This window comes from Paracoccus simplex (assembly GCF_042648325.1).
Classification (GTDB): domain Bacteria; phylum Pseudomonadota; class Alphaproteobacteria; order Rhodobacterales; family Rhodobacteraceae; genus Paracoccus; species Paracoccus simplex.
Genome location: NZ_JBHRXE010000006.1, coordinates 83,427 through 137,424 on the forward strand (window position 1 = coordinate 83,427; position 53,998 = coordinate 137,424).

Here is a 53,998-nt window from a genome sequence, read left to right on the forward strand (position 1 = left end):
CGTGTACTGCGGATGTTCCAGCAGGCCGCCCTGGTCCGGGGAAAAGGATTCCTCGGCCAGAGATTCCTGATTCCCCAGCACGCGCGGTATAAGGCGAACCGTCGCGTCGATCAAGACCTGAGCGGCCAGTTCGCCGCCGGTCAGGACGTAATCGCCGATGCTGATCTCCTCGACGCCATGGGCGTCCAGCACGCGCTGGTCCACGCCCTCGAACCGGCCGCAGATCAGCGTCATGCCGGGACCGTTGGCCAGTTGCCGCGCCCGGGCCTGGGTGAAGGGCTTGCCGCGCGGCGACAGGTAGATGGCCGGCAGGTCGCCGCCCGCCTCGCGCAGCGCCGCGTCCATCACGTCGGGGCGGATCACCATGCCGGCGCCGCCGCCCGCCGGCGTGTCGTCGACATTGCGGTGCCGGCCGATGCCGAAGGGCCGCAGGTCGATGCTGCGCAGGTTCCACAGCCCTTCGGCCAGCGCCCGCCCGGTCAAGGAAAGCCCCAGAACCCCCGGGAAAGCCTCGGGAAACAGGGTGACGACCTGCGCTGTCCACGCGCCTTTGACCCGAGGCTCGGCCATCAGGTCCCGCGGCTGCAGGCTGGCGCTGATGGTAAGCCGGCCATGGGATTTCGCCGCGTGGGATTTCGGCGGCGTGCTCATGCGTCGCGGCGCAGCAGGAAATTGCCGGCCACCACCAGCAGCGCCCCCAGGATGGCGGTGCCGACCGGCGCGGCGGGCGGCAGCGTCATCGGCGCGAACAGCGTGCCCAGATACCAGGCGCCCATGCAGAGCGCGCCGCAGATCAGGATGGCCTGCGCCATCAGCCGCGGGCTGGGCGACAGCGCCTGCCCGGCCAGCAGCGGAATGATCCCGGCCAGCATGACCGGCGCGAAGACATAGGCGTTCGGGTTCTCGCTGCCCGAGAGACCCTGCATCAGCGGGCCGGCGAGCATGAGAAGAAAACCGATGGAGAACAATGCAATGCGCGTCATTCCTGTTCCTCTTCCGGCGGGTCGGCGATGATGCGCCCGGCAGCAATGTCCACCGTCGGCACGAAGGCGCGGGTGAAGGGCAGCAACACTGTCTGGCGGCCCGTTCCGAAGATCTCGAGAATGTCGCCCGCGCCATGGTCGTAGATGGCCCGGACCTTGCCGATCAGCTTGCCGCCGGTGTCGTAGACGGAAAGCCCGATCAGGTCGGTGTGATAGAATTCGTCATCCGGCAGCGCCGGCAGCCGGTCGCGGTCGGCCCAAAGCGTCACGCCCTTCAGCGCCTCGGCCTGTTCGCGCGTCTCGACGCCCGAGAGCCGGGCCCCGAGTCCCCCGGTCACCGGCCGGCTCAGCCGGACCGTGAAGAAGCGCTTTCCATCCTCGGACCAGAGCGGACCATAGGCAGCAATATCAGAAGGTTCCGAGGTGAAGCTCTTGAGCCTCACCTCGCCCCGGACGCCGAAGGCGCCCGCGATCGCGCCGACACAGATCCGCTCGGCCATGCCGGATTATTCCGAAGCGGCTTCTTCGGCCGGGGCGTTGGCGGCGGCCTCGCGGGCGGCGCGCTTCTCGGCCCGCTCTTTCGCGGCCTTGCCCGGCTCGCCCTTTTTCAGGTTCTTGCGCTCGGCTTTCTCTTTCACGCCGGCGGCTTCCAGGAAGCGGGCGACGCGGTCGGTCGGCTGCGCGCCCTGGCCCAGCCAGTACTGGACGCGCTCCAGATCCATCTTGATGCGCTCTTCCGAATCCTTGGGCAGCAGCGGGTTGTAGACACCCAGCTTCTCGAGGAAGCGGCCGTCGCGCGGCATGCGCGAGTCCGAGGCGACGATGGCGTAATGGGGGCGTTTCTTCGAGCCACCACGGGCCAGGCGGATTTTCATTGCCATTGCGATTTCTCCTTTGGAATGGCGGGTTTGGCGGATGCGCGGCAACGCATCCTAGACGTGGTACCGTTCGTGATGCCGGATCACTTCGGCGATCACGAAATTCAGGAATTTGCGCGCGAATTCCGGGTCGAGATCGGCCTCGCGCGCGAGGCGTTCCAGCCGCTCGATCTGGCTTGCCTCGCGGGCGGGATCGGACGGAGGAAGGTCGTGTTCGGCCTTGAGGCGGCCGACGTTCTGGGTGTGCTTGAAGCGCTCGGCCAGCGTATAGACCAGGATCGCGTCCAGACGGTCGATGCTGGCGCGATGCTCTTTCAACAGAGCGGCGGCGCGGGCGGCGTCATTGGTCACGCGGAAATCTCCAAGACGTTGATTTCGTTCAGGGCGGCTGTCCACCGCCCGTACACCGGGCGTACACCGCGGATGCAGCGCCCGTCGCTCATGCGAAGGCCTCCGCCGGGTGGCGCCAGACGGCGCAGGGTTCGGTGCCGGGATGCGCGGCCGCGGTATCGCGCTGCGCGCCCAGCCGCCGGGCCAGCGCGGCCGAGCGGTCGTTGGCGGGCAGGATATAGCTGACGGCGGTCGTCCAGCCGAGCCGGCGCGCCGCGAAGTCGCGGGCGGCCAGCGCCGCCTCATGCGCGATGCCCCTGCCCTCGGCACCGGCATCCCACAGCGTCCAGCCGATCTCGGGCTCGGGCCAGCCGTCGGGAAACCAGGGCCCGACCCCGCCCAGCGCGGCGCCGCTTGCGCGGTCGGTCACGGTGAACAGCCCGTAGCCGCGCAGCACCCAATGGCCGACGATATGGCCGAAGGCGCGCCAAGCGAGGCCCGGCGCCAGCAGCGGCCCGCCGACCCAGGCCGAGCGTTCGCTTGCCGCAAAGTCACGCCAGACCGGCCAGTCGCCGGCCTGCGGGGCACGCAGGACCAGGCGTTCGGTCGTCAGCACGGGCGTGTCGGAGAGCGTGACCACTTATTTCTTCCCAAACAGCCCCGAGAGCCCGCCGGGCAGGTTCAGCTTGCCCAGATCGCCGCCCAACCCCTTGGGATCCTGCAGCATCTTCGTCGCCTCGGCCATCTTCTCGGGATCGACATTGGCCATGTCGGGCAGCCCGCCGCCCTTGCCGGTCATGGCGCGCATGGCCTGTTTCAGCATCCCGCCCTTGCCCATCTTGCCGAGCTTCTTCATCGTGTCGGCCATCTGCTTCTGCATCTTCAGCAGCTTGTTCAGTTCCGACACTTCCATGCCGGCACCGGCGGCGATGCGCTTCTTGCGGCTGGCCTGCAGCAGGTCCGGGTTGGCGCGTTCCTTCTTGGTCATCGAGTTGATCAGTGCGATCTGGCGCTTGATCGCCTTGTCGTCGAAGCCGGCGGCCTCGGCCTGCTTGGCCATCTTGCCCATGCCGGGCATCATGCCCATGATGGACTGCATGCCCCCCATCTTCATCATCTGTTCGAGCTGGCCTTTCAGGTCGTTCATGTTGAACAGACCCTTCTGGAAGCGCTTCATCATGCGCTCGGCCTGCTCGACCTCCAGCACCTCCTGCGCCTTCTCGACCAGCGCGACGATGTCGCCCATGCCGAGGATGCGGCCGGCGACGCGCTGCGCGTCGAAGGCTTCCAGCGCGTCCATCTTTTCGCCAAGGCCGACGAAGCGGATCGGCTTGCCGGTCACGGCGCGCATCGACAGCGCCGCACCGCCGCGGCCGTCGCCGTCCATCCGGGTCAGCACCACGCCCGAGATGCCGACCTTGCCGTCGAATTCGGTGGCGACGTTCACCGCGTCCTGGCCGGTCAGCCCGTCGACGACCAGCAGCGTCTCGCGCGGGTTGGCCACGTCGCGGACCGCCTGCACCTCGTCCATCAGCACTTCGTCGATATGCAGCCGGCCGGCGGTGTCGAGCATGTAGACGTCATAGCCGCCCAGCGTCGCCTGCTGCTTGGCGCGTTTCGCGATCTGCACCGCGTTCTCGCCCGGGACGATCGGCAGGGTATCGACGCCGATCTGCTGGCCCAGGATCGCCAGCTGCTCCATGGCGGCGGGGCGGTTGGTGTCCAGCGAGGCCAGCAGCACCCGCTTCTTCTCGCGGTCCTTGAGGCGCTTGGCCAGCTTGGCCGTGGTGGTGGTCTTGCCCGAGCCCTGCAGGCCGACCATCAGGATCGGCGCCGGCGGGTTGTCGATGCGCAGCGCGTCGGGCTCGCCCTCGCCCTGCAGCACCTTGATCAGCTCGTCATGGACGATCTTGACCACTTGCTGGCCGGGGGTGATCGACTTGGTGACGGCGCTGCCGGTGGCCTTGGCGGTGACGGATTTCACGAAGCTGCGCGCGACCGGCAGCGAGACGTCGGCCTCCAGCAGCGCGACGCGCACCTCGCGCATGGCGGCGGCGACATCCTCCTCGGACAGGGCACCCTGCTTGGTCAGCCGGTCGAAGACGCCGCCAAGGCGGTCGGACAGGTTTTCAAACATCGGCGGCCCTCCAATGGTTGCCGTTGCCCGCAAGGGGCGCGAATAAACAGTGACGCCCCCGTGGGCGCAACGCGCTGACGGGGGGCGATCCCCGGCATGCGGGGACCGGAAGGCCAGACCTTCCGGGGAATCCCGGCGTGGATAGGCGCAATGGCCCGCGAAGTCAAGCGCGGGCCGCATGACCCTGCCCCCTCAACCTGCCCCGTCGACCCTGCCCCGTTGACCCTGCGCCGGCTTTGGTGAAAACCTCGGCCCCCGGAGGACCGCACCATGACCCATCCCATCAGCCGCTTCCCCGTGCCCTCGCTGGACGAGATGCCCGAGGATATCGCCGCCCGCATCCGCAAGGTGGCCGAGAAATCCGGCTTCGTGCCGAACGTCTTCCTGGCCCTGGCGCATCGCCCGGACGAATTCCGCGCCTTCTTCGCCTATCACGACGCGCTGATGGAACGCGAGTCGGGCCTGAGCAAGGCCGAGCGCGAGCTGATCGTGGTCGCCACCTCGGGGCTGAACCAGTGCCAATATTGCGTGGTGGCGCATGGCGCCATCCTGCGCATCCGGGCCAAGAACGCGCTGATCGCCGACCAGGTGGCGGTGAACTGGCGCAAGGCGGACCTGACGCCCCGCGAACGCGCCATGCTGGCCTATGCCGAGAAGGTGGCGCTGCGGGCGCAGGACATCGAGGCCGGCGACCATGCCGCCCTGGTCGAGGCCGGCTTCACCCGGGACGAGATCTGGGACATCGGCGCCATCGCCGCCTTTTTCGGCATGTCGAACCGGCTGGTGAATGCCGGCGACATCCGGCCGAATGACGAGTTCTACATGCTCGGGCGCGGCTGATGGCCGAGCTTTCGGCCGCGGTGCCGCAGATGCGGCGCGAGACGCTGCAGGGCCATGCGGCGATGCTGCTGTTCTCGGCCGCGATCGCCGGCTCCTTCTCGCTCGGGGCGCGGGCGGCGAACCTGATCGACCCGGCGGCGATCTCGGCGGCGCGCTTCGCCATCGCCGCGGGCGTGGTCGGCGGCGTCGCGCTGGCCGGGCCCGGCATCCCGCGCGCGGCCTTTCGCGCCCCCTGGCGCTACCTGCTGCTGGGCGGGCTTTTCGCCGCCTATTTCGTGCTGATGTTCGAGGGGCTGAAGACCGCGCTGCCGGTCTCGGCCGCGGCGGTGTTCACGCTGACGCCGCTGATGGCGGCGGGCTTCGGCTGGCTCTTGATGCGGCAGCGCATGACCGGGCGCATCGCCCTGGCGCTGGCGCTGGGGGCGGCGGGCTCGCTTTGGGTGATCTTCGGCGGCGACGCGGCGGCGCTGCTGCGGCTGGAATTCGGCCGCGGCGAGGCGATCTACCTGGTCGGCTGCGCGGCGCATGCGCTCTATACGCCGATGGTGCGGCGGCTGAACCGGGGCGAGACGCCGATCGCCTCGACCCTCGCCACGCTCTGCGCCGGCGGGCTGATCCTGCTGGTCTGGGGCGGGCGGGCGATCCTGCAGACGGATTGGGCGCATCTGCCGGCCATCGTCTGGGTGACGCTGTTTTACGTGGCGATCTTCGCCAGCGCGCTGACCACGGCGCTGGTGCAATTCGCCACCATGCGCCTGCCCTCGTCCAAGGTGATGGCCTATACCTATCTGACCCCGGCCTGGGTCATCCTGCTGGAAGCCGTCCTGACCCGGGGCCTGCCGCCGCTGGCGGTGCTGCCCGGGGTGCTGGCGACCGTCGCCGCGCTGATTCTGCTGCTGAAGGACTGACGGCGCGGCCGCGTTTCGGGCATTTGGACAGCGAAGAAACCGGCGGCGCGGCCGCTTCTTCGGTGCTCAATGCCCCTGCGGCCGGGCCACCGGCTCAGGCGGCGGCTTCCTCGGGCTCGACCAGGGCCACGATGTCCATCATGATCCGGTTGAGCTCGAAATCCTTGGGCGTATAGACCCGCGCCACGCCCATCTTCAGCAGCCGGGCCGCGTCCTCGTCGGGGATGATGCCGCCGACCACCACCGGGACATGCGTCAGGCCGGCGGCGCGCATGCGCTCCATCAGCTCCTCGATCAGCGGCAGGTGGCTGCCCGACAGGATCGACAGGCCGACGACATGGGCATTGTCCTCGGCGGCGCGGGCGACGATCTGCTCGGGGGTCAGGCGGATGCCCTCATAGGTGATGTCCATGCCGCAGTCGCGGGCGCGGAAGGCGATCTGCTCGGCGCCGTTGGAATGGCCGTCGAGGCCGGGCTTGCCGACCAGGAATTTCAGCCGCCGGCCCAGGCGCCGGCTGACGGCGTCCACCGCCTCGCGGATCGGCTCCAGCCCCTCGGTGCGGTTGGACGGGCTGGCCGAGACGCCGGTCGGGCCGCGATATTCGCCATGCACCTGGCGCATCACCGCCGCCCATTCGCCGGTGGTCGCCCCCGCCTTGGCGGCGGCGATGGAGAACGGCATCACGTTCCGGCCGCTCTGCGCGGCATCGCGCAGCGCGGTGAGGGCGGCCTGGACGGCCGCCTCGTCGCGCGCCTGCCGCCAGGCCTCCAGCCGGGCGATCTGGTCCTGCTCGACCGCCGGATCGACCACCATGATGCCGCCGTCGCCGGCGGTCAGCGGCGAGGGCTCGCCCTGCTGCCAGCGGTTCACGCCGACCACGACCGTCTCGTTCGCCTCGATGCGATTCAGCCGTTCGGCATTGGATTCGACCAGCCGCGACTTCATGTATTCGATGGCGGCAATGGCGCCGCCCATCTCGTCCAGCGTCGCCAGTTCGGCGCGGGCGCCGGCCTTGAGTTCCTCGACCTTGGCGGCGATGGCCGGATTGCCGTCGAACAGGTCGCCGTATTCCAGGAGGTCGGTCTCATAGGCGACGATCTGCTGCATGCGCAGCGACCATTGCTGGTCCCAGGGACGCGGCAGGCCCAGCGCCTCGTTCCAGGCCGGAAGCTGGACCGCGCGGGCGCGGGCATTCTTCGACAGCGTCACCGCCAGCATCTCGAGCAGGATGCGGTAGACGTTGTTTTCCGGCTGCTGCTCGGTCAGGCCGAGGCTGTTCACCTGCACGCCGTAGCGGAAGCGGCGGTATTTCTCCTCCTCGATGCCGTAGCGTTCGCGGCAGATCTCGTCCCAAAGCTCGGTGAAGGCGCGCATCTTGCACAGCTCGGTCACGAAGCGGATGCCGGCGTTCACGAAGAAGGAAATCCGGCCGACCATGGCTGGAAAATCCCTGGCCTCGACCTTGCCCCTGAGGTCGTCGAGCACGGCGATGCCGGTCGCCAGCGCATAGGCCAGCTCCTGCTCGGGCGTGGCGCCGGCCTCTTGCAGGTGATAGGAACAGACGTTCATCGGGTTCCATTTCGGCAGGTTCTTTGCCGTATAGGCCGCGACGTCGGTGATCATCTTCAGCGAGGGTTTCGGCGGGCAGATATAGGTGCCGCGCGACAGGTATTCCTTGATGATGTCGTTCTGCACCGTGCCCTGCAGCCTGGTGATGTCGGCGCCCTGCTCCTCGGCCACAGCGATGTAAAGCGACAGGAGCCAGGGCGCCGTCGCGTTGATGGTCATCGAGGTGTTCATCTGCTCGAGCGGGATCTGGTCGAACAGCGCCCGCATGTCGCCCAGGTGGCTGATCGGCACGCCGACCTTGCCGACCTCGCCCCGGGCCAGAACGTGATCGCTGTCATAGCCGGTCTGGGTCGGCAGGTCGAAGGCCACCGAGAGGCCGGTCTGCCCCTTGGCGAGGTTGCCCCGATAAAGCGCGTTGGATTTCTCGGCGGTCGAATGGCCGGCATAGGTGCGGAAGAGCCAGGGTTTGTCTTTCTCGGCCACGGAGTCGATCCTCGCAAGATTATTACGACGGTGCCAGCGATAGCGTAACAATGCTGCGCCGTCAATTCGCTGCGATGCAGAGAGGCGATGCGATGCGGGATGCGGATGGCGGACCGTTGCGGTCCGGCCCCCGACATGCGCCCGGAGGATGGGTTGCGATCCCGGTCCGGCTTCCCCTTCCTCGGGCGATCATCGGCAAGGCTCGCGGCCCGATCCCGGCGCTCTCCGCCTGCGGTTCGGCGGCGACCGCGCCTGCCGGTTGCGGGCCCCGGCCTTGGAAGAAGCTCTCCGACATGGCCGGTGCATGTCCCATGCGTCCGCAAGTCAATGGCTTGGCGATACCGTGGCGATGCTGGACGGGCGGTGTCCGCCGAGGGTGGAGAGGTCGGGCCTTGCAGCCCCGATCCTGCGCGGCGGACACCGCCCGCGGCCCAAGGGGCGTCGCGCCATGGCGGTCGGGACCATCGCCGTCGGCGCAGGGCGCCGCGGTGTGAGCGGCATGCATCGGCCGGGATGCGGCCCGCGGCTGACGGCGAGCACGATCAGTAGAAATGAAGCCGGCCGGAAGCGGAAAGCTGGCCACGGATGCTGATTCCGTAGAGCCGCGACAGGTTGGCTTCCGTCATCGTGTCGATCACCGCGCCGCAGGCCAGCGCGCCCTCGCGGCCGACCAGCAGAACCTGATCCGCGACGGCCGCGGCATGGTCGGGGTCGTGACTGGACAGGATAATGCTCCGCCCCGCCTCGGCAAGCTGCCGGATCGCCTGCGCAACCTGGCGGCGGTTGGCGAAATCGAGGCTTGCCGTCGGCTCGTCCATCACCAGCGCCGCCGCATCCTGCGCCAGCGCCCGGGCGATCAGCACCAGCTGGCGCTGGCCGCCGGAAAGCCGGGCGATCTCGGCCGGGGCGAGATCGGCGATGCCGAGGCGGTCGAGCGCGGCCATCGCGCGGGCGGTCTCGGGCCGGCCGGGGCGCGCGAAGGGCCCCAGCCGCGCCGCCGCCCCCATCAGCACGATGTCCAGCGCCGTGAAGGCGAAGGGACTGGCCAGCGCCTGCGGCACATGCGCCAGCCGTGCCGCGATCTGGGGCCGGGACAGCCGCGCAAGCGGCGCGCCGTCCAGCGTCACCTCGCCGGCGACCGGCGGGATCAGCCCCAGCAGCGTGCGGAACAGCGTGGTCTTGCCGGCGCCGTTCGGACCCAGCACGCAAAGCACCTGGCCCGCCGGCAGCCGGAAATCCAGGCCACGGATCAGCGCCTTGCCGCCATGGCCGACAGCCAGGTCGCGGGCGGTCAGAAGCGAGGTCATTCGCTCCATCCCCGCGAACCGCGCATCAACAGGCCGACGAAGACCGGCGCGCCCAGCACGGCCGTCAGGATGCCCAGCGGCACTTCGATGCTGGCGATGCTGCGGGCGGCGGTGTCGACCAGCACCATGAAGCCCGCGCCGATCAGCATCGAGGCCGGCAGCAGCCGGTCGAAGCGCGGCCCGGTCAGCAGCCGCGCCATATGCGGCACCATCAGCCCGATCCAGCCGATCACCCCCGCCATAGAGACGGCGGCCGCGGTCATCAGCGTGGCGCAGGCGACCACCATCAGCCGCAGCGGCCTTGCATCGACGCCCATGGCCAGCGCCTCGTCCTCGCCCATGGCGAGGATGCCGATGCGCCAGCGCAGCGCCAGCAGCGGCGCAAGCCCGACCAGCACCGCCGGCAGCGCCAGAACGACATCGACACGCTTGATCCCCGCAAGGCTGCCCATCAGCCAGAAGGTGATCGCCGGCAATTGCTCTTCGGGATCGGCCAGCAGCTTGACCAGTGAGATGCCTGCCCCGGCCAGCGCGCCGATGGCGATGCCGCACAGCACCATGACCAGCACCTGCCCGGTGCCGCGCAGGGCAAGGCTCAGGCCCAGCACCAGCGCCACGGTCAGCAGGCCGGTGCCGAAGCCCAGCAGTTGAATGGCGATGACCGGCAGTCCCAGCAGGATGCCCAGCACCGCGCCAAAGCCCGCCCCGGCCGAGACGCCCAGGATATCGGGCGACACCAGCGGGTTGCGGAACACCGTCTGATAGGCCGCCCCGGCCGAGGCCAGCACCGCGCCCAGCAGCGCGGCGGCCAGCACGCGCGGCAGACGGATGTTGAGCAGCACCGTAACCGCCTGCGGATCGCTGCGCTCACCCAGCAGGATCGCGACGATCTGGCCGGGCGACAGGCCATAGGGACCGGTCGCCACCGCCAGCAGCAGCGCCGCGACCACCCCCGGCAGCAGCAGCAGGGACAGGCGGCGATCACTCACCCAGCAGGGCCGAGACGGTGGCGTCGTCCGGACGTGGACCATAGAACAACTCGTGGAAATCCGCGATCTGCCGGTGCAGGTCGCCCTTGGCCGCCTGCGGGTAAAGCTTGTGCGACAGCCAGATCACCCCGGCCAGCCGATTGACCGAAGGCGGGGCGTCGATGAAGCCGAAAGGTGCCGAAGGCGCCAGATAGACCTGGCGATTGGCGACCGCCGGGATGCCCTGCCATTCCGGCATGCTGCCGACCTTGGCGGCGAAATCCGGGTCCACGGTGATGATGACATCGGGTGCCCAGGCCTGCACCTGCTCGGGCGAGACATTGGCCAGCCCGTCCCCCGCCGCATCGACCACGTTCCGCGCCCCCACGCGGGCGATGATCTCGGCATTGATCGAGGCGCGGCCGGCGGTCTCGGTCCCCTCGGGGCCGCGGGCCAGATAGACGCCGGGCCGGGCCGCTTCGGGAATATCGGCCAGCATGGCGTCCAGATCGGCCAGTGTCGTTTCGGCATAGCCCGCCAGCGTCTCGCCGCGTTCCGGCACGCCCAGCGCCTCGGCCATCTGCCGGACCGCCTGCGGCATGGCGGCAAAGCTGCCATCGACCAGCACATAGGGCACGCCGGCCTGATCCTGCACCCGCCGGGCCAGATCGGCAAAGGTGGCGTTGACGCTGCCGTAATCCACGATCAGCTCGGGTTTGGCCGACAGCAGCACCTCGAGATTCAGCGTGTCGCCCCTGCCGGTCAGGCGGCCCAGCACCGGCAGTTCCGCAAGCCCGGCACGCAGGAAAGGCCGGTCTTGCGGTTTCAGCGGCCGCACCCAGCCGACCATCGCCTGCGGCTTCAGCGCGTAAAGCAGCACCGCCGCCGGCGGGCCGGCGGCAAAGACCCGCTGGGCATGGCCGGGGATCTGCACCGCGCGCCCGGTGGCGTCGGTGAATGCCCTGCCATCCCGCGCCAGCGCCGGGCCGGCGGCGACCAGCGCCAGCAGCAGGCCGGCAAGATGCCGGCGGGTCAGATGAATCATGTCATGGCTCCGAATGCGGCCTTGATGTCGATAAGCGGCGTGCCGTCCAGACAATCCAGCCCGCGCACGGTCAGCACCGGCCCGTCGACCGCCAGCAGCCGCACGACCGAGGAGGCGACCGGATTGGGCCGCACCGGCGAACGCAGGGCAAAGGTTCCGGTGGCGCTGTCGCCGAATTTCGGGTTCTGCAGCACCAGGTCGCGCCGGGCATGATCCATCCAGTACAGGATCTGCAGATTCTCATGCGCCCCGACCCCGGCCAGCGCCGCGTCCCAGGGGCCGAAGACTTCGATATGGCAATCGGGGCCGGTCTCGGCATCGCCGCGATGCGGGCAATCACTGCGCCGGTGCCAGGGGGTGCGGATGCGGCCGATGAACCAAAGTCCGGCGTCGAAACCCGTCGGCGTGGTCACGGCCCGTTCATGTGGCCTCAGCGCATCCGCGGATCGTGTCATTCCGCGACGCCGACCATCACGTCCGAGGCCTTGATGACGGCCGAAGCGCGGCTGCCGACCTTGAGCCCCAGTTCCTTGACCGCATCATTGGTGATCGAGGCGGTGACGGTGCTGCCGCCCAAGTCGATGCGGACATGGCTGGTCACGGCGCCGGTCACGATCTCGGTCACGGTGCCGGGCAGGACGTTTCTTGCGCTGAGCTTCATGGGGTGTTCCTTTACCGTAGGGTTGAAAATCAGCCGACCTTAGCAAGGCAGGCCTGCCGCAGCCATGCGACAATCGCATCTTCCTCTGCCGGCAGCGGCTGGGCCCTGCCCTCGGTAAAGGCCAGGAAGGCCTCGCGCCATTGCGGCGCCACGCCGACCAGCACCGGCAGGCCCCGTGCGCAGGCCTCGCCGATGGCATGGACAAGGCCGCGGCCCGCCGCCTCCTGCTTGCCGAACTTGTTCACCACCAGCGCCTGCGCGCCGGGCAGGCGGCTTTCGACGACGGCGACCGCCGCCTCCAACGCCTCGGGGTCCAGCCGGCAGCCGGGCATCTCGGGCGGCAGGTCGGCGCTGATGCCGCGCCGCTCGCCATCGGGCAAAAGCGCCAGCACGATGTCGCAATGGCCGCGCGGCATGTCCGGGTCGACCGGCTGCACGGTGCCGGCCAGCGCGATGCCCAGCGCCGTCGCGCGCCCGGCCGCGGCGCTCAGCGCGCTGTCGGTGCCGAATTCCTCGTCCGAGCAGACATAGCGGATGTCCATGGTGGTCCCCCTTTCGGCGCTGATTCCCGCGTCGTTATAGATGATGAAACATAACGGATGGTGCTGACAAGCGCTACGTGGCGCGGCGGACACGCCCGGAGGCTGCGACGCCGTTCGGCCTATGGTCATCCCGGTCGGCTACGTTATGTTTTATGAAACATAACGATTCGCGAGAGGGAGCGATGGAGTGTAATTTGACGAGGGGCCTGTTCGCCCTGGCCTTGGCCGGGCTGATGCCCGGCGCCGGCATGGCGCAAGCGCCCGGCACGGGCATGGCGCAAGAGCCCGGCACGGGCATGGCCGAAGACGCCGACCCGGCCAGCCCGGTCTTCACGCTGGGCACGGTGGTCATCACCGGCAAGGCCGAGGCGCAGGGCGGCACGGCGACCACCGTTTCCTCGGAGGAGATCGCGCGGCAGAACCGCCTGACGCTGGATGATGCGCTGGCCGTGGTGCCGGGGGTCGAGATCGGCAATACCGGCGGCAGCCGCAACGAGCGGCTGGTCTTCGTGCGCGGCTTCGACCGCTTCCAGGCGCCGCTGTCGATCGACGGCATCCGGGTCTATCTGCCGGCCGACAACCGCCTGGATTATGGCCGCTTCCTGACCCCCGACCTGGCCGAGATCCAGGTGCAAAAGGGCTATGTCTCGGTGCTGAACGGCCCCGGCGGCATGGGCGGCGCCATCAACCTGGTGACGCGCCAGCCCACGCAGCCCTTCGAGGGCGAGGCCCGGCTGGGCGTCGAGGCCGGCAATCGCGGCAACATCTCGGGCCGCAGCGGCTATGTGTCGCTGGGCACGAAACAGGAACAGTTCTGGCTGCAAGGCAGCTATCTGAAGCGCGACAGCGACGGCTTCTACCTGTCGCGCGATTTTCAGCCCCGCCCGCAGCAGGGTGCCGGCCTGCGCGACTATTCCGACAGCGAGGATTCGCGGCTGAACCTCAAGGCCGGCTGGACGCCGAACGCGACCGACGAATATGTGCTGAGCTATACCCGCCAGACCGGGCAGAAGAACGCGCCCTACAACGTCGACCAGCCGATCCGCGGGGTGACCGATGAGCCCGGCGAAGGCCAAAGCTGGCAGCGCGTCATGCACAAGCCCGAAGACGTGCAGCGGGCCGTCCGGCAGCTGGGCTCCTTGAAGTCAGCCCGGCAGCGGATAGGAACATAGTCCCCAATAACCTTGCAAATCGGGAACTAATCTCCATAATTGCAAGGATGTTGATCGAGCGCCGTATCACCGAGACCGTGAAGTCCCTGCTGGACGACAGCCCCGCCGTTGCCCTGCTGGGGCCGCGCCAGGTGGGCAAGACCACGCTGGCCCAGGAGCTGGGGGAAGAGCGGCCGTCGCTCTATCTCGACCTCGAATCCAGCGCCGACCGGGCGAAGCTCTCGGACCCCGAGCTCTATCTTTCGGCGCATGAGGACAAGCTGGTCATCCTCGACGAGGTCCAGCGGGTGCCGGACCTGTTCCAGAACCTGCGCGGCCTGATCGACCGGGGGCGGCGCAAGGGGCTGCGGGCGGGTCGGTTCCTGCTGCTCGGCTCGGCCTCCATCGACCTGCTGCGGCAGTCGGGCGAAACGCTGGCGGGGCGGATCGCCTATGCCGAGCTCGCCCCCCTCGATGCGCTGGAGGTTCCCGCTGCCGATCTGGACCGGCTCTGGCTGCGCGGCGGCTTTCCCGACAGCTTCCTCGCCAAGGGCGATCAGGCCAGCCTGCGCTGGCGGCGCGACTTCATCCGCACCTATCTGGAGCGCGACATTCCCGCACTCGGCCCCCGCATCGCGGCCGAGACCCTGCGCCGCTTCTGGACCATGCTGGCGCATCGGCAGTCCGGCCTGTCGAATGCCGCCGAACTTGCCCGCGCGCTCGGGGTCGATGCCAAGACCGTCGCCTCCTATCTCGACCTGCTGGTCGATCTGATGCTGGTGCGCCGGCTGGAGCCCTGGCACGCGAATATCGGCAAGCGGCTGGTCAAGTCCCCCCGCATCTATGTGCGCGACACCGGCATCCTGCACGCCCTTCTGGGGCTGACGACGCTCGATGACGTGCTCGGCCACCCCGTTGCGGGCGCCAGTTGGGAGGGTCTGATCATCGAGACCGCCCATGCCGTGATGCCTGCCGGCACGCAGGCCCAGTTCTACCGCAGCGGTGCGGGGGCCGAGGTCGATCTGGTGCTGACCCTGCCGGGCGGCGCGGTCTGGGCCGTCGAGGTCAAGCGCAACCTGGCGCCCAAGGTCGAGCGCGGCTTTCACTCGGCCTGCGAAGACCTGCAACCTGCGCGGCGGATCGTGGTCTATCCGGGGGACGAGGCTTTCCCGCTGCCGAGCGGCATCGAGGTCATGTCGCTGCACCAGTTCGGGCGGGATCTGCTGGCGCTTCATCCGTAAGCGATGCGGGTGCCCATCGGGCGGTATTTGGGGGGGTCGATCTTCTTCATGGGCGGCGGAAGCTGGGTACCGGGGCGCAGCGCTTGGTCCGACATTTTGCGGGTGGTGCTTTGCACCGGGTCCCGCAAAATAATAGTCGGTCACTAATATTTGGCGAAATCGCAAAAAGTAGGCCACTCTGGGCCATGGGCTACAGCCGGCGCAGGACAGCTTCGCCCCCCCGGATCAGGTAAGGTCCAGGACCTCGAAACTATCGGGTTGGCGCGACAGGATGCGCCCATAGCCGAGAAACCCCATCGAATCGGCGCTGACATTCCCGCATGCACAATTGGCCATGCCAATCCTTGCCTTTGCGGGGGCGGGAAAGTCGCGATGCCAGCTTTCCGCCACATCGCCACAAAGCAGACATTTCACCCTGAAGGGACCGGGGACCATGTCCGGCTCCCCGGACAGCTCGTCCATGAAGGCCTTTTCGTCGGCCATGCGCCGAAAACCATCGGCCCTGACCTGCACCTGAAGCGCTGCAATCGGCCCGCCGGAGCCCGGCACCGGCTCGCTCGTGGCCAGGCTGTCGTAAAGCCGGCGCTCTTCCGGCCCCATCGCGCCCAGATCGTCGGCCGTCGCCAATGCGTAGAGCCGGCGGCAGGCGCGGATGTCAAGCCGCGTGACCTTGGTTCTGCCGGCCGCGAGCCGCCCCAGGACCGGATAATCGCCGAGCAGATAAGTCATCACCAGGCCCTCCATCTCCACAGGCGCATATGCCAATATTGCAATCTGCTCATGCCCCTGCCTATCCCGTCATAGATGCCGCTCGGCGTCCTGCGCGCCGTGCAGGATGCGGACGATTTCCAGTGTGTCGCCGAGATCGCGGAAGAAGATGACATGCGATCCGCTCACGCATTTCAGATAGCCAGGCCGAACGTCAACCGGCCTGCCGCGCCCTTGCCCCGATGCCAGCGCGTGGCAGGTGTCGCGCAACTCCTGCACATAGCGCCGGGCTTGCGCGAAGCCCCATTCGCCCTCCGTGTAGTCCCAGATCTCCTCCAGATCGCCCGTTGCCGCGACGGTGAAGGCAGCGCCTTCATGCGTTGCGGCCAGTCATCTTGCGGGCAATGAACTGGTCGAGGTCGAAGCCCTCCGCCCGGCCGAAGTCCTCTCCGGCGATCAGGGCATCCTGGAGGGCCTTTACCTTGGCCTCGTGCTCCTCCAGAAGCCGCAGCCCCGCCCGCACCACGTCGCTGGCCGAGCCATAGCGGCCCCCCTTCACCTGAGCGTCGATGAAGCTGACGAAGTGATCGCCGAGCGAAACCGATGTGTTGCGGGACATGCGGGCCTCCTGTGCGTCAATACCGGATATTACCAAGAAATCGTATCAGCCGCAATTATCGGTTCTTGGCTGCGGATGTGCATATTGGCATAGGCGCATGTTGTCATATGCCCCTTTGCGATGAAGCGTCTGGTCGAGGGTCGCGCGGATTCGTCAGCACCTGCACCGCCCGCGCCTGATCCAGCCGCGCCTTTGCCTCGCCGGTGAAGGATCGCCACGCTGGGGAGGCTTCGATGACCCCGGCCAGGGTCGAGGCCGTATAAGTCGTGCCGAACGCCTGCTTCGCGCCGTGCGCCACATAGGCCACGGTTTCCGGCCAATTCAGCCAGCGCGGACTGGTATGGGCGAGGCGATTGACCCAGCCAGCCAGGCCGCGCAGGAAACCGGAGAGCCCTTCGAGCAACCCCGGTCCTGCCGGTGGCTGGCGCAGGGCTTCCAGCCCGTCGCTGAGCACCGGCGCCAGCGCGCTGGACATCTCGCGGTTGCGATCTGCATCGTGATGCGTCCAAGCGCCCATCTCCCCCGGCGTCTCCAGCCGCTCAAGCAGCACCGGGTCTGGATCGACCTGCCGGATGGCGGCGATCACCCCGCCGGTGGCGATGGCATGCACCGTCTCGGCCTCCTGAAGCCGGCTGGCGACCGTGTCCTGCATGACCAGGTCGCGACGGCGCTCTTCCTCGTCGGCAAGGCGACGGACTTCTGCGGCACGTTCGACGGCAATCTCGGCGTCCTTCTGCGCCTTCAGCCGCTCCTGTTCGGCCTTCCACGCCGCGCGGTCCAGACGGCGGCGGCGCGGCCCCGTCCGGGCCTGCCCATGCTTCGCGCCGACCGCGGCATGATAGCGGTCCTGCCAGCCGCGCATCGCCTGCTTGTAGCTGCGCGATGGCGAGCCGGACCAGCCGTGATCCTTGTGCCGGTCCTGCTCGCGATGGCCCTCGTGGCAGCGCTTGGCGTCCATGCGCATACTACCATTTGCACATAGGGGCACGGCCAGCACATGCACATGCGGATGGGCTTCATCGAGATGCTCGACGATGCTCAGCACCTCGGCGCCGTTGCGCGCCGCATCGTCCCTGGCGAAGGCGATCACGTCCCTGCGCCAGCGCAGATACTCGGCTTGGTCCATGTCCTCGATCGGATCGGGGAAACTGAACACGCTGCCGATCATCACATGCGTGTCCGAGCGGATGGTCCGCAGCGCCTCCTTCCGCTTCGGCTGCTCCTTGCGCAATCGGCGCAGCAGCTTGTTCTGTTCGGCGATGCGCTGCTCGATCAGCGCGACCACCTCCGAGGGCCGCATGCCTTCGAGGATGGTGGGCGACTGCGGGTTCCCGACATGCGGGCAGGCCCCGTCCAGCCGCTCGGCTTCATGCGCGACCTCCCGGACCGACCGGCTCTTGCTGTTGCCCTTGCGCGAATAGGTCTGCTTGTGCGCAAAGATCGACTTACCAGCGCGATCAGGCATGGCCTGTTTCCCGGCTGAAGGCCGTCAACTCGCCCAGCAGCGCATCGATCACGGCACCCTGTCGCGCCTCTTTCCGCACCATGCCAACAAACGCTGCGGCAGCATTCCTGACCCGGAAATCATCGTGGCGGCAGGCGTTCCGATCCGCGATCAGCAGGCAGAGTGCCGTCCGGGCCTCGCCCAGGACCTCGCAGCTGTGTCGCCATTCCCGCATAGAGATGCCGATGTTCATCGCAAGGTCGCGCGCCGCCATCACGAAACACCGTTCATCCGGGGCACGGCCGGACCCGAGACCGGCAATATAGAACGCAAGATATTCCCGGAAACGCTCCGATGCCAGCAGCCAGACCTGCGCCGGCGTGGTGCGGATCGGCGGCCGCGCAACCCTATTCTCAGCCCTACAGATTTTATCGATCTGTTCAGGATTGGTATTGGGTAGGGTGGAAATGTCGCACTGGTGGGACATTTCCACCCTACCGGCGTCGGCCGAAAAATCGGCCAGCACCGCCTCCAGAGCGGCTGCAACCTGCTTGAGGCGCTGAAAGCTCTGGATCGTGGACGGGCGGTGGTTGGGCAGGACGGCATCGGCGGCAAGCTCTGCCTCATCGCGGCCAAGCCCACGGATGCGCTCGAACAGCTTGTTGATCTGCTTGCGCAGCGCCTTGGCCTCGATCTGCTCCTGCATGGCCCGCTGCGCCAGCGCCCGGATTTCCCGTGCGCGCTCGATCAATGGGGCTAGGTTGATGCCGAATTCGTGCCGGATCACGCCGTGAAGCCGATGACCGCTGCGGCGGCTGCGATTGGTGCTGGACTTGTGGATCAGCCTCCGCTCGATCAACTCGGCTTCGATCCGGGTGATCTGCCGGCGTTCCATACCAAGCGAGGCGGCGATTTCCGTGACGGAAGCCCAGAAGGCGCAGATTCGGTCCTTGGCAAAGTCGCCATCCGTGGTGAGCCCGATGGCATGGCGCAGGTAGCCCACGGCGCCCTTGCTGAGCCCGAGCGGCCGGCGCGCGGTTTCCACCAGGCGCAACAACTGCCAGCGGGTCAGATCAGCCGGCAAACCCGCATGCGTGAGGTGCTGCGTCATGTCCTCACCTCCGATTTTCTATACGCATTATTTTTTGCGATTGATCGGCAGGCGGTGTCCGGGGTAGTCTGTCCGGGAAAGTTGAGTGCTTTCACATGAGCTTGAACCCCGGTTTCGGTTGCCGCCGAGCCGGGGTTTTCCTTTCTTCGCCACATGAGAGTCGTCAGCGGGTACTGTACGGGATTTGTACCGGCGTTCCCGGTAAGTTCCGTGCAAACCGGCGCAAGATCGCGTAGGAAACTGCGCGATTCGGCCGGAGTCCCATGGTAAATTACTGTTATATATGAATAAAATGGTGACCCCGGCAGGACTTGAACCTGCAACCTGCCCCTTAGGAGGGGGCTGCTCTATCCAGTTGAGCCACGGGGCCGCCGCGCCCCCTTTTGCCCGCAGATCGGCGAAATGGCAAGCTAGCTTGCCGCCACCGGCGGGACGCGATAACGGTAACATGATTGCGTCCCGGTAGTTGTGATGAATACGAAAAGACCCCGCCGCCCCCTGACATTGCGCGATGTGTCCGAAGCCTCGGGCGTCTCGGAGATGACGGTCAGCCGCGTGCTGCGCAATCGCGGCGATGTCTCGGCCGCCACCCGCGAAAAGGTGCTGACCGCCGCCCGCGCGCTCGGCTATGTCCCGAACAAGATCGCCGGCGGGCTGGCCAGCCAGCGCGTGAACCTGGTCGCCGTGGTCATCCCATCACTGTCGAACATGGTGTTTCCCGACGTGCTGGGCGGCATCTCGGCCGAGCTGGACGATACCGGGCTGCAGCCGGTGGTGGGGGTCACGAACTATTCCCCCTCGCGCGAGGACGCGGTGCTTTACGACATGCTCAGCTGGCGGCCTTCCGGGGTGATCCTGGCCGGGCTCGAGCACAGCCGCGCGGCACGGGCCATGCTGGACAATGCCGGCCTGCCCGTGGTCGAGATCATGGATATCGACGGCGAACCCATCGACACGGCCGTCGGCATCAGCCATCGCCGCGCCGGCGCCGAGATGGCCGACGAGATCCTCGCCGCCGGCTATCGCCGCATCGGTTTCATCGGCACGCACATGCCCGAGGACCATCGCGCCCGCAAGCGGCTTGCCGGTTTCGAGGAACGGCTGGGCGAGCATGGGCTGCAACTGGCGGCACGGGAATATTACCAGGGCGGCTCGTCGCTGCACAAGGGCCGCGAGCTGACCGAGCGCATCCTGACGCGCGAGCCGGAGCTGGACTTTCTGTATTTCTCCAACGACATGATCGGGGCCGGCGGGCTGTTGTGGTGCATGGAGAAGGGCTATGACATCCCGGGCCGGCTGGGGCTTGCCGGCTTCAACGGCGTCGAGCTGCTGGACGGGTTGCCGATGCGGCTGACCACCACCGACGCGCGGCGCATCGATATCGGCCGGCGCGCGGCCCGCATCGTCGCCGGCAAGGAGCCGCGGCCCGAGAACGGCATCATCGCCCTGGCCCCGACCATCATGCCGGGCGAGACCATCCGCAAGCCTTGACGCCGCGCCGGCAGGCGGCGTTGCAGGGGTATTTCTCAAACGGTGAAACAGGCGCCGGGACCAGCCTTCGCGCGCCGGCCTGCGTTTTCTCTGTTGCATAAATACCCATGCGACAGCGACGGTTGCGCGGTCGCACGGGTATTTTCGGGACGAAGACGCCGGGGGGTCGCGAACTCAGCCCAGATCGGGGAAGAACAGGCCCTTGGGCGACGGGGTGAAGATCTCGCAGCCGTCCGCGGTCACGCCGATCGAATGCTCGAACTGGGCCGAGAGCGACTTGTCGCGAGTCACCGCCGTCCAGTCGTCGGCAAGGATCTTGGTCTCGGGCCGGCCCAGGTTCACCATCGGCTCGATGGTGAAGAACATGCCCTCTTCCAGCACCGGGCCCTTGCCGGGGCGGCCGAAATGCAGGACGTTCGGCGGCGCGTGGAAGGTGCGGCCGAGGCCGTGGCCGCAGAAGTCGCGCACCACCGACATGCGGTTCTGTTCCACATAGCTCTGGATCGCCCAGCCGATATCGCCGAAGGTGGCGCCGGGCCGCACCGCCTCGATGCCCTTCATCAGGCTGTCATGGGTGACCTGGATCAGCCGGCGCGCCTTGACGCTGGGCTTGCCCGCCACATACATGCGCGAACTGTCGCCATACCAGCCGTCCACGATCACCGTCACGTCGATGTTCAGGATGTCGCCCTCGGCCAGCAGCTTCTCGCCGGGGATGCCGTGGCAGACGACATGGTTCACGCTGATGCAGCTGGCATGCTGGTAGCCGCGATAGCCGATGGTGGCGCTGGTGGCGCCCAGTTCCCCGACCCGGCCGCGGATGAAGTCGTCCAGCGCGCCGGTGGCGGCGCCCGGCCGCACCAGCGCCCCGACCTCGTCCAGGATCTGCGCCGCGATCAGCCCGGCCGCCCGCATGCCCTGGAAGTCCTGCGGCTCGTGGATGCGGATGCCCTCGCGGGTCTGGCGTGCGTCGTTCATATCGTCCTCGTGATCTCCTGTTTCACAGATAGACCCAAGGCGCCACTTGTTCCAGCCCCGCGCACGGACCTATACATTTCCCCGAGTGAGCCAGATCGCCAGGAGGCAGCGCGCCGATGCAGTCCGACAATCCCACCGCCGCCATTCTCGTCATCGGGGACGAGATCCTGTCCGGCCGCACGCGCGAGGGCAATGCCCATTACCTGTCGCAGGTGCTGAACAGCATCGGCGTCGACCTGCGCGAGGTGCGCATCGTCGGCGACGACCATGACCAGATCGTCGCGGCGATCCGGGCGCTGGACAAGTCGCTGGGCGGCGCCTGGGACATGCTGTTCACCAGCGGCGGCATCGGGCCGACGCATGACGACATCACCGCCGATGCGGTGGCCGACGCCTTTGGCGTGGGCATCGAGATCAACGAGGAGGCGCGCCGCGTCATGGTCGCCCGCTGGGAGGCGCGCGGCGTCGAGGTCACCGGCAACCGGCTGCGCATGGCCCGCATCCCGCTGGGCGCGGCGCTGATCCCCAACGCCCATTCCGCCGCGCCCGGCTTCCACATCGGCAACACCCATGTCATGGCCGGCGTCCCCGAGGTGTTCCGCGCCATGGTCGAGGCCATCGTGGACAAGCTGCCGACCGGCCGCCCCTCGGTCAGCGAGGCGCTGGAGGTGCTGCGGCCGGAATCCGACGTGGCCGACGAGCTGCGCGCGGTCGCCGACGATTTCCCCGACCTGTCGCTGGGATCGTATCCGTTCCAGCGCGGCCAGCGCTATGGCACCAGCCTGGTGATCCGCGGGCTGGACGGCCAGCGCGTCACCGATGCCATGACCGCGCTGCGCGAAAGGCTGGCGCTGTGATCGCCGATCCCGAAATCGCCCGCGCCTTCGAAAGCACCTGGCCGGCGGCCGAATATGCCGAGGCCGGCGGGTTTCGCGTCGGGCGCGGGCTGGGGGCCGGCGGCCGGGTCAGCTCGGCCCGGGTGCTGGCGCCGGACTGGCAGGCGGCGGCGATCCCGCGCATCGAAGCCATCCAGCGCGGCTGGGACGAGCGGCCGATGTTCCGGGTGACCGACGCCGATACCGCGCTGCAAGAGGCGCTGCGGGCGCAGGGCTATCGCCCCGGCACGCCGACCGCGATCATGGCCGCCGATTGCGCAGCCTTGGCGGCCGAGCCGGCGCCGCCGCTGGCCGCCTTCGCGATCTGGCCGCCATTGGCCATCCAGCGCGACATCTGGGCGGCGGGGGGCATCCCGGCCAGCCGGCAGGCGGTGATGGAACGCGTGGCGCAGCCCAGGACCGCGATCCTGGGCCGGGTGCAGGATCGCGCCGCCGGCGCGGCCTTCGTGGCGCGGGACGGCCGGGTGGCGATGATCCACGGCATCGAGGTGGTGCCGGCGCTGCGCCGGCAGGGCGTGGCGGGCTGGCTGCTGCGCAAGGCCGCCGAATGGGCCGCGGCCGAGGGCGCGACCCGGCTTGCCCTGGCGGTCCGGCGCGACAATGCCCACGCCCGGGCGCTTTACCAGCGGCTGGGCTTTGCCGATCTGGGCGGTTACGGCTACTGGACCCGCGACTGAACGGCGGGGGCGGCGGGGCCTAGCCGGCCTCGGTCCGGGCGGCCAGCCGGCGCAGTTCCTTCTTGAGCAGCTCCAGCTCGGCCCGCATCAGCTCCAGCTCGGCGCGCAGGTCGTCGTCCAGCAGCGCGCCGGCGACCAGGGTCAGGCTGCCCAGATGCAGGGCGCCGGGCCGGGGCGGCTCGCCCTCCTCGCCCTGATCCTCGAGCAGCAGGAAACTTTGCACCCCGTCGGACAGCCGCTCGGCCGGGATCGGCGCCGCGACGCGCCAGCCGCCCGCGGCGTCCGGGCTGACCCGCGCCTCGGCGACGCGGGCACCCATATGCACCAGAACCAGCCGGGCGGGCGGCGTGGGGCGCTGCAATACGCCTTGCCAGATCCCGCCTTTCAGACCCAGGGATTCAAATTCGTTCATCCTGTTTCCTTGCTTCAGAATTCGGCCCGCAGGTGGCGCGAGAAGAACAGCTCGCGGATCTCGACCGCGTTCATCCGGGGGGATTCGAAGATCAGGTCCAGCCAGATCTTTTCCAGCCGCTTCTCGTTCATCTCGGTATAGGCCAGGTCGAACTCGGTCACCTGCTGGCCGGGCTGGCCCGGCTCGAAGCTGCGCAACTGCAGCGTCACCTCGTCGATATTGGGACCGTGGCCGATGTTCAGCCGCGCATAGACGTTCAGCGCCCGCTCGGCCAGGACGCCGGTTTCCAGCCGCAGCACATGGCTGCGCGTCAGCCCGGCCAGCGCGCTGACCGGCAGGTCGATGGACAGCGACAGGAAATTGCCGGCAAAGCCGAAGACCTCCAGCCGGATGCCGAAGGGCGCCAGATCCGTCGCCCCGGCATTGTCGAGCTGTTCGAGGATCAGCGCCCGCTCCGGACAATCGTGCCAGACCGCCGCCGCATCGCCCAGCTTGCCGCCGCTTTCAGGCCCGGCCACGCCCCGGGGCGAGATCTGGCCGGTCATGAAACCCGGCCGCCAGCGCCAGTCGGTGCCGCCCGGCAGGTGCAGCGCGTCCAGCGCCGCGCGGGACCGGGCGACGCGGCGGTCGGCGCGCAGCAGGAAACGGTCGAGCCTGGCGCGCAGCGCCAGCGCCTCCTCGCGCAGCCCGCGCAACCGGCCCGGGCCCAGGGTTCCGGCATGATCGGCCAGCGCCTCCCAATGGCGCAGGGCCCGGGCGCGGGTTTTCCGTTCGATCCACTTGCGGGGACGCATCGCCATGCCGTTCTGCCTGTCACTGATCCATGTAGACGTGGGTTTCCGCCGCCGCCCCGGGATGGGTGACGGCACCGTAGCGGGCCTTGCCGACGAGCTGGGCATATTTCCACAGCGCGCCCGACGCGTAATCGGTCGGCCGCGGCCCCGGCCATTCGGCGCGGCGCTGCGCCAGCTCCGCCTCGGTCAGCGCCACCGAGAGCGCGCCCCCGACGGCGTCGATGGTGATGATGTCTCCGTCGCGCAGCAGGGCGATGGGACCGCCATGCGCCGCCTCGGGACCGACATGGCCGACGCAGAAGCCGCGCGTCGCGCCGGAAAACCGCCCGTCGGTGATCAGCGCCACCTTCTTGCCCATGCCCTGGCCGGACAGCGCCGCCGTGGTCGCCAGCATCTCGCGCATCCCGGGGCCGCCGGCCGGACCCTCGTTGCGGATGACGATCACGCAGCCCTCGGCGTAATCGCGGCGCATGACCGCTTCGAAGGCGTCCTCCTCGCAGTCGAAGACCCGGGCGGGGCCGGTGAAGACCTGGTCCTCGGGCGCCATGCCCGCCACTTTCACGATGGCGCCGTCCGGGGCGAGGTTGCCCTTCAACCCGACCACACCGCCGGTCCGGGACAGCGGCGCCGTCACCGGGTGGATGACCTTGCCGTCCGCCTCACGGGTGATGCGGTCCAGTTCCTCGCCCATGCTGCGGCCCGAGGCGGTCAGGCAATCCTCGTGGATCAGCCCCGCCTTGCGCAGCTCGCGCAGCACCACCGGCACGCCGCCGGCGTCGAACAGGTCCTTGGCGACATAATCGCCGCCGGGGCGCAGGTTCACGAAATAGGGCGTGTCGCGGAAGATGTCGCAGACGTCGAACAGGTCGAACGCGATCCCCGCCTCATGCGCGATGGCCGGCAGGTGCAGCCCGGCATTGGTCGAGCCGCCGGTGCAGGCCACCACCCGCGCCGCGTTCTCCAGCGCCTTGCGGGTCACCACGTCGCGGGCGCGGATGTTCCTTTCGATCAGCGCCATCACCGCCTCGCCCGAGGCCAGCCCGTACTGGTCGCGCGATTCGTAGGGCGCGGGTGCGCCGGAACTGTTCATCAGCGCCAGGCCGATCGCCTCGCTGACGCAGGCCATGGTGTTGGCGGTATATTGCCCGCCGCAGGCCCCGGCCGAGGGGCAGGCGACGCGCTCCAGGATCTCCAGCTCGGCATCGGCCAGATTGCCGGCGGCGTGCTGGCCCACGGCCTCGAACACGTCCTGCACCACCACGTCGCGGCCGTGGAAGCGGCCGGGCAGGATCGAGCCGCCATAGATGAAGACGCTGGGCACGTTCAGCCGCACCATGGCCATCATCATGCCCGGCAGCGACTTGTCGCAGCCGGCCAGCCCCACCAGCGCGTCGTAGCAATGGCCGCGCATGGTCAGCTCGACCGTATCGGCGATGGCGTCGCGGCTGGCCAGGCTGGCGCGCATCCCCTCATGCCCCATGGCGATGCCGTCGGTGACGGTGATGGTGGTGAATTCGCGCGGGCAGCCGCCGCCCTTCTTGACGCCCTGCTTGACCGATTGCGCCTGCCGGTTCAGCGCGATGTTGCAGGGCGCGGCCTCGTTCCAGCAGGTGGCGACGCCGACCCAGGGGGAATGGATCTCTTCCTCGGAGATGCCCATGGCATAGAAGAAGCTGCGCTGCGGCGCGCGGGCCGGACCCTCGGTCACATGGCGGCTGGGCAGGGACGACTTGTCGAAACGGTTGTTCTTCATGGCGACATCCTCTGACTGGCGACTTGGATAGGGCTGGACCGCCCGGGGGGCAAGGCCCCAAGGCGGCGAAAACAGCTTGCGGTTGTGGCTAGGCCGTCGCCGCGTTCAGCCGCGCCGCCATGATCAGGTCGTTCATCGTCACGCCGCCCGCCGAATGGGTCGAGAAGCTGACGCGGGCGAAGCCCCAGCCGAAGGCGATGTCGGGATGGTGATTGGCCGCCTCGGCCTGCCAGGCGGCCAGGTTGGCCAGGGCGGCCGCCGCCTTGAAGCTCTTGAAGAGCCATTCGCGGCGGATCGCCTTGCCGTCCGCGGCCAGCTCCCAGCCGGCAAGCCGGGCCAGCGCCGCGCGCAGCGCCGTCTCGGCCAGCGCGGGGGCGCCGTCCACGATCTTGCCATGGGCCAGGTCGGTTTCGGGTTCTTCGGCAGGTTCGTCGGTCATGATGCTCCTCCGTCACAGGATCGGCGCGGCCAGCGCCAGCAGGTTGTTGCGCAACCGCCGCCGGATCGACCAGCCGCGGATCTCGTCCAGGTCGATGCGGCGCGAGCGGGCGATATAGCTCTGCTGGCGTTCGTCCAGCAGCTCGGTCACGTCGGGACCGACCAGCAGCATGTTCATCTCGTAATTCAGCTGGAAGCTGCGGCGGTCCATGTTGGCGCTGCCGATCATCGCCATCTCGCCATCTGCGGCGATGATCTTGGAATGCAGCAGCCCGTCCGGAAACAGCATCAGCTTCACCCCGGCCGAGACCAGCCCGTAATAGAATCCCTCGGACGTGGCCTGGACGACCAGCGAATCGTTGCGCGCCGGCAGGATCATCGTCACGTCCACCCCGCGCCGCGCCGCCGTGCGGATCGCCGAATCCAGCGAGGCGTCGGGCACGTAATAGGGCGTGGTGATCACCAGCCGTTCGCGCGCCGCATAGATCATCGTCGCCATGCAGTCCGACAGCGACCCCTGGCGGTCGTCCGGGCCGGTGGCGATCACCTGGGCCAGCGCCCCCGGCGCCCGCACCGGCGGCGCCATCTGCAGCATATCGCCCAGATCCTCGCCGGTATAGCTCATCCAGTCCTGCAGGAAGACCGCCTGCATCTGCCGCACCACCGGCCCTTCCAGGCGCAACAGCACGTCGATCCAGGGCGCGAAGCGCGGCTTGACGGCAAAGGCCTTGTCCGAGCAGTTGCGGCTGCCGGTAAAGCCCAGCACATGGTCGATGACCACGATCTTGCGGTGGTTGCGCAGGTCCATGCGCTGCGACAGCCCGCCGATGATCGGCAGGCCCAGCGGCAGCGCCTCGACGCATTCGACCCCGGCCTCGCGCATCGCCCGCCAGCTTTCGGAATAGCCGAAGGCGCGCGAGCCGAAGGCGTCGATGATGGCGCGCACCTTGACGCCCCGGCCGGCGGCGCGGATCGCCGCCTCGGCCACCAAGCGGCCCGAGGGATCGTCCAGCCAGATGTAGAACAGCATGTGCACATGGTCGCGCGCCGCGTCGACGGCCGCCACCAGATCGGCGATGGCGCTGTCGTCCTCGGCCAGCAGGGTGGCACGGTTGCCGGCCACCGCCGAGAAGCCGCCGGTGGCGCGATTCGCGGCAATGACCGGGGCGGCGAATTCGGGCGGGCGCTTCACCGCCTCGGGGCTGGGCGTCCACAGGCCGGACAGCCGGGCGCGGACATTGGCCATGGTCTCGACCTCGGCGCCGCGCATGCGGATCTCGCCGAACAGCACATAGGCCAGGATGCCGACCAGCGGCACCAGCTCGATCACCAGGATCCAGGACAGCCGCACCGTCGGCTCCAACCGCGGCCGCAGCAGGACGCGCACCGACACCGCCAGCGCAATCGCATAATGAAGGAACACGAACATCTGGGTCCACATGACCCGCATGAAAGCGCGGGCGGTGCGGAATTGCAATTCCGCGCCGATTTGCCTAAGTCACGCCCTGAACAGAGCGCAGGGGCCGTCGATGAACTGGATCACCAATTATGTCCGTCCGCGCATCAATTCGCTGTTCTCGCGCCGCGAGGTGCCCGAGAACCTGTGGACCAAATGCCCGGAATGCGGGACCATGCTGTTCCACCGCGAACTGTCGGACAACCTGAACGTCTGCACGAATTGCGACCATCACCTGGCGATCTCGCCCCGGCTGCGCTTCGCGGCGCTGTTCGACGGCGGCGTCTTCAACGAGGTCAAGGTGCCCGAGCCGGTCGCCGACCCGCTGGGCTTCCGCGATCAGAAGAAATACCCCGACCGCATGAAGGCGGCGCAGAAATCCACCGGCGAGAAAGAGGCGATGCTGGTCGCCGAGGGCGAGATGGGCCGCACCCCGATCGTCGCCGCCGCGCAGGACTTCTCGTTCATGGGCGGGTCGATGGGCATGTATGTCGGCAACGCCATCATCGCCGCGGCCGAGCGCGCGGTGAAGCTGAAGCGGCCCTTGGTGCTGTTCTCGGCCGCCGGGGGCGCGCGGATGCAGGAAGGCATCCTGTCGCTGATGCAGATGCCGCGCACCACCGTCGCGGTCGAGATGCTGAAAGAGGCGCGGCTGCCCTATATCGTCGTGCTGACCCATCCGACCACCGGCGGCGTCACCGCCAGCTATGCCATGCTGGGCGACATCCAGATTTCGGAACCGAACGCGCTGATCTGCTTCGCCGGCCCGCGGGTGATCGAGCAGACCATCCGCGAGAAGCTGCCCGAGGGCTTCCAGCGCGCCGAATACCTGCTGGACCACGGCATGCTGGACCGGGTGACGCATCGCAAGCAGCTGCGCGAGGAGCTGATCACCATCCTGCGCATGCTGGGGGGCTTGCCCGCGCCGGTGGCGGGCGATCTGCCCGCGCCGGGCAACATCGCCCCGCCGCAGCCCGAGGCCGAGGCGCCCGCCGCCGACAGCAAGCCCACCTGAACCGGACGACATCGCGATGACCTCCTCCGACGCCATCCTCGCGCGGCTCATGCAGCTGCACCCCAAGGTCATCGACCTGTCGCTGGACCGGATGCACCGCATCCTGGCCGCCCTGGGGAACCCGGAACGCCGCATCCCGCCGGCGATCCACATCGCCGGCACCAACGGCAAGGGCTCGACCCAGGCAATGATCCGCGCCGGGCTGGAATCGGCAGGCCTGCGGGTGCATGCCTATACCTCGCCGCATCTGGCGCAGTTCCACGAGCGCATCCGCCTGGCCGGCGAGCTGATCCCCGAGGCGGACCTGGCCGCCACGCTGGAGGAATGCGAAGCCGCGAATGGCGGCGCGCCAATCACCTTCTTCGAGATCACCACGGCGGCGGCCTTCCTGGCCTTCTCGCGCGCACCCGCGGATTACACGCTGCTGGAAGTCGGCCTCGGCGGCCGGCTGGACGCGACCAATGTGATCGAGTCGCCGGTGTTGACCGTCATCACGCCGATCAGCATCGACCACACGCAATACCTGGGCGAGACGCTGGCCGAGATCACCGCCGAAAAGGCCGGCATCCTCAAGCGCCGCGTGCCCTGCATCGTCGCGCCGCAAGAGCCCGCCGCCCGCGCGGTGATCGAACAGAAGGCCGAGCGGCTCTTCGCGCCGCTGCGCATCGCCCGGCAGGACTGGGACAGCCGGCGCGAGGGCGACGCGCTGGTCTATCAGGACGAGCACGGGCTGATGGACCTGCCGCTGCCCGCCCTGCCCGGCCCGCACCAGATCGTGAACGCCGGCACCGCCATCGCCGCGCTGCGCGAACTGGGTTTCGGCCGCGTCGAGGCCCGCGCCGCGGTGACCGAGGCAGAATGGCCGGCCCGCATGCAGCGGCTCAGCCGCGGCCCGCTGGTCGAGGCGGCCGGCGGCTGCGAACTCTGGCTCGACGGCGGCCACAATCCGGCGGGCGGCGAGGCGGTGGCGGCGACCCTCGCGGCCATGGCGAGGAAACCGACGCATCTGGTCTGCGGCATGCTCAACACCAAGGACGTGGCGGGCTACATGCGCCCGCTGACCGGGGTGGCGCAAAGCCTGACCGCCGTGGCGATCCCGGGCGAGCCGAACACCCTGCCGGCCGAGGACACCGCCGCCGCCGCCGCCTCGGTCGGGCTCGCCGCCGCGATCGCGCCCGATGCGCTGACGGCAGTGCGGCGCCTGGCCGCGGACCAGCCCGGCGCGCGCATCCTGATCTGCGGCTCGCTCTACCTCGCCGGGCAGGTGCTGCGCGAGAACGGCTAGGCCGGCGCGCGTCCGCAGCCGGCAGTGGGGGCTCTGCCCCCCGTCCCTGCGGGACTCCCCCCGGGGGTATTTGGAAAACGGTGAAAGCCGGCATGTGCCCGGATCCGGCGCGCAAGCAGGGTCAGAACCTCACCTGTCCCGGCGGGCCGGGAACGGGCCACCGCTTCACCGTTTTCCAAATACCCCCGGGGGAAGAAGGCCGAAGGCCGGGGGCAGAGCCCCCATGACCGCGCAGCGCGCCGCTAGGCCCGCCCCCAATCGGCGTCGCGCATCTCGCGCAGGCGGCTGGCGGTGCGTTCGAACTCGAAGGCGCCCTCGCCTTCGGCGTAAAGCCGTTCCGGCTCGTCGGCGGCGCTGGCGATCAGCCGCACCCTGGCCTCGTAAAGCGCGTCGATCAGGGTCACGAAGCGCTTGGCCTCGTTGTAGTTCGACTGCGACAGCCGCGGGATCGAGTCGATGAACAGCAGGTCCAGCGCATCGGCCATGGCCAGGTAATCGGCTGGGCCCAGCGGCTTGCCGCAAAGGTCCCAGAAGCTCGCCCGCCCGATGCGGCCAAGATGCTGCGGGATCTCGACCTGGCGGCCCTTGACCTCCAGCAGCAACGGCGCGGTCGGCGCCCCCGCGGTGTCCTGACGCCACAGCGCATCCATCCGGTCATGCGCCGCCGTGTCGGCGGGGATGAACCAGACCTGCCCGGCCTCGTCGCGATTCTGGCGGTGGTCGGTGGCGCTGACCAGCTCGACCACCTCCAGCCGCTCGCGCAACAGCGCGATGAAGGGCAGGAACAGCTGGCGGTTCAGGCCGTTCTTGTAAAGCTCCTCCGGCACCCGGTTCGAGGTGGTGACGACGGTCACGCCCTCCTCGAACAGCACCTGGAACAGCCGACCGACGATCATCGCATCGGCGATGTCGGTGATCTGCATCTCGTCGAAGCAGAGCAGCCGCGCCTGCTGCGCCACCGCCAGCGCCACCGGGCGCACGGCGTCCTGCTGGCCGGTCTTGCGCACCCCCTCCAGCGCCGCCTGGATCTCCTGCATGAATTCGTGGAAATGCACCCGGCGCTTGGCCGCGACCGGCGCCGCCTCCATCACCAGATCCATCAGCATGGACTTGCCGCGGCCCACGCCTCCCCAGAGATAGAGTCCCCTGACCGCCGGCGCGGGCGCCGGGGCCGCGCCGCGCAACCGCGACAGCCAGCCGTTCCTCTGCGGCGCCGGGGCCGGGGTCGCCGCCAGGTCGCCCACCAGCCGGTCCAGCACCGGCAGCACGCCGCGCTGTGCCGCATCGGGGGCCAGTCGGCCGGTCGCCACGCGGGCCTCGTAAAGTTCGGATACGCTTGCCATGCCCTGCCCCTGCCAAAGAAAGGACCGGCTCGCAAGGGCCGGCCCGAGATTTCCGTCGTTTTCGCTAAGGTTCAACGGCCACGGCGCTGGAAACTGCCCCTATTTCCCAACGGGGCAAGCGATTCGCTGCGCAGCAAGCGGCTCTGACCAAGGGGTGGCCGGCCGCATCGCGGGCGCCGGCTGCCGCCGGCCCTAGACGATGGACCTGTTGCGGGTTTCGGCCCGGATGAACAGCGTGCCGATGGCGGCCAGCAGCAGCAGCGCCGCAAAGACGCCGATCGCGGTGCCGAAGCCGCGGGCCACCACATAGCCCATCAGCGACGGCGCCAGCAGCCCGCCCACCCGCGCCACCGCGCTGGCCGTGCCCATGCCGGTGCCGCGCAAGCCGGTCGGATAAAGCTCGGGCGTATAGGCATAGAGCGCGCCCCAGGTGCCCAGCAGCGCAAAGCTCATCAGCAGCAGCGCGGCCGCGACCAGCCAGGGGCTGCCGGCGACGGTGAAAAGAAGGCAGCCTCCGGCGCTGAGCAGCAGGAAGATCTGCAAGGTGGGCTTGCGCCCCCAGCTTTCCACGCCATGCGCCGCCAGCGCATAGCCCGGCAGTTGCGCCAGCGCCATCAGCACCAGGAAGCCATAGCCGCGCACGAAGCCGAAGCCGCCCTTGACCAGTTCCGCCGGCAGCCAGACGAAGACACCGTAATAGGACAGCGAAACCAGGAACCAGGCGGCGAAGATGCCCAGGCTGCGGTTGCGCAGCTCGGGGCCGAACAGCCGCGCCTCGGCGGTGACGGGCGGCGCGGCAAGGCGGGTGCCCTGCGGCAGGGCGCGGGCGCCGTTCGCGGTCAGCACCCGGTCGATCACCGCGCGCGCGCCGGCCTCGTCGCCCTTGCGCAGCAGATACATCGGCGATTCCGGCACCCAGAGCCGCAGCCAGACGCCGATCAGCGCCGGCAGGGCGGCCACGGCAAAGATCCAGCGCCAGGGCTCGGCCGCGCCGGCCAGATGCGCGACCCAGGCGGTCAGGGCGATGATGATGGTGCCGATGGCCCAGAACCCCTCCAGCCAGACCAGCCAGCGGCCGCGATTCCGCGGCGGCAGGAACTCGGCCATCATGGCGTAATCGACCGGCAGCGTGCCGCCCACCGCCATGCCGGTCAGGAAGCGCAGCAGCATCAGCGACCAGATGTCCGGCGCAAAGACCGAGGCTAGGCCGAAAACCGCGTCGCAGGCCACCGTCAGCAGCAGCACGTCGCGCCGGCCGATCCGGTCGGCGATGCGCCCGAACAGCGTCGCGCCGGCGAACATGCCCAGAAAGAACAGCGTGCCGGTCTGCAGGGCCTGCGGCACGGTCAGCCCGAAACTGGCCGCGATCGAGGCGGCGGTAAAGCCGATGGCGATGACCTGCATCGCATCCGCCGCCCAGACCAGGCCGAAGATCCCCAGCAGCCGCCGCTGGAAACGCCCCGCGCCGCCCTGGGTCAGGGCCTCGTCGATGGTCGGGTTCATGGCTCGCCTCCGCTGATCCGCCTGTCGGGCAGTTTTCCGACGATTGCCGCCATGTCCACAGCAAATCGCCGGAGCGCCGCGGTTTCGTCGCGGTTTGTTGCGCCGGTCGCATGCGGGAAAGGGCCACCCCTTGGGGATGGCCCTGCCCGGATTGCGCGCCGATGCTCAGCCCAGTTCGACCTCGAAACTGGGCAGCCAGCGCTCGATGACGAAATCCATGCCGCCCCAGCGCACCGTCCTGGTCAGAGTGGTGCGGATCAGCCCGCGATGGGCGCCGTAGCCGCAGCCGGCCGCGTCGGTCAGGGCCCGGTAATCGGTCGGATCGCGCTGCATGGCATAGCGGATCGCCGTGACCGGGCCGGCGACCTCGATCAGGATGTCGCCGCCCGAGACGCCGGCGGCAGTGATGGCGCCGCCGCCGACCGCCTCGAGCCCCAGATGCGCGGGATCGCCGCCGTAATCGGCATAGAGCCCGGCCGCGCTGGTCAGCGCCTCGTCCTCGCGCAGCGAGATCGGGATGGCGATGCGGTCGCCCGTCCGCGAGGCCGCGCCCGGCAGCAGGTTCCAGGGCCGCCCCGCCGCATCCTCGGCCGCGGCCCAGACCCCGACCTCATAGGCGCGGACATATTCGGACCAGAGCTTGTGCACGCCTTTCCCGTCGCCATTGTCGATCTTGTAGGGATAGAGCGGGCCGATCAGTACCCCGTTGCGCGCCCGCACGAAATCCAGCTGGTCCAGCTTGCACTGGTGCAGATTGGCCGCGGCGCCCTGCATGTAGCCGCCGGTCTGCTGCAGGAACGGCCGGATCGGCGTGACCTGCCCGGTCAGCCGGCGGATCTGGGCGATCATCTTCTCGACCGTGGCCTCGGCCGCGGCCTGCCACCAGCCGCGCGGGCGGGCGACATCGGCCTCGCCCTGGTTCAGGAACAGGCGCGGCACCCGCACGGCGCAGCCCTGCGCGGCGAAAACCCGCGCCGCCTCGGACAGCCACCATTCCGCGTTCTGCCAGGGCGCCAGCAGATCGGCAGAGCCCGTTGCCGGGTCGTCGTCGAAATTCTCGATCGTCTGGCCGCCGGCATCATGGAACTGGAAGGCGACGGCCTGGCCGACCAGCCCGTCCCGCAGCATACCGCAGGCCAGCACCGCCCCCTCGGGGATCGAGGTCTGCACCACCATCGGCCCGCTGCCGGCGGCAGGCGCGGCGGTGTCATAGCCGTTCAGCAGCGGGTTCGCCACATTGCCGATCGCGACGCCGTCGGCGCGGCGCAGCCCGGTCAGCATCAGAGCGCCGGGATTGGTCCCGCCGCCGAACACGTCTCGCCATTTCTGGCCGTTCGGGGCGGTCTCGCCCCCGAAATTCGCGCCCAGGGCCAGGGATTGCCCACGCGACACCAGCAGATCGACGGTATTGCCCGGCGCCGTTACGCCCCCCGAAAATGCGCGACGACATCCTCGAAGCGCAGGGCGAAGGCGCCGCCTGCAGGCCGGGCGCAGACGGCGATCTGCTTGACGGTGCCGCGGACATATTGCCCGGTGCGCACGGTGGTGAAATTCACCCCCGGCATGCCGACAGGGGTTTCCTGGACCAGATCGCCCGCCAGCGTATAGGCGCGGACCGTCCGGGCCCGATTGTCGATTTCCAGCCCGACGACGAATTCCTGGCCATAGCTGACCGATCCCAGCGCGATGTTGCGGGCGGTGCCGTCATGATAGCGCGCCTGCAAAGCGCCGTTGTTGTTCTGGATGGCGATGGCGCCGGCGGAAGGGTTGGCCGCCAGCACCTGCGCCACGCCCGAGCCGTAGCCGTCCAGCACCGCGCGCACGACGATGAACACCCCGTCCACGCCCGCATTGCTCAGGTTGATCGCCTGCAGGCTGCGGCCGTCGTTGAAGGCCACGCCCTCGGGGCCCATTGCGATGGCCGCGCCCGAACTGGTCGCGGCAAGGTTCCAGCCACCGCTGCCCTTGTTGGACAGGCCGGTGACCGCGGTCGCGGCGCCGGTATAGGCCGAGCCTGCGTCAAAGAACCCGGCCGCCTGCGCCATGTCCGGCACGACCTCGGCCGCCGGCGCCACGATAAGCGAAGCAGTCTCGGCCTCGGCCATGCCCGCCTCGTTGCGCCAGCGGACAGTCAGCGCGTACTCCCCCGGTTCGGCAAGCTGCAACCGCATCTGCGCCGCATCGACCCGGTCGCGGATCGTGCTGCCGTTCAGGGTGATGTCCCATTCCGCCGCCGGCACCGGCATGCCGGTGGCCGAGCCGATATCCAGCGTCACGCTGGCACCAATTCCGGCATTGTCCGGCGAAAGTGCCGGCGGCGCCACCACCTGCGGCGCGACGGCCTCGCCCTGCCCGGCGATCAGCGTGGTGCCGCGCGCATCCAGCAGCGGCACCGCCCGACCACCGGCATGGATGCGCTGCACGCCGCGAAACAGCGCAGCGCTCAGCCCGGCATGGATCGCCAGCGGATTGTCCCGCGGATCCAGCAGCACCAGATCGCTGTCGCGCCTTTGCCCCTCCGGCAGGGCCTCGTAACCGGCCTGGTCCCGGGCGACGACCAGCCGCACCGCGCTGCCCTCGCGCGCCGCCTTCAGGTTCTGGGCGCTGGTCCGTTCCAGATCCCCCAGGGTGATCTCGGTGGCCGAGGCCAGAAACAGCGATTTCACCTCGAAGACCTTGGCCACATATTGGTTGTAGCCCTCGATGCTCCAGTTGGTGGCCGCCGCATCGCCCTCGGCATTGACGAGCAGCGGCAGCGACCACTCGCCCTGCGCATTGGTGGTGGCCTCGACCTTCCGGATCACCACCTGCGCGCCGTCGAACACGTCGGACCCGTTCAGCGTGGCGACGATCTTGCCCTCGGCGATGGGGGCAAGGGTGGCATCCATCAGGACACCCCTGACTGTGGCTTTGTTCGGCATCTGCGTTCCTCTGCTCATTCCGAAGGGCGCGGACATTATCCGGAGGATTCGGCAGCGTTGCCGGTTGTGGCCAAGCAACGGCCGGCCGCGGGCAAAGGCAGTTTGGATCGGGGATCGCGCCGGACCGGATCAGGCGGTGGGAAGCAGCACGCGCTTGCCCAGCCGCTCACGCACCGGACGCAGCTTGCCGATCACCTCATGGATCTTGTCGCCATTCGCGGGCACGCCCAGTTCGACACAGCGGACCGCCGCTTCCAGCGCGGTGGGAAAGCGCCCCAGCCGCGCCGCGTGGACGCCCAGCACCCGGAAATACAGCGCGCTGCGCCGCCGGCCCTGCAGCAGGGCACGGATCGGCGGCCGCGACTCGGGTTGTCCCAGCAGGGTCGGCAGCACGAAGCCGCCCAGCAGCCGGGCATCCTGCATGACCAGCAGCGGCATGTGCCCGGCGAAAGGCAGCGCCACCACCTCCCAGTTGCGGGTCAGCGGATAGAGCGCCAAGTGATGCCGGTCATCGTTGCGGGGGTCCAGGATCACGGTGATCCGGGCATGTTCATGGATCTCGCGCGTGACGTCGTGGCGGAAGGCGCCAAGCGCCTCGGCCTCCTTGCGCCAGCGCTTCTCGAACGGCACCACTGCCCGCTCGATCGAGAATTGCGGCACCACCGCGACCACCCGCTCGGCGCGCAGCCGGCCCGAGCCCAGCAGCGCCCCATAGCCGCCCATGCTGGAGCCATAGGTGACCAGCGGCCGCGAGCCGGCATGGGCGCGGATGGCCTCGATGGCGGGAAAGAAGTCGTCGTTCTGGAACCAGTCGGTGCGGTGGTTCAGGACGAAATAACCGTCCACCGCCTTGGCGCGCAGCCAGCGCTCGGCGAAACCGGGCCGCACATTGCCGGGGTTGAGCCCGGCATGGGAGAAGGTCACCACCGCGGGCCGGCCCGCCTCGAGATTGTCCGGATGCTGCGCGGTGCGGATCGTATAGGCGGAACTGCTGTAGACGATCTCTTCCCGCAGCGGCATCTGATGCCCCCTTTTCAGCGTAACAGCTGATACACAACCAAAAACTTCTGTCGTTCTACCTGCAATCCACAGTTGTTATCAACAGGGAATAAACTAATTTGTCTGCCGCCGTGCAGGCGCTGGCGGACAACCGGAAAGCTCCGCCCGCTTGCCCGAGAGGCTTGGATCGCGAAGGACAAGCGCGCCGTTTCCGTCCCTCGAAGCCCGGGGGTCAGAGCCTGTCGGGAACAGACGCTTTGGCCGACCCGTTCAGCTCGACGCCCGGCGGGCCGCCGCTGTCAAGGCGTTCCTGAAATCGTCATAATCCCAAGGATTTGCCTGGTCCAGCCGACACCGCATCGGCCATCAGCCTGACGCACCGCGCAAAGCCCCGCGACCACGATCCCGGGCGCGGAATGTGGGCTCAGGCGACGCCCTCGGCCTTCTCGTCTTCCAGCCCCACGAATTCCGCAGCCGGCTTCTTGCCGACAACCTTGCCAAAGGTCGACAAGGCCAGCCCCTCCGGGCCCAGATAATCGAAATGCCGCTCCCACGCCCGGCGCACGTCCTGCTCCGAGGCCCGCACCATGCCGCGCTTGCGCAGGATCTGCGCCTCGTGCCGCGGCGTGTCGTTGTCGCCGCGATGCGTCACGATGCTGGGGAAATGCGGGTCCGTCACCGCGACCAGATGCTGTGGGATCTTGAAATGCCCATAGTCGAACACGGTGCGAGAGCTGTGCCGTACCGCCGCTCCGGCACTGAAGAAGGGGCTATACCAGTTGTAGATCCCCTCGGTCGGCCCGTCGGTCACGCAATAATAGAGCGACGAGAAGCTGACGGCGAAATGCGCGTTGCGCCACATTCCGGCGGCATGGCGGCGCAGGCGGCGGATGAAATCCTTGGCGACGCAATCGTCATCGTCCAACCGGAACTGCACGGTATTCGGCAGGTCGATCTCCAGCTCGGCGGCAATGCCGGTGACCGCCCCCGAGACATGCAGCGGTGGCAGGAACCGCAGCACGACCTGATCGACGGGCTGGCAAATCGCTTCCAGCCGGCGGCGGTATTCCTCGGGCATACGGTCCGAGGAGATGACCAGGAAGCGGAAATTCGGGTCGCTTTGCGCGCGCATCGAAGCCAGCGTCAGATGCTCGAAGGTCGCCAACCGCGACTCCATGCGGTCGGGGGCGAAAAGCTCGGCGGCCTTTTCCTCGTAGATCGCCTCAAGCTGGTCCTCGGACTTGTTGCGATAGGCCTTCCAATCCCCGCGGCCCAGCATGGAAAACCGGCATATGCCGAGAATGGAAATGTCTTGTTCCTTCATCGTTCGCCCGCAAGTTGTCCCGCCCTTCCTTCCTAGCAGGTCATCCCCCGCGATGCCATACGCTAAGCCGCGCGTCAGAGCCCAAAAGGTCCATCTGTCAGGGATTTGCGCAGAACAGGGTTGAGAATGCGAAAAGCCACGCGACCCGGAAAGGTTGCATGACTTTTCTCTGGATCATGGCGCCGGCGAACCCATCCGGTGTTTTGGCGGCGATTCGCTGCATAATATGCCGGGCGGTGGCATGTCCCCCGCCATCAGCTTCTCGGAACTCGCTCGGATCCGCCCCCAACGATCCCGCACAGGCTTGACCGCCCGGCCATTTTTCCCAGATGCTGCGGACTGGATCGGGGGGCCGCTGGCCACGCGGATCGCCCTGCGCAACAAAGATGGCGTCGCGGGCCCTGATGACGCCGGTGGATAAGGGGCGAGCCTGAATCCCTGAAACGCCAACGGCCCCTGCCCCGCGACTGACCGGGACGGGATCATATCGGTTGAGATCGCCGAGGATCAGGTCGGCTTGGGCGGATCGACCCACATACCCATGGACTGCGTGGTGATCACCGAAGCGGTCGCGACGGCGGCGACGGCAAAAACCCCGAAAATCAATGTCGAGGCAAGAATGGCCTGATGCGGCATGCTCAACTCCTGTTTGCGCTGGCGCCCAGCTTGCGACTCTCCGCAAAGAGGCGCAAGGTGCTCACGGTCGGGTTTTGTTCCTACTTTGGTCGCAGTTTTCAACCATTTGGTTTGGTTTTGTTCGCGTATCGTTCGAGTCGGAAGTCTCTCCCTCACCCACCTTGCGAAAACCGCACCGGACAGCCCCGCAGCCCCGCTCTTGGGTCCGATGATGCCGTCCTGGACAAGGGTTGCGGATTTCTGGAAAGCGCGGGTCACGGTGTCGCGGCCGAAAATCGCGTCGATGGCCCGCTCGCGCCAGAATGATGCCGCTCAAAAGGCATCTCCGGGCGGCCGCGACACTTGAGCCCTGCCGGGCACATGGCCTCCTCGATGCAGAAGCTCCGCACGAAGGCGAGGCGATCGGATGGGGTGGCGGCCAGGCGCGGCGCGCTTTCGGGACATTTATGGACAGGACCATTTTGACATAAAGTCCTCGCTCCGCAGGAGGCGCGGAAAATGTGGCAGGATAGTTTCGCCCCGTGATACAGAATCGCAGGCGGTTACTTTCATCGGGCCAAGGCGCTTGACTGCGCCCTTGGTTTAGGGCCAAGGATTTCTGATCCCCTTAAACTGGACGGTTTTGTCCAACAACACCGATTTGCAGTTTTATTTACCATGACCACCCAGAACGATTTTCACGCCTTCAACATTGAACCCATCGTGGACGAGCCGAAGCTGACGATCTTGCGCGGCGTCCCGGCGAATCCAGCCCCTGGCCCCATGGTCGTTTCTTTCGGAAGCTGGGGCCCCAAAGGCCGCCCTCCGGAATTCCGCCATGCTTTAGCTGCCATGCGGCGCAAGACCTTGTTCGTTTTGGAGCATGACTTCGGATATTATTCTCGCCCCCAGCGCGTGGATCGCATTTTCCCGATCATCGCTGAGGAAATGGACCGCCAGAAAACAGAGGTCGTCGATACGATGGGGTTTTCCATCGGCGCTTTCGGGGCGATTTCCTGGGCTGCCATTCTCCCGGTTCGCCATACGATGGCGTTTGCCCCCCGCTGGTCTCCCGATCCCGCCATCGTTCGTGATCCGCGCATTCGCGCGGAGATGGTCGAAAACTCGGGCGGCTTGCGCTTCCCTACTGCGAAAAAGGGACTGGAGAAAATCAGGGGAGGGATGATTCTCCATGGTTTGAACGGCCCTGACCGACTGCATATCCCTTACTTTCTCAGGACGTTTCACCTTGATCATTGGGTGGCGCCCCAAGGGGATCACTTCATGCCGGCATGGTTGCGCAAGCGGCACATGCTGATCCCGGTGATCCGCGCGGTTCTTAACGGCGAGCGAAAGGTCCACAATGGCCTGATGAAAAAACTCCAAGCCGAAAGGTCTCGGAGTCTTTCCATGCTCTATCGGCTTGCGCATCTCCGGATCACGGCGCCGAATCCCGGCATCGACAAGGGCGGAATAGCATAGCGGCCGGCGTTTCTTGCGGCGGCCCATCGTCCGAGCAGCGCGCAGAGACCGCGCGAGCCGAGCTGGGAAAGGACCGCGGTCACGGCGACGGAAACCGTCAACTCCGGATAGGGTCGGCGCCATGCCGATGGCCATGAGCATCTTTCCGGCCAGGAACGGGCCAAAGGCCGGGTGGCGCCGGGGCCGCACCTCAACCCGCCTGGAAAATCCGGCACGGTATCCCTGGTCTTGAACCGGGCGCCAGCAGTCGACAGCTCGCCCGGGCCATGTCCCCCGCTCCAGATCCGGCGCTCGGGTTCCAGATCACCCGACGACGGACAGGCGGGTCGTGCAGTTCATGGCGAACCGCCTGAACGCCTCCATCACGCGCCGGCCCTGGCCGGCCTTCCAGCAAGCGGATGCAGCGGATGGGGCAAAGGCGCCAGGCACGGTCAGGCGCCGCCTGGCGGAAGCCAAGGCGACGGTGGACCGTCGGCAGAAGAACCTCATCCACGGCGGGATCGACGAGGCCTTTTCGACGTTCGCATCGGGCCGGCGCCGCGCCGAGCGAGGCAGCCAAGGCCAAGATGAACCCTCTGCCGGATATCAGCGAGGTTGCACGCTTCCGACTGCGGCGGATGATCTCGGAAAGATGCTCGACCGCTTCGCGTTGCGGATCGGCGTTGCCGTTCCCGACAAGGATCGTGATTGCTTCGAGATGTTCCGGTCGACGATCACCAGCGTGACGTCCAAGCCCTGCCGGGTGGTGCCATGGACTGTGGAGGGAACCATAGCCCCCTTCCCTGCCCTATCGGGAACAGGTCGGGGGGTATCCATGGTGCCGGTGAAGGGACTCGAACCCCCGACCCCATCATTACGAATGACGTGCTCTACCAGCTGAGCTACACCGGCGTTCCATGTGCCGCGCCGGATAGCAGGTTCCGGCGCGGGCGAAAAGGGGGGATCAGTGTTTTTTCCCCGCGATCTTCACCGTCGCTTCCTCGGGCGGCTCGACATCCGGGCGCACAGGCAGAATGTCGCCCTGATCGGTGACGACCGGCTTGCGCGCCGCTTCGGAAACCGGCGCGGCCTGCGGCGTGGGTGCCGCGACAGCAGGCACCGGGATCGGCTCCGGCTCGGGGTCGGTGACGGTCATCGCCGGTTCGGCCCCACCCACGCCCGCGGCCGCACGCCGGTAATCCGACTCGCGCGGAACCATGCCGGGCGCGACATCGGCCACCTCGGCCAGAGGCACCGGCTCGGGCTCGGGCCGGGACTCGTCCGGCTGCCGATCGACCATGCCGGCGGCGCTGGCGCGCGGCGGGATCGGCACCGCGGCCGGCACCGGCGGGTCGGCCGCAGCAGCCTTGCCGCCAACCAGCAGCGGCAGCATCTCGGCCCCGTTCGCAGCCGGCGCGGTCCAGACCGCGCTGTCGGGCTCGCGCCAGGTCAGGGTGTCGAAACCGCCGCAGCTATCGCAGACCGGAGACCAATCCGCCATGACGTTGTGGCATTTGTCGCAGACCCATTGCGGGCCGCGGCTGGCGACCAGCGCGCGCGCCAGGATGCCGCGCACCACCGCGTCGTCCGCGCCCTCGCCCCGCTCGATGGCGGCCAGGATCGACAACGAGCGCACCGTCGGGTGCTTCTGCGCCAGATCGCCCAAGGCGCGGCGGGCACCGGGAAAATCCTCGGCGGCCAGCAGCAGTTCGGCGCGCAGCAACCGGGTTTCCTCGTGATCCGGGTTCTGCCGCATCAACTCCTCGAAGCGACGCAGCCGCGCGGCCGGCTTCTCGTCCGGCACGATCTCGGCATAGGCGGCGGCGATGGCGGGATGCGGGCGCACGCTCCAGGTCTTCTGCAAAACCCGGCCGGCATTCCTGGCGTCGTTCTGCGCGACATAGCTGCGCGCGGCCAGCACGGCGGCCGGGATCAGGTCGGGACTGGCCCGGTTGGCCGAGATCGCGGCCTCGCGCGCGCTGATCGAATTGCCCTCGGCCAGCACCTCGGACGCCTCTTTCAGCGCCAACACCGCGTCGCGGCGCAGATGCACGTCCTTGGGAAGCTGGCCCTGCTTGCGCTTGTCCTTCAGCACCGCGCGCGCGCCCTTCCAGTCGCCCTCGCGGGTCTGCAGTTCCAGCAGCATGTCCTGCACCTCGGCGTGCTTGGGCTTCAGCGCATAGGCCTTTTCCGCCAGCTTCAGCGCCGTGGCGGTATCGCCCTCGGCCAGCTTCTGGTGCATCAGCCCGCGCACGCCGACAAAGCGGGTGCGCTGGTCCGACAGCAACCGGCGATAGATCTCGGCCGCCTTGGCCCGGTCGCCGGCGACCTCGGCGGCCTGCGCGGCCAGCAGGTCGGTGACATGCGGCTTGTCGAGGAGCCTTGCCGCCTTGGCGGCCTTGTCCTGCGCCAGCCGGCCCTCGCCAGAGGCGACGGCCAGCATCCCGTCGGACAGCGCGTCGTAACCCTTGCGCTCGCGCGAGCGGGCGAAAAAGCGGTTGATCGCCGTCTCGTCGCCCAACAGGAACCGAATGAAGGCGATCAGCAGGCCAAGCGCCCGCACCACCAGCCAGCCCAGCAGCACCACCACCAGCGCCGCGATGGCCAGCTGCACCGGCCCCAGCGTGTATTCGGTGCCGCCATAGACCATGCTCAGGCCCTGGCCGCTTTCCGAAAGCTGCAGCGCCCCCAGGGTGATGGCCAGAACGATGGCGAAGAAGATCAGGATTTTCAAAGCCGAAAGCAGCATGACGGGATCCTTACAAGCTGCCGGCGGCCAGGGCGGCCAGCGCGGCATTGGCCTCGACCCAGACACCCGCCTTGGCGGTCCAGTCCGACATGGCGTCCTGGCCGGGCTGCGGCAGGCCACCGATCTCGGCCAGCGCGCCCTTGATGTCGCCGGCCTTCACCGCCGCATCGGCACGCGACAGGACCGCGTCGGGATCGTCGCCCTCGCGCGGCTCGACCGAGCGGGCGCCGGTCTGCACCCGCAGGAAGTTCCCGATGCTGTCCAGCGCGCCGCCATTGCCGGGCGTCGCCTTCAGCGCCGCGGCCAGCCCGTCGCGCGCTGCGGCAGGGAAGTCGCCGCGCAACTGTTCCAGCGTCGGCACCTCGCCCGCCAGCACCACCGGAGGCTCGACGCCCGCGGCGCGCAGATCGGCCAGCGCCTGATCGCGCGCGCCCCCGGTCTCGATCGCCGCCTGCAGGGCGGCGGCGGCGGTTGCGGCCTGCGCACGGCGATTCGCGGCCTCGGCGCTTTCCTGCAGCGCGGCGGCTTGCGACTGGGCGGCGGCGATGCGCTTCTCGGCCTCCGCGGCGGCGGCGGCGATCTGGCCTTGCAGCGCCTGCGCCTGGGCAGCGAAGTCCTGCATCCGCTCGGCCGCGGCCGGGTCGGCCGCCGGGCGCGAAGAAAGCTCGTCGATGCGCTGCTGCTGGGCCGTCAGGCGGGCATTTACGTCATCCACCAATTGCTGCAGCTGCGCGCCGTTTTCGCCCGAGACCACGGTCTGCGTCGCCGGCCGCGCCGCCAGTTCCGAGACGGTGCGTTCCAGCGCCGCCAGCTTGTCGGTCTGGGCCTTCAGCGCCGCCGCGTCGCCGCCTGGCAGTGAGGCATCGGCCAACGCCTGGCGCGCCGCATCCGCCCCCGCATCCGAGGCGCGGCTGGCGAAGACATCGCCCTGCGCCTCGATCTCGGCCTTGGCGGCCTCGGTGCCGGCCTCGCGGGCGGCGGCGATCTCGGCCTCGGTCGGGGCGGTTTCGGGCAGGGCGGGCTGCCAGGCCGGCGGCAGATGCGGGATCGCCCACCAGGCCGCGGCGGCGCCCAGCCCGGCAGCGACGACGCCGCCCAGGACGGTCGGCATGAAGCCGGCCTTGCGCACCTCGACCACACGGGTCTCGACCCGCTCGGGCTTCGGCTCGGGCTTGGCGGCATCAGGTTTCGGAGCGACGTTCTTCGCAGCCTCGGACCTCGCGGTCTCGGGTTTCGCAGCCTCGGGTTTCGCGGCGGCCACCGGCGGAATGAACGACGATTCGACCCGGGCCCCGCCCGGCTGCGCCGCCGCGGCCGAGGGTTTGGGCGCCGCGGCTTCGGCGCCCTTGCCCGAACCGACCAGCCGCGATTCGACCTGCGGTTTGGCTTCGGTCTTGGCCGGTCCGGCACCCTCGCCCGAGCTGACGGGGCGGCTTTCGATCACCGGGCCAGACACCGCCTTCTTTTTCGTTTCCTGTCCGGGGGTTGACGTGTTGTCGCTGGAATTGGCTTCTGGCTTTCTCACAATTCTTCCCCGTTCCGTTTCTGCATTGCGTCCCGGCGGCCCCGGCCCTTGCCATCGCGCCCCGGCCCGCAATCATGACTGGCTCCCGGCGGCAGTCTAGTGGGCGGCGCGATACGCCTCAACCCGCCTCACATGCTTTGTTCCGCGCCGAGCAGCCTTTCCAGCGCGCATATCATCCCTTCCGCATCGGGGGCAGGGGCGATGACGACGCGGTCGGCGGGGTTTTGCCACGCCGCCCGCGCCGCTGCGCTGATCGGCACCAGCCACAGCGGCGCCCGCGCGCCCCCGGCCTGCCCGGCCAGCAGCCGCGCCGAACGGGGCGAGAACAGCGGCAGGATCACCGGGGCGGTTCCCGCCAGCACCGCCTGCGCCTCGGGGGTCAGCGGCATGGGCAACTGGTCATAGACGACCATGCCCGGAACCGGCAATTCCTTGGCCACATGCGCCCCATGCGGGTGCAGCCAGCCCGCGTCCAACCCCCTGAGCAGCGGCATCATCCGGGCCGCGTCGCCCGGCCCCTCGGTCACCGCGAAGCCCGGCGCGCGCGCCGCCTCGGCGGTCGCCGGGCCGACGCAGATCGCCGGCCGGCCGCGCCCCGCGCCCGCCGCCGGCACCGCGTTCACCGAGGTGAAGACCAGCCCCCGCGCCGCCGCCAGCCGCGCCGCATCATGCGCCACCGGCCGGATGCACAGCACCGGCGAGATCACCACCGGCAGCCCCAGATGCGCCACGGCTGCGGCAAAACGCCGCGATGCCGGCTCGGGCCGGGTCAGAAGCAGCAGGGGCACGGGCTTGGGCGGCATGGCAATCGGCCTGACAAGGTGTTAGTTCCCCCTCTGCCTAGGCCCTTGGCGGCACGGGAACAAGGATGAGCATGGGACTGACCTTTCTGGGCATCGAAAGCAGCTGCGACGACACGGCCGCGGCGGTGGTGCGCGACGACCGCACGATCCTCGCCTCGGTGGTGGCGGGACAGGCGGCGCTGCATGCCGATTTCGGCGGCGTGGTGCCCGAGATCGCCGCCCGCGCCCATGCCGAGAAGCTGGACCTTTGCGTCGAGGCGGCGCTGGCCCAGGCCGGGCTGGCTTTGCGCGATCTGGACGGCATCGCCGTCACCGCCGGGCCGGGGCTGATCGGCGGCGTGCTGTCGGGGGTGATGCTGGCCAAGGGGCTGGCGGCGGGCAGCGGCCTGCCGCTGGTCGGCGTCAACCACCTTGCCGGCCATGCGCTGACGCCGCGCCTGACCGATGGCGTTGCCTATCCCTATCTGATGCTGCTGGTCTCGGGCGGGCATTGCCAGTTCCTGCGCGTGGACGGCCCCGAGGGTTTCACCCGGCTCGGCGGCACCATCGACGACGCCCCGGGCGAGGCCTTCGACAAGGTGGCGAAACTTCTGGGCCTGCCGCAGCCGGGCGGTCCCTCGGTCGAGGCCGCGGCCCGCGCCGGCGATGCGCGGCGCTTCGCCCTGCCCCGGCCGCTGCTGGACCGGCCGGGCTGCGATCTCAGCTTCTCGGGCCTCAAGACCGCGGTGCTGCGCCAGCGCGACGAGCTGGTGGCGGCGCAGGGCGGGCTGCACGAACAGGACCGCGCCGATCTTTGCGCCGGCTTCCAGGCGGCGGTGGCCGAGGTGCTGGCGGAAAAGACCCGCCGCGCGCTGGCCGCATCGCCCGCGCCGGTGCTGGCGGTGGCTGGCGGGGTCGCGGCCAACCAGACCCTGCGCGCCGCCCTGCAGGCGGTCGCGGTCGGCGCCGCCTCGACCTTCCTGGCCCCGCCGCTGCGGCTGTGCACCGACAATGCGGCGATGATCGCCTGGGCCGGGATCGAGGCCTACCAGGCCGGCCAGCGCGACGGCCTGGACCTGGCGGCGCGGCCGCGCTGGCCGCTGGACCAAAGGGCCGCGCCGATGCTGGGCGCCGGCAAGCGGGGGGCAAAGGCATGAGCGTGGCGGTGATCGGCGCCGGCGCCTTCGGCACGGCGCTGGCGGTGGTGCTGGCCGGCAAGGCGCCGGTCACGCTCTGGGGCCGCGACATCGGCTGGGCCGGGACGCGCGAGAACCCGCGCCTGCCCGGCATCCGCCTGCCCGACAGCCTGCGCGTCACCGACGCGCTGCAGGACTGCCTTGCCGATACCGTGCTGCTGGCTTTGCCGGCCCAGGTGCTGGGCGGTTTCCTGGCCGAACAGGGGCAGCTGTTCGACGGCCGCCGGCTGGTCAGCTGCGCCAAGGGCATCGACCTTGCCAGCCTGACCGGCCCCTCGGCCCTGATCGGCGCCGCCTGCCCGCAAGCGACGGTGGCGGTGCTGACCGGCCCCAGCTTTGCCGCCGACATCGCCCGCGGCCTGCCCACCGCCCTGACGCTGGCCTGCGCCGATCCCCAGGCCGCGCAATCCCTGCAACACCAGCTTTCCACCGGCGCGCTGCGGCTCTACCGCACCACCGACGTGCCGGGGGCGGAACTGGGCGGGGCGCTGAAGAACGTCATCGCCATCGCCGCCGGCGCCGCCATCGGCGCAGGCTATGGCGACAGCGCCCGCGCCAGCATCGTCACCCGCGGCTTTGCCGAGATGGTGCGGCTGGCCACGGCGCTCGGCGCCCGGGCCGAGACGCTGGCCGGGCTCTCGGGCCTGGGCGATCTGGTGCTGACCTGCACCTCGGACCAGTCGCGCAATTTCCGCTACGGCCTCGCGCTTGGCGCCGGCCGCGACTTCGCCGCCGGCACCACGGTCGAGGGCGCCGCCACCGCCCGGGCCGTCACCGCCCTTGCCGTCCGCATGGGAATCGAGATGCCGGTGTCGAATCTGGTCGCGGGTCTTGCCGAGGGCCGCATCGCCATGGAACATGCGCTCGACATTCTGCTGAACCGTCCGCTCAAGGAGGAATGATGCCCCTTTTCGCCGTGATCTGCCGCGACCATGCCGGCAAGCTGCAAACCCGCCTGGATACCCGCGAGCAGCATCTCGCCTTTCTCGGCGCGCAGCCCGGCGTGACGCTGGCCGGTCCCTTCGTCCAGGACGGCCAGCCCTGCGGCTCGCTGCTGATCGTCGAGGGCGACAGCTTGTCCCAGGTCAAGGACTGGGCGGCGCAGGACCCCTATGCGCTGGCCGGACTGTTCGCCTCGGTCGAGGTGATCGAATGGAAGAAGGTGATCGGCTGATGGCGCATTGGCTGTTCAAGTCCGAACCGGACGTCTTCGGCTTCGACGACCTGATCGCCCGCGGCGACAAGGGCGAGCAATGGGACGGCGTGCGCAACTACCAGGCCCGCAACAACATGCGCGCCATGAAGAAGGGCGAGCGCGGCTTCTTCTACCATTCCAACATCGGCAAGGAGATCGTCGGCATCTGCGAGGTTCTGGCCGAGGCGCATCCCGACTCGACCGCCGCGGACCCGAAATGGGAATGCGTGGACGTCCGCGCCGTGGCCCGCATCAAGCGGCCGATCTCGCTGGACGAGGCCAAGGCCGAGCCGCGGCTCGCCGCGATGGTTCTGGTCAACAATTCGCGCCTCTCGGTGCAGCCGGTCTCGGATGCCGAATGGGAGGTCATTCTGGAACTGGCCGGCGGCACCGAACCGCTCTGACCAAGCCACCAGGCACCCCGTCCGGGCGACCCAGGAGAAGAGATATGGCACGCGGACCCAAACCCGTCGCGGACCGTCCGACGACGAAACGCATCGGCGCATTGCGGGCGCTCTGGCCCTTCATCCGTCCCTATCGCGGGCTGCTGGCCGCCGCGCTGGCGGCGCTGGCCGTGACCGCGGGGATCAGCCTGGTGCTGCCGCTTGCCGTACGCCGGGTGGTCGACGGTTTCGATGCCGGCGCGCGTCTGCTCGACCAATATTTCGGGGCGGCGCTCGCCATCGTCGGGCTGCTCGCGCTGGGGACCGGGATGCGCTACTATCTCGTCACCCGGCTGGGCGAGCGGGTGGTCGCCGATATCCGCAAGGCGGTTTTCGACCGGGTCATCGCCATGAGCCCGGCCTTCTACGAACGGGTGCTGACCGGCGAGATCATCAGCCGCATCACCACCGACACCACGCTGATCCAGTCGGTGATCGGCTCATCGGTGTCGATCGCGCTGCGCAATTTCCTGATCCTGACCGGCGGCATGGTGATGCTGGTCTGGACCTCGGCCAAGCTTTCCATGCTGCTTCTGGTGCTGGTGCCGGTGATCGTGGTGCCGATCATCGTGCTGGGCCGGCGGCTGCGCAAGCTGTCGCGCGAGAACCAGGACTGGATCGCGCAGTCTTCGGGCGCCGCCTCGGAAAGCCTGCTATCGGCGCAGACCGTGCAGGCCTTCACCCATGAGGGGCCGACCCGCGCGCGCTTCACCGAGGTGACCGAGCGCGCCTTCGACTCGGCGCTGAGCCGGGTCAAGACGCGCACGGTGATGACGGTGATCGTGATCTTCCTGATCTTCTCGGGCGTGCTGGGCGTGCTCTGGATCGGGGCGCGCGACGTGCGGCTGGAAGCGATGACGGTGGGCGAGCTGGTGCAGTTCGTCATCTATGCCGTGCTGGTCGCCGGCGCCGTCGGCGCGCTGTCCGAGATCTGGGGCGAGCTGCAACGCGCCGCCGGCGCGACCGAGCGGCTGAGCGAGCTCTTGACCGCGCAGGATGCGCTGACCGATCCGGAGGATCCCGTCGCCCTGCCCCGCCCGGTGCGCGGCGCCATCGGCTTCGACGCGGTGACCTTCCACTATCCGTCGCGCCCCGACCGCTCGGCGCTGGAGGGCGCGACGCTCGACATCGCGCCGGGCGAGACGGTGGCGCTGGTCGGGCCCTCGGGCGCCGGCAAGACCACGGTGATCCAGCTGCTGCTGCGCTTCTGGGATCCGGATGCTGGGACGGTGCGCATCGACGGCATCGACCTGCGCGACATGGCGCGCGCCGATTTCCGCCAGGCCATCGCGCTGGTGCCGCAGGATCCGGTGATCTTTGCGACCACCGCGCGGGAAAACATCCGCTTCGGCCGCCCCGGCGCCTCGGATGCCGAGGTCGAGGCCGCCGCCCGCGCCGCCCATGCCGACGAATTCCTGCGCCTGTTGCCCGAGGGCTATGACAGCTATGTCGGCGAGCGCGGGGTGATGCTGTCCGGCGGGCAGAAGCAACGCATCGCCATCGCCCGCGCCATCCTGCGCGACGCGCCGATCCTGCTGCTGGACGAGGCGACCTCGGCCCTTGACGCCGAATCCGAGCGGCTGGTGCAGAACGCCGTGGACGATCTGGCCCGCACCCGCACCACGATCATCATCGCGCACCGGCTGGCGACGGTGAAGAAGGCCGACCGCATCGTGGTCTTCGATCACGGCAGGATCGTCGCCCAGGGCCGGCACGAGGATCTGGTGGCGCAAGGCGGACTCTATGCCCGTCTGGCCCGGCTGCAATTCACCGAAGGCGCCGCCGATCCGACCGAACCGGCCGGGGCCTGATCGGCGCCCGGGCCACCGGGGTCGCCGCGATCCCAGCGGGCCGCCGGCCCTGCAAGGGATCGGCGTGACCGGCCGGGCGCCCGGTCAGCGCGGTGCGCCGTAGACCGCCGCCCAATACACGGTCTTGCCATCCGCGCCGACCGCCTTGCCGATGCCGTAATGCCTGACCTGCGGGATCAGGATATTGGCGAGATGCCCGCTCGACCGCACCCATTCGCGCAGCACCCGGTCTTGGGTGAAGGGACCGGCGGCGATGTTCTCGGCGGCGATGCTGGGCCGGTAGCCGGCTTTCTTCAGCCGCTGCATCGGCCCCCTGGTGCCGCTGCCGCGATGCGACATGACACCGCGCCGGGCCATGTCGCAAGCATGCCGCGCCGCGGCAACCGCCAGTTCGGCATTCGGCTTCAGCGACGGCAGGCCGCGGGCCTTGCGGGTGGCATTGGTCGCCTGCACCGCTGCCTGATTTTCCCGCATCGACGTCTGGTAGCAGGTCACCGCCCCCGAGCGCTGCAGTTCCTGCCCGGCCGCCTTGGTCGAGATTCGCGCAGCCTCTCCGGCCTGGGACGGGATCGCCATCAACCCGAAAAGGACCAATGAAACGAGATAGTTGGCGTATTTGTTCAATTTCAACATCCTCTTGATCGCCGCAAACTAGGCGGGCGGGTTCAGTTTCTCAACTTCCGATTGCCGAAAATTGTCTGGAACCGCCGGCTCGGCGGAACGTTGCCGCTGGAACGCAATCTGAGAGAAGGAGTGGCCATGGCCATCTGGGATTTCGTGAAGGATGCCGGGAAATCGCTGTTCGGCAGCGAAGCCCAGGCGCAGGCGGCCCCCGCCCAGCCGGCGCAAAGCGACACCGATCGCAAGGTCGAGGCGCTGAAGGCCGAGCTCAAGGAACTGGGGCTGACCGGCAAGGACGTGCACCTGAAGCTGCGCGGCGACACCGTGGTCATCTCGGGCAAGGCGCGCGATCAGGAGACGCTGGAGAAGCTGATCCTGGCGGTCGGCAACATCAAGGGCATCGCCCATGTCGAGCTGGCCGAGGGCGCGGGCACCGAAACCCCGGCGCCGGCCGGGGCCAAGCCGGTTTTCCATACCGTGCAGAAGGGCGAGACGCTTTCGGCCATCGCGCAGAAATATCTTGGCAAAGCCGCCCGCTATCCCGAGATCTTCGAGGCCAACAAGCCCATGCTCAGCGATCCCGACAAGATCTATCCCGGCCAGACCCTGCGGATTCCGCAGGCTTGACGCGGCGTCTCTGACGCTGCGTCTCGGCGTGCCGCGGGCAAGGCCCTGCTTGCCCCGGCGCGGTTTTTCGGACCATTCTTTCCGCAAGCGGGGCCCGCCTGTGTCCCGGCAGGAAGATGGGAGGAAATTGATGGCCAGGTTCGCGAACGTCGCAGACCGCGATGCGGTCGAGGCGGAGATGCCCTATGCGCAACGTCCGGTGCCGCGCACCCTTTACGAGGCCCTGACCCGGACCCGCGACCAGCATCCCCAGCGCCCGGCGATCAGCTTCCAGCTGTTCTCGGACCCCAAGGCCCCGGCACGCACCCTCAGCTGGACCGAGCTGCACGAGCGGGTCACCGAGACGGCGAACCTGTTCCACACCCTGGGCGTCGGCCCCGGCGATGTGGTGGCCTATCTGCTGCCCAACTGCATCGAGGCGCCCGTGGTGCTGCTGGCCGGCGCCACCACCGGCATCGTGAACCCGATCAATCCGCTGCTCGATGCCGAGCAGATCGCCGGCATCCTGCGCGAGACCGGGGCCAAGGTCCTGGTCACGCTGAAGAGCTTCCCCAAGACCGACATCGCCCAGAAGGCGGCCGAGGCGGTGGCGCTGGCGCCGGGCGTGCAGACCGTGCTCGAGATCGACCTGCGCGGCTATCTGACCGGGCTCAAGCGCCTGCTGGTGCCGCTGATGCGCCCCAAGCTGCCGACCCGCCACCAGGCCAGGGTCATGGATTTCGAGGCCGCCGCCAGCGCCCAGCGCCACAATCGCCTGCTGTTCGACGAGCCGGCCGAGGATCGCGTCGCCGCCTATTTCCACACCGGCGGCACCACCGGCACGCCCAAGGTCGCCCAGCACAAGCAATCCGGCATGATCTACAACGGCTGGCTGGGCGGCACGCTGCTGTTCACCGAGCAGGACGTGCTGATGTGCCCGTTGCCGATGTTCCACGTCTTTGCCGCCTATCCGATCCTGATGTCCTGCCTGATGTCCGGGGCGCAGCTGGTCATGCCCACCCCTGCCGGCTATCGCGGCGAGGGGGTGTTCGACAATTTCTGGAAGCTGATCGAACGCTGGCAGGCGACCTTCCTGATCACCGTGCCCACCGCCATCGCCGCACTGATGCAGCGGCCGGTGAACGGCGACGTCTCGTCGCTGCGCATGGCGATCTCCGGCTCGGCACCGCTGCCCATGGAGCTCTACAACCGCTTCAAATCCGCCACCGGCGTCGAGATCGCCGAGGGCTACGGCCTGACCGAGGCGACCTGCCTGGTCTCGGTCAATCCCGTCGGCGGCCTGAAGAAGGTGGGTTCGGTCGGCATCCCCCTGCCCTATACCCATGTCCGCATCCTGCGCCGCGACGCGACCGGCTTCCACGCATGCGCCACCGACGAGATCGGCGAGATCTGCGTCGCCAATCCCGGCGTCTACGAGGGCTCGACCTATACCGAGCCCGACAAGAACCGCGACCTGTTCGCCGAGGGCCGCTTCCTGCGCACCGGCGATCTGGGGCGGATGGACGCCGACGGCTATCTGTGGATCACCGGCCGCGCCAAGGATCTGATCATCCGCGGCGGCCACAACATCGACCCGGCCGAGATCGAGGATGCGCTGCTGTCGCATCCCAAGGTCGCCTTCGTCGGCGCCATCGGCCAGCCGGACAGTTTCGCGGGCGAGCTGCCCTGCGCCTATGTCGAGCTGGTGGCGGGTGCCGAGGTCTCGATCGAGGAGCTGATGGAACACGCGCGCGCGCATATCCACGAACGCGCGGCGGTGCCGAAGCATATCGAGATCCTGGCCGAGCTGCCGAAGACCGCGGTGGGCAAGATCTTCAAGCCCGACCTGCGCAAGCTGGCGATCAAGCGCGTCTACGATGCGGCGCTGGCCAAGGCGGGGCTGGCGGTCGAGGTGGCCGAGGTGGTGGACGACAAGAAGCGCGGCCTGGTCGTGCGGCTGGCCCGCAAGGGCACGGTGGACGAGCAGGCGCTGGCGGATTGCCTGGGACAGTTCACCCGGCCCTGGGAATGGGCCTGAGCCAGGAAATCAGTAACCCCGCCCAGCGTCAGCCTTTGCAAAGGCCTGCAGCAGGAATATTCTTAGGATGCGGCGCCTATAGCTGCCGCTCCTTGAAGGTCGAATATGTTTCACTGCTCCCGCTCACAAGCCAATCAGTGCGGCCGTTTCTGCTCGTACCGAAAAGAAAGACGGCAGCCGCGCTGGGGCTACTGAAGGCAAGATCTTCAACCAATCGAAAGTTATGATCGTCAGTCCGGACGGCTCGCCCGGACTCAAGCGCTTGCTCGCGAACAAGCCGAATTCTTTCATGAAACGACGGGGAAACGTTCAAACTTCCCGTCGAGCCAGTAAGAACGATGAACTCACCCTCCGCCTCGACCGCACGAGCCGAAATGCCTTTGTTGGCGTTTGTGAGAAAGAACGTCACCGTCTGAGATGAGGATTCTTTGCTTTGTTGAGCGACAGCCATTTGCGGTCGTCTTAGGAAATCAATTCCGATCACCGGCAAAAGAAGCTGGATTTCTTCAAGAAAGGTTTCCATGTCGGAAATATCGGCTTCTGGCAATCGCTCGAAGACCGGCTCGGTTTTATTCTGCAACGAGCATTTTTTGGCCTCACGCAAAAGAACAATCAACCGGCTCTCAAGATAACGCACATGAGCTTTGGTCAGGTTGAGATCTTTGCTCGTGATGGGGCTCTGTTGCACAAATCGGCTTAAGGCCGAGGTTCCCCTTTCCCCGGACGGACTTATCCCACAGCTTCC

General features: G+C 68.5%; 54 protein-coding genes and 2 tRNA genes. 17 read left to right on the forward strand and 39 right to left on the reverse strand.

Features of this window, described 5'->3' with window-relative positions:
* The 7 genes from trmD to ffh all read right to left on the reverse strand — a co-directional run.
* On the reverse strand, positions 1-651 hold a 651-nt coding region (gene trmD / locus ACFOMP_RS02455; protein WP_379027755.1), incomplete at its 3' end, for a tRNA (guanosine(37)-N1)-methyltransferase TrmD.
* Positions 648-983, reverse strand: coding sequence for a hypothetical protein (locus ACFOMP_RS02460; RefSeq protein WP_379027756.1), 336 nt, complete (start codon positions 981-983; stop codon positions 648-650). The genes ACFOMP_RS02460 and trmD, both read right to left, overlap by 4 nt.
* Complete coding sequence (rimM, locus tag ACFOMP_RS02465; RefSeq protein WP_289893395.1) at positions 980-1,483, reverse strand: ribosome maturation factor RimM; 504 nt, start codon at positions 1,481-1,483, stop codon at positions 980-982. Before rimM ends, ACFOMP_RS02460 begins: the two co-directional genes overlap by 4 nt.
* Before the next feature lie 6 nt (positions 1,484-1,489).
* A complete protein-coding gene (rpsP, locus tag ACFOMP_RS02470; protein WP_289893394.1) occupies positions 1,490-1,864 on the reverse strand; it encodes a 30S ribosomal protein S16 in 375 nt (124 codons plus the stop codon).
* A gap of 51 nt (positions 1,865-1,915) precedes the next feature.
* Positions 1,916-2,212 carry a chorismate mutase gene (locus ACFOMP_RS02475; RefSeq protein ID WP_019353403.1) on the reverse strand — a complete coding sequence of 99 codons (297 nt, stop codon included), beginning with the start codon at positions 2,210-2,212 and terminating at the stop codon, positions 1,916-1,918.
* 88 nt (positions 2,213-2,300) lie between these two features.
* The gene (locus ACFOMP_RS02480; RefSeq protein ID WP_289893393.1) at positions 2,301-2,831 is read right to left on the reverse strand and encodes a GNAT family N-acetyltransferase; all 531 of its coding nucleotides are present in this window, start codon (positions 2,829-2,831) and stop codon (positions 2,301-2,303) included.
* Positions 2,832-4,328 carry a signal recognition particle protein gene (ffh, locus tag ACFOMP_RS02485; protein WP_379027757.1) on the reverse strand — a complete coding sequence of 499 codons (1,497 nt, stop codon included), beginning with the start codon at positions 4,326-4,328 and terminating at the stop codon, positions 2,832-2,834.
* 270 nt (positions 4,329-4,598) lie between these two features.
* Between ffh and ACFOMP_RS02490 the strand changes: the two genes are divergently transcribed.
* Positions 4,599-5,168 carry a peroxidase-related enzyme gene (locus tag ACFOMP_RS02490; RefSeq protein ID WP_379027758.1) on the forward strand — a complete coding sequence of 190 codons (570 nt, stop codon included), beginning with the start codon at positions 4,599-4,601 and terminating at the stop codon, positions 5,166-5,168.
* Positions 5,168-6,076 carry a DMT family transporter gene (locus ACFOMP_RS02495; protein ID WP_379027759.1) on the forward strand — a complete coding sequence of 303 codons (909 nt, stop codon included), beginning with the start codon at positions 5,168-5,170 and terminating at the stop codon, positions 6,074-6,076. The genes ACFOMP_RS02490 and ACFOMP_RS02495 overlap by 1 nt, the downstream gene beginning before the upstream one ends.
* Positions 6,077-6,170: 94 nt before the next feature.
* On the opposite strand, the gene ACFOMP_RS02500 is transcribed toward ACFOMP_RS02495, so the two are convergent.
* The 7 genes from ACFOMP_RS02500 to ACFOMP_RS02530 all read right to left on the reverse strand — a co-directional run bounded on the left by ACFOMP_RS02500 (position 6,171) and on the right by ACFOMP_RS02530 (position 12,652).
* A complete protein-coding gene (locus tag ACFOMP_RS02500) occupies positions 6,171-8,129 on the reverse strand; it encodes a methylmalonyl-CoA mutase family protein (RefSeq protein WP_379027760.1) in 1,959 nt (652 codons plus the stop codon).
* Positions 8,130-8,671: 542 nt separating this feature from the next.
* Positions 8,672-9,436, reverse strand: a complete 765-nt coding sequence (locus tag ACFOMP_RS02505) for an ABC transporter ATP-binding protein (RefSeq protein WP_379027761.1) — start codon at positions 9,434-9,436, stop codon at positions 8,672-8,674.
* Complete coding sequence (locus ACFOMP_RS02510) at positions 9,433-10,425, reverse strand: FecCD family ABC transporter permease (protein WP_379027762.1); 993 nt, start codon at positions 10,423-10,425, stop codon at positions 9,433-9,435. Before ACFOMP_RS02510 ends, ACFOMP_RS02505 begins: the two co-directional genes overlap by 4 nt.
* Positions 10,418-11,449 carry an iron ABC transporter substrate-binding protein gene (locus tag ACFOMP_RS02515; protein WP_379027763.1) on the reverse strand — a complete coding sequence of 344 codons (1,032 nt, stop codon included), beginning with the start codon at positions 11,447-11,449 and terminating at the stop codon, positions 10,418-10,420. Before ACFOMP_RS02515 ends, ACFOMP_RS02510 begins: the two co-directional genes overlap by 8 nt.
* On the reverse strand, positions 11,446-11,904 hold the full coding sequence (locus ACFOMP_RS02520; protein ID WP_379027764.1) for an SAM-dependent methyltransferase: 459 nt from the start codon (positions 11,902-11,904) through the stop codon (positions 11,446-11,448). The genes ACFOMP_RS02515 and ACFOMP_RS02520 overlap by 4 nt, the downstream gene beginning before the upstream one ends.
* Complete coding sequence (locus tag ACFOMP_RS02525) at positions 11,901-12,110, reverse strand: TOBE domain-containing protein (RefSeq protein ID WP_019352118.1); 210 nt, start codon at positions 12,108-12,110, stop codon at positions 11,901-11,903. Before ACFOMP_RS02525 ends, ACFOMP_RS02520 begins: the two co-directional genes overlap by 4 nt.
* Before the next feature lie 29 nt (positions 12,111-12,139).
* Positions 12,140-12,652 carry a DUF2478 domain-containing protein gene (locus tag ACFOMP_RS02530; RefSeq protein ID WP_379027765.1) on the reverse strand — a complete coding sequence of 171 codons (513 nt, stop codon included), beginning with the start codon at positions 12,650-12,652 and terminating at the stop codon, positions 12,140-12,142.
* Between the two features lie 194 nt (positions 12,653-12,846).
* Between ACFOMP_RS02530 and ACFOMP_RS02535 the strand changes: the two genes are divergently transcribed.
* Together ACFOMP_RS02535 and ACFOMP_RS02540 are read left to right on the forward strand one after the other, a co-directional pair.
* A complete protein-coding gene (locus ACFOMP_RS02535; protein WP_379027766.1) occupies positions 12,847-13,824 on the forward strand; it encodes a TonB-dependent receptor plug domain-containing protein in 978 nt (325 codons plus the stop codon).
* Positions 13,825-13,871: 47 nt separating this feature from the next.
* On the forward strand, positions 13,872-15,044 hold the full coding sequence (locus ACFOMP_RS02540) for an ATP-binding protein (protein ID WP_379027767.1): 1,173 nt from the start codon (positions 13,872-13,874) through the stop codon (positions 15,042-15,044).
* Positions 15,045-15,269: 225 nt separating this feature from the next.
* Here the strand turns inward: ACFOMP_RS02540 and ACFOMP_RS02545 are convergent, their stop codons facing one another.
* The 6 genes from ACFOMP_RS02545 to ACFOMP_RS02570 form a co-directional block, all read right to left on the reverse strand.
* Positions 15,270-15,773 carry a hypothetical protein gene (locus ACFOMP_RS02545; RefSeq protein WP_379027768.1) on the reverse strand — a complete coding sequence of 168 codons (504 nt, stop codon included), beginning with the start codon at positions 15,771-15,773 and terminating at the stop codon, positions 15,270-15,272.
* Between the two features lie 69 nt (positions 15,774-15,842).
* The gene (locus ACFOMP_RS02550) at positions 15,843-16,142 is read right to left on the reverse strand and encodes a type II toxin-antitoxin system RelE/ParE family toxin (protein WP_379027791.1); all 300 of its coding nucleotides are present in this window, start codon (positions 16,140-16,142) and stop codon (positions 15,843-15,845) included.
* On the reverse strand, positions 16,126-16,371 hold the full coding sequence (locus tag ACFOMP_RS02555) for a type II toxin-antitoxin system ParD family antitoxin (protein ID WP_019352658.1): 246 nt from the start codon (positions 16,369-16,371) through the stop codon (positions 16,126-16,128). Before ACFOMP_RS02555 ends, ACFOMP_RS02550 begins: the two co-directional genes overlap by 17 nt.
* 103 nt (positions 16,372-16,474) lie before the next feature.
* Complete coding sequence (locus ACFOMP_RS02560) at positions 16,475-17,836, reverse strand: plasmid recombination protein (RefSeq protein ID WP_379027769.1); 1,362 nt, start codon at positions 17,834-17,836, stop codon at positions 16,475-16,477.
* Complete coding sequence (locus tag ACFOMP_RS02565; RefSeq protein WP_379027770.1) at positions 17,829-18,926, reverse strand: helix-turn-helix domain-containing protein; 1,098 nt, start codon at positions 18,924-18,926, stop codon at positions 17,829-17,831. The genes ACFOMP_RS02560 and ACFOMP_RS02565 overlap by 8 nt, the downstream gene beginning before the upstream one ends.
* A gap of 293 nt (positions 18,927-19,219) precedes the next feature.
* A tRNA-Arg gene (locus tag ACFOMP_RS02570) sits at positions 19,220-19,296 on the reverse strand.
* Between the two features lie 101 nt (positions 19,297-19,397).
* On the opposite strand from ACFOMP_RS02570, the gene ACFOMP_RS02575 reads away from it, so the two are divergent.
* Positions 19,398-20,417 carry a LacI family DNA-binding transcriptional regulator gene (locus ACFOMP_RS02575; protein WP_289893376.1) on the forward strand — a complete coding sequence of 340 codons (1,020 nt, stop codon included), beginning with the start codon at positions 19,398-19,400 and terminating at the stop codon, positions 20,415-20,417.
* 174 nt (positions 20,418-20,591) lie between these two features.
* On the opposite strand, the gene map is transcribed toward ACFOMP_RS02575, so the two are convergent.
* Complete coding sequence (gene map / locus ACFOMP_RS02580; RefSeq protein WP_379027771.1) at positions 20,592-21,395, reverse strand: type I methionyl aminopeptidase; 804 nt, start codon at positions 21,393-21,395, stop codon at positions 20,592-20,594.
* Positions 21,396-21,511: 116 nt separating this feature from the next.
* Between map and ACFOMP_RS02585 the strand changes: the two genes are divergently transcribed.
* The gene (locus ACFOMP_RS02585) at positions 21,512-22,252 is read left to right on the forward strand and encodes a competence/damage-inducible protein A (protein WP_289893374.1); all 741 of its coding nucleotides are present in this window, start codon (positions 21,512-21,514) and stop codon (positions 22,250-22,252) included.
* The gene (locus ACFOMP_RS02590; RefSeq protein ID WP_289893373.1) at positions 22,249-22,968 is read left to right on the forward strand and encodes a GNAT family N-acetyltransferase; all 720 of its coding nucleotides are present in this window, start codon (positions 22,249-22,251) and stop codon (positions 22,966-22,968) included. The genes ACFOMP_RS02585 and ACFOMP_RS02590 overlap by 4 nt, the downstream gene beginning before the upstream one ends.
* Before the next feature lie 19 nt (positions 22,969-22,987).
* Here the strand turns inward: ACFOMP_RS02590 and ACFOMP_RS02595 are convergent, their stop codons facing one another.
* The 5 genes from ACFOMP_RS02595 to cls all read right to left on the reverse strand — a co-directional run bounded on the left by ACFOMP_RS02595 (position 22,988) and on the right by cls (position 27,794).
* On the reverse strand, positions 22,988-23,380 hold the full coding sequence (locus ACFOMP_RS02595) for a hypothetical protein (RefSeq protein WP_289893372.1): 393 nt from the start codon (positions 23,378-23,380) through the stop codon (positions 22,988-22,990).
* Positions 23,381-23,394: 14 nt separating this feature from the next.
* Positions 23,395-24,180, reverse strand: a complete 786-nt coding sequence (locus tag ACFOMP_RS02600) for a DUF6478 family protein (RefSeq protein ID WP_289893371.1) — start codon at positions 24,178-24,180, stop codon at positions 23,395-23,397.
* Between the two features lie 13 nt (positions 24,181-24,193).
* On the reverse strand, positions 24,194-25,927 hold the full coding sequence (gene ilvD / locus ACFOMP_RS02605; protein ID WP_379027772.1) for a dihydroxy-acid dehydratase: 1,734 nt from the start codon (positions 25,925-25,927) through the stop codon (positions 24,194-24,196).
* Positions 25,928-26,015: 88 nt separating this feature from the next.
* Entirely contained in the window at positions 26,016-26,366 is a 351-nt protein-coding gene (locus tag ACFOMP_RS02610; RefSeq protein ID WP_379027773.1) for a 4a-hydroxytetrahydrobiopterin dehydratase, read from the reverse strand.
* A gap of 12 nt (positions 26,367-26,378) precedes the next feature.
* Positions 26,379-27,794 carry a cardiolipin synthase gene (cls, locus tag ACFOMP_RS02615; protein ID WP_289893368.1) on the reverse strand — a complete coding sequence of 472 codons (1,416 nt, stop codon included), beginning with the start codon at positions 27,792-27,794 and terminating at the stop codon, positions 26,379-26,381.
* Between the two features lie 100 nt (positions 27,795-27,894).
* Between cls and accD the strand changes: the two genes are divergently transcribed.
* Both accD and ACFOMP_RS02625 read left to right on the forward strand, forming a co-directional pair.
* Positions 27,895-28,836: an acetyl-CoA carboxylase, carboxyltransferase subunit beta gene (gene accD / locus ACFOMP_RS02620; RefSeq protein ID WP_289893367.1), complete on the forward strand. Its 942-nt coding sequence runs from the start codon at positions 27,895-27,897 to the stop codon at positions 28,834-28,836.
* A gap of 16 nt (positions 28,837-28,852) precedes the next feature.
* On the forward strand, positions 28,853-30,121 hold the full coding sequence (locus ACFOMP_RS02625) for a bifunctional folylpolyglutamate synthase/dihydrofolate synthase (RefSeq protein ID WP_379027774.1): 1,269 nt from the start codon (positions 28,853-28,855) through the stop codon (positions 30,119-30,121).
* 242 nt (positions 30,122-30,363) lie between these two features.
* Here the strand turns inward: ACFOMP_RS02625 and zapE are convergent, their stop codons facing one another.
* From zapE to ACFOMP_RS02660, 7 genes are all read right to left on the reverse strand, one after another.
* Positions 30,364-31,464: a cell division protein ZapE gene (gene zapE / locus ACFOMP_RS02630; protein ID WP_289893365.1), complete on the reverse strand. Its 1,101-nt coding sequence runs from the start codon at positions 31,462-31,464 to the stop codon at positions 30,364-30,366.
* A gap of 192 nt (positions 31,465-31,656) precedes the next feature.
* The gene (locus ACFOMP_RS02635; RefSeq protein WP_379027775.1) at positions 31,657-32,967 is read right to left on the reverse strand and encodes an MFS transporter; all 1,311 of its coding nucleotides are present in this window, start codon (positions 32,965-32,967) and stop codon (positions 31,657-31,659) included.
* Positions 32,968-33,132: 165 nt separating this feature from the next.
* Entirely contained in the window at positions 33,133-34,359 is a 1,227-nt protein-coding gene (locus ACFOMP_RS02640) for a hypothetical protein (RefSeq protein ID WP_379027776.1), read from the reverse strand.
* A 29-nt stretch (positions 34,360-34,388) separates the two neighbouring features.
* Complete coding sequence (locus ACFOMP_RS02645; protein ID WP_289893362.1) at positions 34,389-35,855, reverse strand: hypothetical protein; 1,467 nt, start codon at positions 35,853-35,855, stop codon at positions 34,389-34,391.
* Positions 35,856-36,017: 162 nt separating this feature from the next.
* Positions 36,018-36,908: a hypothetical protein gene (locus tag ACFOMP_RS02650; protein WP_379027777.1), complete on the reverse strand. Its 891-nt coding sequence runs from the start codon at positions 36,906-36,908 to the stop codon at positions 36,018-36,020.
* 403 nt (positions 36,909-37,311) lie between these two features.
* Positions 37,312-38,211 carry a glycosyltransferase gene (locus ACFOMP_RS02655; RefSeq protein WP_379027778.1) on the reverse strand — a complete coding sequence of 300 codons (900 nt, stop codon included), beginning with the start codon at positions 38,209-38,211 and terminating at the stop codon, positions 37,312-37,314.
* Between the two features lie 507 nt (positions 38,212-38,718).
* Positions 38,719-38,847 (reverse strand): hypothetical protein, encoded by a 129-nt coding sequence (locus ACFOMP_RS02660; protein WP_379027779.1) that lies wholly within the window; start codon positions 38,845-38,847, stop codon positions 38,719-38,721.
* 657 nt (positions 38,848-39,504) lie between these two features.
* On the opposite strand from ACFOMP_RS02660, the gene ACFOMP_RS02665 reads away from it, so the two are divergent.
* Positions 39,505-40,308, forward strand: a complete 804-nt coding sequence (locus tag ACFOMP_RS02665) for a hypothetical protein (protein ID WP_379027780.1) — start codon at positions 39,505-39,507, stop codon at positions 40,306-40,308.
* Between the two features lie 815 nt (positions 40,309-41,123).
* Here the strand turns inward: ACFOMP_RS02665 and ACFOMP_RS02670 are convergent.
* From ACFOMP_RS02670 to ACFOMP_RS02685, 4 genes are all read right to left on the reverse strand, one after another.
* A tRNA-Thr gene (locus ACFOMP_RS02670) sits at positions 41,124-41,199 on the reverse strand.
* A gap of 52 nt (positions 41,200-41,251) precedes the next feature.
* Positions 41,252-43,036, reverse strand: coding sequence for a heme biosynthesis protein HemY (locus tag ACFOMP_RS02675; RefSeq protein ID WP_289893357.1), 1,785 nt, complete (start codon positions 43,034-43,036; stop codon positions 41,252-41,254).
* 10 nt (positions 43,037-43,046) lie between these two features.
* The gene (locus tag ACFOMP_RS02680) at positions 43,047-44,561 is read right to left on the reverse strand and encodes a COG4223 family protein (RefSeq protein WP_379027781.1); all 1,515 of its coding nucleotides are present in this window, start codon (positions 44,559-44,561) and stop codon (positions 43,047-43,049) included.
* Between the two features lie 128 nt (positions 44,562-44,689).
* A complete protein-coding gene (locus ACFOMP_RS02685) occupies positions 44,690-45,364 on the reverse strand; it encodes a uroporphyrinogen-III synthase (protein ID WP_379027782.1) in 675 nt (224 codons plus the stop codon).
* A gap of 65 nt (positions 45,365-45,429) precedes the next feature.
* On the opposite strand from ACFOMP_RS02685, the gene tsaD reads away from it, so the two are divergent.
* Genes tsaD through ACFOMP_RS02710 form a run of 5 tightly spaced genes read left to right on the forward strand, consistent with a single transcriptional unit; the run spans position 45,430 to position 49,988 of the window.
* The gene (gene tsaD, locus ACFOMP_RS02690) at positions 45,430-46,500 is read left to right on the forward strand and encodes a tRNA (adenosine(37)-N6)-threonylcarbamoyltransferase complex transferase subunit TsaD (RefSeq protein WP_379027783.1); all 1,071 of its coding nucleotides are present in this window, start codon (positions 45,430-45,432) and stop codon (positions 46,498-46,500) included.
* A complete protein-coding gene (locus ACFOMP_RS02695) occupies positions 46,497-47,441 on the forward strand; it encodes an NAD(P)H-dependent glycerol-3-phosphate dehydrogenase (RefSeq protein ID WP_379027784.1) in 945 nt (314 codons plus the stop codon). Before tsaD ends, ACFOMP_RS02695 begins: the two co-directional genes overlap by 4 nt.
* Positions 47,438-47,713 (forward strand): YciI family protein, encoded by a 276-nt coding sequence (locus tag ACFOMP_RS02700; protein WP_289893352.1) that lies wholly within the window; start codon positions 47,438-47,440, stop codon positions 47,711-47,713. Before ACFOMP_RS02695 ends, ACFOMP_RS02700 begins: the two co-directional genes overlap by 4 nt.
* A complete protein-coding gene (locus tag ACFOMP_RS02705) occupies positions 47,713-48,138 on the forward strand; it encodes an EVE domain-containing protein (RefSeq protein WP_289894858.1) in 426 nt (141 codons plus the stop codon). The genes ACFOMP_RS02700 and ACFOMP_RS02705 overlap by 1 nt, the downstream gene beginning before the upstream one ends.
* Before the next feature lie 44 nt (positions 48,139-48,182).
* Complete coding sequence (locus ACFOMP_RS02710; protein WP_379027785.1) at positions 48,183-49,988, forward strand: ABC transporter transmembrane domain-containing protein; 1,806 nt, start codon at positions 48,183-48,185, stop codon at positions 49,986-49,988.
* A gap of 84 nt (positions 49,989-50,072) precedes the next feature.
* Here ACFOMP_RS02710 and ACFOMP_RS02715 read toward each other — a convergent pair whose 3' ends face one another.
* Entirely contained in the window at positions 50,073-50,612 is a 540-nt protein-coding gene (locus ACFOMP_RS02715; RefSeq protein WP_379027786.1) for a CAP domain-containing protein, read from the reverse strand.
* A gap of 135 nt (positions 50,613-50,747) precedes the next feature.
* Between ACFOMP_RS02715 and lysM the strand changes: the two genes are divergently transcribed.
* Both lysM and ACFOMP_RS02725 read left to right on the forward strand, forming a co-directional pair.
* A complete protein-coding gene (gene lysM / locus ACFOMP_RS02720) occupies positions 50,748-51,236 on the forward strand; it encodes a peptidoglycan-binding protein LysM (protein WP_379027787.1) in 489 nt (162 codons plus the stop codon).
* Positions 51,237-51,366: 130 nt separating this feature from the next.
* Positions 51,367-53,253, forward strand: coding sequence for an acyl-CoA synthetase (locus ACFOMP_RS02725; protein ID WP_379027788.1), 1,887 nt, complete (start codon positions 51,367-51,369; stop codon positions 53,251-53,253).
* 76 nt (positions 53,254-53,329) lie between these two features.
* Here ACFOMP_RS02725 and ACFOMP_RS02730 read toward each other — a convergent pair.
* A partial coding sequence (locus tag ACFOMP_RS02730; RefSeq protein WP_379027789.1) for a DUF4357 domain-containing protein occupies positions 53,330-53,998 on the reverse strand: 669 nt, incomplete at its 5' end.

Bases quoted from the DNA above. Each gene is read 5' to 3' on its own strand.
- ACFOMP_RS02520 (WP_379027764.1), bottom strand. From the start codon at position 11,904: ATGACACGATCCGCGGATGCGCTGAGGCCACATGAACGGGCCGTGACC.
- ACFOMP_RS02645 (WP_289893362.1), bottom strand. From the start codon at position 35,855: ATGGATGCCACCCTTGCCCCCATCGCCGAGGGCAAGATCGTCGCCACG.
- ACFOMP_RS02695 (WP_379027784.1), top strand. From the start codon at position 46,497: ATGAGCGTGGCGGTGATCGGCGCCGGCGCCTTCGGCACGGCGCTGGCG.
- ACFOMP_RS02610 (WP_379027773.1), bottom strand. From the start codon at position 26,366: ATGACCGACGAACCTGCCGAAGAACCCGAAACCGACCTGGCCCATGGC.
- ACFOMP_RS02655 (WP_379027778.1), bottom strand. From the start codon at position 38,211: ATGAAGGAACAAGACATTTCCATTCTCGGCATATGCCGGTTTTCCATG.
- ACFOMP_RS02650 (WP_379027777.1), bottom strand. From the start codon at position 36,908: ATGCCGCTGCGGGAAGAGATCGTCTACAGCAGTTCCGCCTATACGATC.
- ACFOMP_RS02705 (WP_289894858.1), top strand. From the start codon at position 47,713: ATGGCGCATTGGCTGTTCAAGTCCGAACCGGACGTCTTCGGCTTCGAC.
- ACFOMP_RS02600 (WP_289893371.1), bottom strand. From the start codon at position 24,180: ATGGCGATGCGTCCCCGCAAGTGGATCGAACGGAAAACCCGCGCCCGG.
- ACFOMP_RS02505 (WP_379027761.1), bottom strand. From the start codon at position 9,436: ATGACCTCGCTTCTGACCGCCCGCGACCTGGCTGTCGGCCATGGCGGC.
- ACFOMP_RS02685 (WP_379027782.1), bottom strand. From the start codon at position 45,364: ATGCCGCCCAAGCCCGTGCCCCTGCTGCTTCTGACCCGGCCCGAGCCG.
- map (WP_379027771.1), bottom strand. From the start codon at position 21,395: ATGAACGACGCACGCCAGACCCGCGAGGGCATCCGCATCCACGAGCCG.
- ACFOMP_RS02545 (WP_379027768.1), bottom strand. From the start codon at position 15,773: ATGACTTATCTGCTCGGCGATTATCCGGTCCTGGGGCGGCTCGCGGCC.
- tsaD (WP_379027783.1), top strand. From the start codon at position 45,430: ATGAGCATGGGACTGACCTTTCTGGGCATCGAAAGCAGCTGCGACGAC.
- ACFOMP_RS02565 (WP_379027770.1), bottom strand. From the start codon at position 18,926: ATGACGCAGCACCTCACGCATGCGGGTTTGCCGGCTGATCTGACCCGC.
- rpsP (WP_289893394.1), bottom strand. From the start codon at position 1,864: ATGGCAATGAAAATCCGCCTGGCCCGTGGTGGCTCGAAGAAACGCCCC.
- ffh (WP_379027757.1), bottom strand. From the start codon at position 4,328: ATGTTTGAAAACCTGTCCGACCGCCTTGGCGGCGTCTTCGACCGGCTG.
- ACFOMP_RS02530 (WP_379027765.1), bottom strand. From the start codon at position 12,652: ATGGACATCCGCTATGTCTGCTCGGACGAGGAATTCGGCACCGACAGC.
- ACFOMP_RS02595 (WP_289893372.1), bottom strand. From the start codon at position 23,380: ATGAACGAATTTGAATCCCTGGGTCTGAAAGGCGGGATCTGGCAAGGC.
- ACFOMP_RS02675 (WP_289893357.1), bottom strand. From the start codon at position 43,036: ATGCTGCTTTCGGCTTTGAAAATCCTGATCTTCTTCGCCATCGTTCTG.
- ACFOMP_RS02490 (WP_379027758.1), top strand. From the start codon at position 4,599: ATGACCCATCCCATCAGCCGCTTCCCCGTGCCCTCGCTGGACGAGATG.
- lysM (WP_379027787.1), top strand. From the start codon at position 50,748: ATGGCCATCTGGGATTTCGTGAAGGATGCCGGGAAATCGCTGTTCGGC.
- ACFOMP_RS02700 (WP_289893352.1), top strand. From the start codon at position 47,438: ATGATGCCCCTTTTCGCCGTGATCTGCCGCGACCATGCCGGCAAGCTG.
- ACFOMP_RS02540 (WP_379027767.1), top strand. From the start codon at position 13,872: ATGTTGATCGAGCGCCGTATCACCGAGACCGTGAAGTCCCTGCTGGAC.
- ACFOMP_RS02555 (WP_019352658.1), bottom strand. From the start codon at position 16,371: ATGTCCCGCAACACATCGGTTTCGCTCGGCGATCACTTCGTCAGCTTC.
- ACFOMP_RS02575 (WP_289893376.1), top strand. From the start codon at position 19,398: ATGAATACGAAAAGACCCCGCCGCCCCCTGACATTGCGCGATGTGTCC.
- ACFOMP_RS02495 (WP_379027759.1), top strand. From the start codon at position 5,168: ATGGCCGAGCTTTCGGCCGCGGTGCCGCAGATGCGGCGCGAGACGCTG.
- accD (WP_289893367.1), top strand. From the start codon at position 27,895: ATGAACTGGATCACCAATTATGTCCGTCCGCGCATCAATTCGCTGTTC.
- ACFOMP_RS02460 (WP_379027756.1), bottom strand. From the start codon at position 983: ATGACGCGCATTGCATTGTTCTCCATCGGTTTTCTTCTCATGCTCGCC.
- ACFOMP_RS02560 (WP_379027769.1), bottom strand. From the start codon at position 17,836: ATGCCTGATCGCGCTGGTAAGTCGATCTTTGCGCACAAGCAGACCTAT.
- cls (WP_289893368.1), bottom strand. From the start codon at position 27,794: ATGTTCGTGTTCCTTCATTATGCGATTGCGCTGGCGGTGTCGGTGCGC.
- ilvD (WP_379027772.1), bottom strand. From the start codon at position 25,927: ATGAAGAACAACCGTTTCGACAAGTCGTCCCTGCCCAGCCGCCATGTG.
- ACFOMP_RS02665 (WP_379027780.1), top strand. From the start codon at position 39,505: ATGACCACCCAGAACGATTTTCACGCCTTCAACATTGAACCCATCGTG.
- ACFOMP_RS02525 (WP_019352118.1), bottom strand. From the start codon at position 12,110: ATGAAGCTCAGCGCAAGAAACGTCCTGCCCGGCACCGTGACCGAGATC.
- rimM (WP_289893395.1), bottom strand. From the start codon at position 1,483: ATGGCCGAGCGGATCTGTGTCGGCGCGATCGCGGGCGCCTTCGGCGTC.
- ACFOMP_RS02635 (WP_379027775.1), bottom strand. From the start codon at position 32,967: ATGAACCCGACCATCGACGAGGCCCTGACCCAGGGCGGCGCGGGGCGT.
- ACFOMP_RS02710 (WP_379027785.1), top strand. From the start codon at position 48,183: ATGGCACGCGGACCCAAACCCGTCGCGGACCGTCCGACGACGAAACGC.
- ACFOMP_RS02725 (WP_379027788.1), top strand. From the start codon at position 51,367: ATGGCCAGGTTCGCGAACGTCGCAGACCGCGATGCGGTCGAGGCGGAG.
- ACFOMP_RS02660 (WP_379027779.1), bottom strand. From the start codon at position 38,847: ATGCCGCATCAGGCCATTCTTGCCTCGACATTGATTTTCGGGGTTTTT.
- ACFOMP_RS02585 (WP_289893374.1), top strand. From the start codon at position 21,512: ATGCAGTCCGACAATCCCACCGCCGCCATTCTCGTCATCGGGGACGAG.
- ACFOMP_RS02515 (WP_379027763.1), bottom strand. From the start codon at position 11,449: ATGATTCATCTGACCCGCCGGCATCTTGCCGGCCTGCTGCTGGCGCTG.
- zapE (WP_289893365.1), bottom strand. From the start codon at position 31,464: ATGGCAAGCGTATCCGAACTTTACGAGGCCCGCGTGGCGACCGGCCGA.
- ACFOMP_RS02625 (WP_379027774.1), top strand. From the start codon at position 28,853: ATGACCTCCTCCGACGCCATCCTCGCGCGGCTCATGCAGCTGCACCCC.